Raw genomic sequence first — 56,547 nt, forward strand, 5'->3', positions numbered from 1 at the left:
ACGTCCGAGAACGGCGAGTACGGATATTGCGGCAGACACGCATACGCGGTGACGTCCGCGCCGACCGCCTGCGCGAGATCGATCGCGCCGTCGATCGCCTTGCGCGACAGATCGGAACCATCGGTCGGAACCAGGATGTGCCTGAACATGATGCCCTCCGTCGCCGGCCCTGCGCAGCGCGGCGTCAGCGTTCTCGAGTCTCGGCCAGCAAGCCGCCTGAATCGATTGTAGGTCGCCGGAACGCGGGGATGGCCGTGTCGAGGGTCTATCCGGATACGGCACGGGGTCGCGCGCGGCGCCCCCGCACGGACCGCACGGTCCGCGCGTCAGCCTGCGCCCTCGCCCCAATAACCCGGATCGCCGTACGTATGCTTGAGAAAGTCCAGAAACAGCCTGACGCGCAGCGGCAGATGGCGGCGCTGCGGAAACACCGCGTGGATGCCGATCGGCGGCGCGGCGAATTCGTCGAGCACGCTGACCAGCCGGCCGGCGGCGATGTCCTCGCCGACTTCCCACCACGAGCGCCACGCGAGACCGTAGCCCTCGAGACACCATTCATGCAGCACCGCGCCGTCCGAGCACTCCATCATGCCGGACACCTTGATCGACACCACCTTGTCGGCCTGCTGGAACATCCAGCCGCGCTGCTGGTTCGCGCTCGCGCCGAGCGCGAGGCAGTTGTGGTGCGCGAGATCGGCCAGCGTGTGCGGTGCGCCGCGCCGGTTCAGATAGGTCGGCGACGCCACGCACACGCGGCGGTTTTCGCCGAGCTTGAGCGATACCAGCGACGAATCCGGCAGCTCGCCGAGCCGCACCGCGCAGTCGAACCCCTCGTTGACGAGATCGACGAGCCGGTCGGACAGATCGAGCGTGATCGACACGTCCGGGTGCGCGACGGTGAACGGCGGCACCAGCGGCGCGACGTGGCGGCGTCCGAAGCCCGCCGGCGCGGACAGCCGCAAATGGCCGCTCGCCTTGACGCCGCCTGCCGACACGCTAGCCTCGGCGTTCTGCATGTCGTGAATGATGCGCTGACAGTCTTCGAGGAAAGCCGAGCCCTCGAAAGTCAGCGTGATCTTGCGCGTGGTGCGCACCAGCAGCTTGACGCCGAGGCGCTCCTCGAGCGCATCGATACGGCGGCCGATGATCGCCGGGGCGACGCCCTCGGCGGATGCCGCGGCGGACAGACTGCCCTTGGCCGCGACGGTAACGAAAGTCTCGATCTGCTTAAAACGGTCCATGGACGTGCGCGGCATAACGCCGCGCGGGGAAGTGGTCGGTGCGCGTCAGATTAGGTGGATGAAAGTAAAAGATCAAGTGATCTTTAACCTCTTTTTAAGCACTCAGCATCACTAATACAATCTGTCTCGACCTCTGATAGGAGTGCACGGCAATGTCGGCCATAACGACACTCATCCCTAAAGCAGTGATTTTCGACGCGTATGGCACGCTTTTTGACGTGCACTCGGTGATCGCTGCCGCGGAGCAGATGTTCCCCGGCCACGGTGCGGCGTTGTCGCAGTTGTGGCGGCAGAAGCAGATCGAGTACACGCAGTTGCGCACGCTGGCCGATCCGGCGGGCGCCCACTACCGGCCGTTCTGGGACATCACGCTCGACGCGCTGCGCTTCGCCGCGAAGAAGCTCCAGCTCACGCTGGGCCGTAGCGCCGAAAAACGACTGATGGACGAATACGCGTGCCTGTCCGCCTTCCCCGATGCCGTGCCCGCATTGCGCCTGTTGCGCGAGGCATCGCTGCCCGCGCCGGGTACATCGGGTGTGGCGGGTGCGCCGGGTGTGGCGAACACGCCAGGCGCCGCTCAGGTAACGGCCGCGACCTCCGGCGCGGCGCCTCGCGCGCGTCTCGCGATCCTCTCGAACGGCAATCCGCAAATGCTCGACATCGCCGTGAAGAGCGCCGGCATGACCGGGCTGTTCGATCACGTCCTGTCCGTCGACGCCGTACGCGCGTACAAACCCTCGCCCGCCGCCTATTCGCTCGCCACGCAAACCTTCGACGCGCCGCCGCGCGAGATCGTCTTCGTGTCGTCGAACGGCTGGGACGTGGCCGGCGCGACATGGTTCGGCTTCACCACTTTCTGGCTCAACCGGCAACACGCACCCGTCGAAGAACTGGGCGTCGTGCCGCATGGGGCGGGCGCCAGTATGAACGATCTGCTCGCATTCCTGAAAAACCCCGCGTCGCCCGGCCGCAGCAGCGGCTCCGGCAACGGCCGCACGCGCCACAGCCCTGGCGCATGACGACCGGCACCGGATACCGCGACGCACCTCACCCTCAACTCAACATTTGCATCTTTGCAATCTGACCGACCAAGGAGAAATCATGTCGAATTCGCAGTCTTCTCTCTCGCTGCCGCAAGGCATGGCAATCACGGCTGAGATCAAGCCGGGCTATGAAGCGATCCTCACGCGCGAAGGGCTGGAACTCGTCGCCGCGCTGCATCGCACGTTCGAGCCGCGCCGCCAGCAGTTGCTGCAGGCGCGCGTGGAACGCACCCGGCGCCTCGACGCCGGCGAGCGCCCCGACTTCCTCGCCGAGACGAAGCACGTGCGCGACGGCGACTGGAAGATCGCGCCGCTGCCGGCGGACCTGCAATGCCGCCGTGTGGAAATCACCGGTCCGGTCGAGCGCAAGATGATCATCAACGCGCTGAACTCCGGCGCGGATTCGTACATGACCGACTTCGAGGATTCGAACGCGCCGAGCTGGGATAACCAGATCACCGGTCACATCAATCTGAAGGACGCGGTGCGCCGCACGATCTCGCTGGAACAGAACGGCAAGTCGTACACGCTGAACGACAAGATCGCCACGCTGATCGTGCGTCCGCGCGGCTGGCATCTGGACGAAAAGCACGTGACGGTGGACGGCCAGCGCGTGTCGGGCGGGATCTTCGATTTCGCGCTGTTCATGGTGCACAACGCGAAGGAACTGGTGGCGCGCGGCTCGGGCCCCTACTTCTATCTGCCGAAGATGGAAAGCCATCTCGAAGCGCGTCTGTGGAACGACATCTTCGTCGCCACGCAGGAAGCGGTCGGCGTGCCGCGCGGCACGATTCGCGCGACGGTGCTGATCGAAACGATCGTCGCCGCGTTCGAAATGGACGAAATCCTGTACGAACTGCGTGAACACAGCTCGGGCCTGAATGCCGGCCGTTGGGACTACATCTTCTCGGCGATCAAGAAGTTCAAGTCGGATCGCGATTTCTGCCTCGCCGACCGCTCGCAGATCACGATGACCTCGCCGTTCATGCGCGCCTACGCGCTGCTGCTGCTGAAGACCTGCCATCGCCGCAACGCGCCGGCGATCGGTGGCATGAGCGCGCTGATTCCGATCAAGAACGATCCGACGGCCAACGAAAAAGCGATGGGCGGCGTGCGCTCGGACAAGGCGCGCGATGCGGGCGACGGTTACGACGGCGGCTGGGTCGCGCACCCGGGCCTCGTGCCGATCGCGATGGAAGAATTCGTCAAGGTGCTCGGCGACAAGCCGAACCAGATCGACCGCCAGCGCGACGACGTGCTCGTCACCGGCACCGATCTGACGGACTTCCGTCCGGAAGCGCCGATCACCGAAGGCGGCCTGCGCAACAACATCAACGTCGGCATCCACTACTTGGGCGCATGGCTCGCGGGCAACGGCTGCGTGCCGATCCACAACCTGATGGAAGACGCCGCCACCGCCGAAATCTCGCGCTCGCAGGTGTGGCAGTGGATCCGCTCGCCGAAGGGCAAGCTCGAGGATGGCCGCAAGGTGACCGCCGAGCTGGTGCGTGAGCTGTCGGCGCAGGAACTCGACAAGGTGAAGCAGGCCGTGGGCGGCGATACGAAGCCGTACGAGCGCGCCGCGCAGATCTTCGAGGAGATGTCGACGTCGGAGGCATTCACCGACTTCCTGACGCTGCCGCTGTACGAAGAGATTTGACGCATCCGCAACGAACGACGCAGTAGCAGGCGCGCTTTCGTGTCACGCACGCATCGAAGGATGTGCGTGATTTGAAGGCGGCCTGGGTCGCTAGACTGACCGACCGGACGGCCCGACAGGCGCAAGCTTGCCGGGCCGTTTTTTTGCGGATGCCCGATGCGAGCCGCCGTTTTTTTTTGGAGACGTTTTTGGCGGCTGGTTTCCGCGTATATGCGAGCGCCGGCAGCATGCAGGTCGCGCGTACCCCGCCGGCACGAGCGCTGTTTAGCGCCCCTGTTCAGCGCGTGCTGCGATGCGCGACCCAGTCGCCCGATCTGATCTCGGGCAACCCCTTCACCGCGCCCGGCGCAACCGGATAGAAGCGGCAGTTCACGACGTTGCCGTCCACCTTCACCATCACCTCGCGCGCGAGAAAACGATCCTCGACGCCCGGGTACACCGCTTCGATTTCGTCGAGCACGGCCACCAGATCGTCGTCGATCTCGTAGACGTCGCCGATCACGTCGACGCCCGCTTCATCGACCACCAGCCCCGGGTACGAACCGAAGTCGAACAGATGGCCGCGCACCGAGGCCGAGCCGAGCAGCGTCGGCGCCGCGATGTCGTTGCGGGCCGCGGCGTCGCGCAGGTCGTTCACTTCACCGGCGCGCAATGTGCCGTATACAAAGACGGTTTGCATCGTCGTCTAGTCTCCTTGTTGCAATGATCGGATAGGTTCTGTTTGAGGCGTCGGGTCGGGCGCAGTTCAGCTTTTGTTCGCCGCTGTGTTTTGCTGGTCGCTGCCGGTCGCGCCGCCTGCGTTCGATTCAGTCCAGCGCCGCGTTCGACACCAGCACGCCGTCGATGTCCGCATAGATCCACTCGCCCGGCTGCACCGACGCGCCGGGCAGTTGCACGGGCACGTCGCGCTCTCCGCCGCCGCGTTTGCCGCAGCGCCGCGGACACGTTGTCAGCGCGACGACGCCGACCTCCGCTTCGTTCAACTCCAGCGCATCGCGCACGCAGCCATTCACGACGATGCCGGCCCAGCCGTTGTCCTGCGCAATCTGCGCGAGATTGCCGCCGACCAGCGCGCAGCGCAAACTGCCACCGCCATCGACGACCAGCACCCGGCCGTTGCCCGGCTCCTCGAGCGTGGTGCGCACCAGCGCGTTGTCCTCGAAGACTTTCAGCGTCACGGCCGGCCCGCTAAAACTTTCGGTGCGGCTGAACAGATGAAAGATGGGTTCGAGCACGCGCAGCGCGCCGAGCGTCAACTGCGCTTCGTGTGCGTCGCAGAGGTCGGCGGTGGTGAAGGTCATGGGATTCTCCTCGGCGTGCGGGCGATCGGGACATTATGCACTTTGGAAGTCGCGGCGCAGCGGGAATGAGGCGATGAGTTGGCGGGTTGGTCGGCTGACGTCGAGATTTCTTGAACCGGTGCGCCGCCGGGTTACCGATCGGATCACACTTGCCTGTCACGCCGCCGTTAAGGTACGGTGAGTGGCGCCGCTGTTCCAGCACGCCTCGTATTGCGCAGCGCGCAACCGCTTGCTTCGCTGGGCAAACGCTCGCTTCACTGCTTCACCGCATCACTGCATCACCGCTTTACGGCATCACGGCATCACGGCTTCACCGCATCACCGCTTCGCTCTTTCACCTCTTCACGCTTCGTCATGACTTCGTCCGTCGACATCGCTCCGTCGAGTTTCGTCCGCTTCGCCGATATTCCGCCGGAGTTCCGGCCCACCGACACGCATCCGATCCGCGTGCGCTCGCGGCCGATGGCCGCCGGCTGGCGCATCGCGCGTCACACCCACGCGTGGGCGCAAGTCGCGTATGCATCGCGCGGCGTGTTGCGGGTCGCGACGAGCGGCACGACGTGGATGGTGCCGCCCTCGCGCGCAATCTGGGTGCCGCCGCATATCGAACACGAAGTCTTCGCCATCGAGGATGCGTTCCTGCGCACGCTCTACATCACCGAAAACACCGCGCCCGCCTCGCTCGATACGCCGCGCGTGGTCGAGGTGTCCAATCTGCTGCGCGAAGTGATCGCCGCGCTCGACACGCTCGACCTGCCGCCCGCACGCGAAAGCCTGCTCGGCGCGTTGGCGCTCGATGAACTCACGCGCTCCGAACCGTTGCCGCTCTCGGTGCCGATGCCCAACGAAAAGCGCCTGCGCGCGCTGTGCGAAGCCGTACTCGCGGACCCGACGCACGGCGAGTCGCTCGAACAATGGGCAAGCAGCGTGGGGGCGAGCACACGCACGATCGCGCGGCTGTTCCGGCAGGAGTTGGGCGTGAGTTTTTCGCAGTGGCGTCAGCAGGCGATTCTGGCGCGCGCGATTCCGCTGTTGAGTCAGGGACGGCCGTTATCGCACGTGGCGCTGGAATTGGGCTATCAAAGTCAGAGCGCGTTTTCCGCGATGTTCCGGCGCGCGTTCGGCGAGAGTCCGCGCGCGTTTATCGAGCGCGGCTCCGAGCACCGCGCGGAAACGGGCGATCACGACGACATGGAGACGGACTGAGCCACACCCGCGGCCTATTTCGCCGCGGTCAAACCCGCCGAGCCAGATGACGGATTGCGCCGAGTTGCGCGAGACGCGGCCCGGTGAGCTTGTAGCCCTTGCGTTGATACAGGCGCGCGGCAGGATTATCGACGAACACTCTGAGTTGCAGCTCGCGCAGACCGCGTTCGCGCGCCCATTGATGCGAGATGTCCAGCAGATAGGTGCCAGCCCCCAGGCGCCGATGCCCTTCCGCGATCTGCACGTCGCGGATATGCAGCGAATCGCCTTCCTCCGTGATACGCAGCACACCGATGGGCTGCCCATCCATTTCGAGAATGAAGTTCTCCGACTCGCGCCAACTGCCGAGAAACAGATCCGCGCGCCACACGAGATGATGCCGGCGATAGTAGCCGCCCATGTTGTTGCGCGTCAGCGCCTCGGCGAACTCGAAATCGTCCATGCTCGCATTGCGCAGATGAAACGGTAACGGAGCTTCGGTGGGATCGAACATGATGAGGCGGCAAGGATAAGTCGGGTCAACGTTAGAACAGCCGGTGCGCGCTGGCAATGGCTGTTTGTCCCGAGCGCGCCCTGAAGGATGCCCTGGAAACCGGCGCGGAAATATATCGAGGAATAAATCCAGGAATAAAAAAAGCCCACTTCTTTCGAAGTGGGCTTTTCAAAATCTGGCGGAGCGGACGGGACTCGAACCCGCGACCCCCGGCGTGACAGGCCGGTATTCTAACCAACTGAACTACCGCTCCAGATTTTTGCTACACGGCGCATGAATGAACTCACTTGCCGATAGAACCGCGCTGACACCGTTCAACCGCTTACCGAACGACGCCGATGTTCTGGCGTCCCCTAGGGGATTCGAACCCCTGTACTCACCGTGAAAGGGTGATGTCCTAGGCCTCTAGACGAAGGGGACAACGTACTGCTTACATCTTTAATGAAAAAGCCCGCTCAGGTTCGTATGAACGGGCTTTGTCTGGCGGAGTGGACGGGACTCGAACCCGCGACCCCCGGCGTGACAGGCCGGTATTCTAACCGACTGAACTACCACTCCAGTCTTTACACCCTAGCTTGCGAGCGTCGGTTATTTCTCTGCAAGCTGCACCGCTTTACTGCCAACAACACTAAAGCGACGCTGATGTTTGGCGTCCCCTAGGGGATTCGAACCCCTGTACTCACCGTGAAAGGGTGATGTCCTAGGCCTCTAGACGAAGGGGACATAATCTTTTCAGATCTGTCTTTATCTCGCTGCCAACTTGCCACTAACTTACGTCAACTTGTTAGTTAGTTTGTTTCGTCAACTGCGAAGACCGCTATTCTAAACCACTCTACAACCGTTTGTGAAGTTTTTTTTGCTACAAGTTCCAGACTTCGGAACAACTTCACTCTGCGCCGATAGTGGAAGTAACGGGGATTGAAAAACGCCTCCCAGACCTACTCCGCCCTACCTGCTCGCCCATCACGCCCTTGATCGGGACATCATCTACGAACTGGCACTTTCCGGCAACGCCACCGACCACCTCAAAAAACACGCTTCCGGTCGGTCAGCAGCAAAGAACGCAATTATACGCAACAATTTTCCGACTTTGCAACTGTTTTGTTCGCCCCAGTCGACCAAATTTGCAGGTATCGACCGGTCGATGATTGCCTGTCCGACCCGGCGGATTCAGCAGATTCAGCGGATTCGGCAGATTCGAGGTCGCCCGCCCTGCAAGTGCGCCGGGCAGGCGGCCTCGCCGCCGCTCAACGATGCCCGAGCGTGCCGACGATCGCCGGCATCCGCTCGACCGCCTGCTCATGCAACTGCGCGTAGAGGCTGTTGCCGCGCGCATCGATCGCGACGGTGGCCGGCCCGAGCTGGTCGACCTCGAGCGTCAGCAGCCTGAACTGCGAGATGTATTCCGTCCAGTTCATCGCGACGACCCGGCGCAACGCGCGCGACAGCAGATTCAGCCCGCCGCCCGGAAATGACAGATACGCGCACCCGCATTCGAGAAGCGCCGCCGCGCTGGCGTCGTCGAGACCGCCTTTACCGCCGACGAGCCGCACGCCGAGACCGCGAATCAAGGCCGGCATCCACGGGTTGTAGCGCGTGCTCGTGCTCGGATTCAGATAAAGCGCCTCGGGACCATCGGGCGTCTCGTTCACATACGTGCTCAGATGGAAGAATGCGCCGTCGCGCAGATCGACCGGTAGCGGCGCGCCCTCTTCGATCGCCTGCGCGAGGCGCTTGTGAGTCGGCAGTCCGATACTGACGGTGATCTCCCCCGACAACCGCACCATGTCGCCAAGCTGCAGTTCGAGCACCTGCTCGCGAGTCAACGGCAATTTCAGATCGTGTAGCCGGCTCATCGTCCGCCCTCCAGGAATTCGACGCGGCCATCGCCATGTATGCGCGCAGCCGTGCGACGGTTGATCCAGCAGTTGAAACACACGGCGACCGGTACGAAACCATGGCTCGCCGCGTAGTCGATATGAACCGCCATCGCCGTCGTGTCGCCGCCCGTGCCCATCGGGCCGAAGCCCATCCTGTTGATCGCGTCCAGCAGACGCTGCTCCATCTTCGCGAGCAGCGGCTCCTGATTGATCTGCCCGAACGGGCGCAGCATCTGCTCCTTGGCCAGACGCGCCGCATAGTCGAAGGTCCCGCCGATACCGACGCCGATCACCAGCGGCAGGCACGGCTGCGACCCCGCGCGCAGCATCGTGTCGAGTACGAAGCGTTCGATCTGGTCATGAGTCGGATAGACGAACGCGTCGATCGCCTCCCAGCGGCCCGTCCCCATCGCCTTCGGCGAACAGACGATATCGACGTAATCGGCGTCGTCGATCACATCGAAACTGACGATCGGCATGTCCTTGCCCGCATAACTGCGCTCGTGCGTCAGCGGGTTGGTGACCATCTTCAGGATCGGCGGCGAGATCGACGTGGCGAGCTCGGCGAAACCGTCCCGGATCGCGGCGCGCACCGGACCGTCGAACTGCACGCGCGTCCCGATCTTGATGCTGTATGTCGGGATACCGACGTCGCTGCACACGAGCGAATCGTCGCGGCGCGCGCCGTCCGCGCTCTCCACGAGGATTTTCAGCGTCGCGCGGCCGGTCGGATTCGTTTCGCGCTCCGACGCATTCTGCAAAAACACGCGCGTATCGTCGGGAATCGTCTTCAATGAGCGCTCGTAGAGCTGCGCGGTGACGCGTTTCAGTGTCGCACTGTCAATTGACATCTCGCCTGTTCCTTAAATGAAGTGATACGGCGCGCCGCGCGATGGGCGCAACAGGTGCAGTAGGCGCGCATGACGACCGACGATTCCGCCAGGAGAAAAGCCCGCAGGAAATGTTCGACGTCCTGACATGCGCGGCGACAATGCGCAAACGCCAACCTCCTGACTCTTCTGCCATGACTCCATTCTCCTCGCACGCACGGCGCATCGGCATCGTCGGCGCCGGTGCGATCGGCGGTCACTTTGCCGCCCGCCTCGCACTTGCCGGTCACCGCGTGTCCGTGCTCGCGCGCGGCGATACGCTGCGCGCACTCGACACGTCCGGTCTTCGCTACACGAGCCCCGGCCAGCCGGAACGCGTCGTCGAGGTCCACGCCCATGCCCGCGCCGACGAGATCGGCCCGCAGGATCTCGTCGTCATCGCATTGAAGTCCCACGCGCTGCCGGCGCTCGCCGCTGCGCTGATCCCGCTCATCGGGCCGCGCACCGTCGTGCTGCCGGTCGGCAATGGATTGCCGTGGTGGTACTGCCTCGCGCCTGGCCACCCGCTCGAGGGATTGCGCCTGACGAGCGTCGACCCGGATGGCCGCATCGCGCGCGCACTGCCGTTCGCGCAGGTGCTCGGCGGCAGCGTGATGGCCTCGTGCAGTTCGCCCGCGCCCGGCGTGGTGAAGCATCACAGCGGCGGCCGGATCACGCTCGGCGAGCCGTGCGCCGGCGTGAGCGAACGCGCCGCCGACTGGGCACGCACGCTGACGGAAGCCGGTCTGCCGACGGTCGCGAGCGACGACATCCGGCGCGACCTGTGGATCAAGCTGCTCGGCAACGCGTGCTCCAACCCGCTCAGCGTACTCACCCAGACGACCACCGACCGCCTGCTCGACGCCCCCGGCACGCGCGACGTCTACGAGCGGCTGATGACCGAATGCCTCACGATCGGACGACAGGCGGGCCTTGCGCTCGACATCGACATCGCCGCGCGGATCGCGCAAACGCGCGAACTGGGCGCGGTCAAGACCTCGATGCTGCAGGATCTCGAAGCCGGCCGCCCGCTCGAACTCGACGCGATTCTCGGCGCGCCGCTCGAATGCGCGGCGCGGCTCGACGTCGACGCACCGTTGATGCGGACGGTGCTGGCGCTCGCGACGCTGCGCGCCACCTCGGCGACGACTTGACACGGGCACGCGGCGCCTCGCTAGCCGTCAATCGCGCGCATAGTCGGCGGCGTTCGCGACCCACCCCTTGCCGATGAAGTCATGGCGCGGCGGCGAGAACACGTCGATCAGCAGATGACGGCCGGCGCCCACGCCTTCGGTCGTGTGAATCAGTTGCACCGGGACCGCGATCATCGAGGCGGGCCCGGCTTCGAGATGCTCGTCGTCACGCCATGCGTTCGCGTCCGGCCCCCACTGCACGCGCAAATGGTGAATGAAATGCCCTTCGATCGCGAGCGAGCCCTGCTCGAACTCCGCGTGACTGTGCGGACTCAGTTTCGAGCGGTCGCGCGCGTCCTGATACTCGACCCAGTTGATGCTGAGCGTGTCGGTTTGCAGCATTTTGAGGCGCGGCTTGTCGGCGGGCGGCGTGATGTCGTCGATGCCGATGATCTGCAATTCACCCACGCCGTGCGTGCGCCGATAACCGGCGTCGCTGCCGACGATGCGCGCATCGGGTACTTCGTAGTCGCCGGCGTTGCAGGCGGCATCGGCCGCGAGATCCGCGCGCGCCGATGCGATCAGCACCGCACGTCCGCTCTGGGCCGGCCGCACGCTCACGTCGCCGGCAGGCACCACGCACACGCTACGCCCCGGCACTTGCCGCGCCGGGCCGTCGCCGACGCGTACCTCGGCGCCGTCTTCGGGCAGCAGCAGGAACATTTCGCGCGGGCTCGTCGCGTTGAACGCGGCGCCGTCGCCCTGCAGCCACTGCACGAAGAAATTCTGGCCGCGCGCAACCGCGCCCGGCGCCAGATCGTAAACCGCGGTGCCACGCACACCTGTCTCGGTCGAAGTCGTCATATCGGGTTCCTTACTCGGGGAAATTCAGTTATTGCGAGGGCTCGGGCGGCCCAGTTCGTCGAGCCGCCCGACGCTCGCGTAGCGATTGCCGTCGAGGCGGGTCAACGGCTCGGCGAGCACCGTGTCGAAGCGGCCATCCGCACCGACGAAGCGCTCGTCGAGATGCACGCCGACGATGCGGCCGAACACGACCCGGCTGTACGTTTCACCGGGCCCCGTCGGTTCGATGTCGACGATCCGCAGCAGCCGGCACTCCATGCTCGCGGGCGACGCGGCGACGCGCGGCGGCTTCACCAGCACGCTCGGCGCTTTCTCCAGCCCGGCCAGTTCGAATTCGTCGGTGCCGTAGGGCGCGTCGATCGAGCTCGTGTTCATCGGCTCGCGCAGATCCCAGGTCACGAGATTCGTGACGAATTCGCCCGTCTCGCGGATATTCGTGACCGTGTCCTTTTCATGCCGGTCGGCCGGCGTATTGCACGAAAACATCACGACGGGCGGCGCGGTCGAGACGAGATTGAAATGCGAGAACGGCGCCAGATTCACCTCGCCTTTGCCGTTGACCGTGCTGATCCAGCCGATCGGCCGAGGCGCGACGATCGCGTTGAACAGCGTGCGCTTGAAGCCGGGCGTAGTCGCCGGGTCGAGAAACATCGATATCTCCTTGTCCAGATCCGGCTCGCGTCAACCGCGCAGCCCGCCTTTCACGAACACCGCCTTGCCGGTTTCGTACAGCACCGCGTGACGCTCGGCATCGGTCAGCAGCGCGGTCGCGTCGAGCATCCGCTCCACCATGTCCTGGTACGTGCCCGACGACGTGCCGATATCCGAGCCCCACATGATCCGGTCCGCGCCGAACATGTCGACCGCGCTGCGCAGCGCCTGGTCCGCCGGCATGTCCGTCTCCCGATAGATGTCGAGGTTGATCGACGTGAACTTGAAGAAGATGTTCGGTTCGGCCGCAAGCGCTTCGAAACGGGCGTCGAAGCCGAAGTTCTCGTCCTCCACTTCCGGTTCGAGCATGTGGTCGAGCACGACACGCAGGCTCGGGAAGCGCCGCGCGAGCGTGACGATCGTCGGCACCGACGGACCGCCGCCGCCCTCCGCGAGCACTTCGATATCCATCACGATGCCGTGCTCGTTCGCGACGGCCCACGTCTCCAGCGCGCGCGGCGAATCCAGCCACGGCATCGTGCCGTCCGGCTCGCGGCCGCCGAACAGCCGCACGCCCGCGAGGCCGTGCTGGTCGATGTAGCTGCGCACGAGCGCGGGCGTGCCCGCGTCCTCGGCATCGAGAATCACGACGGCCGAGAAGAGCTCCGGATGCGCATCCGACGAATCCAGGATGTAGCTGTTGTCGTACCGGTAGATCATCCGCTTCTGGACCGCGACCGCCTCGACCACGCCCGCTTCGCGCATCCACGGCAGCATGCGCGCCGCGTCCGGCACCTCGTTGATCGGGTTGGGACCGTGCTTGCCGCCGGGCAGGCCGATCACGCCCGGCAGACGCGGCGGCGCATTCGGCGAGCGTTTCATCGGATTGCGCGGATAACGCGTGATGTCGTCCGCCACCAGATGCGCGTGCGAATCGAACAGCTTGACGGGTTGGCCGGACGGCCCGGTCGTCGAGGGTTGCGGGGAATTCATGTCGTCTCCATTCAGGTACAGGTTGCTGGGTGCCACGCGGCCGGGCCGACGCCTAGAACAGGTGGCGGATGCCGATGGTGAAGCCGGTTTGCGCGTCGCTGGCCGACGGCGTCGCGAACGTCAGCGCCGCAACCGCGCGATGCCCGGTCGAATCGAAGCCCCCCGCCTTCTCGTGCAACAGCACGCAGTAGAGGTCGGTTCGCTTCGACAACGCATAGTCCGCGCCGAGATCCCATTGCTGATAGCTTGCGCCGCTTTCTCCCTCGAAGGAGCTGGCTCGTGTGTACGAATACGCGACGCCAAGCAGGAAAGCCGGTGTCAGCCGGTACTTCAGGTTCGCCTCGGCGGTGTTGAACGTCACGCTCTTGCCGGCCTCGCCCTTGGGCGGCGCGGCGCCCGCGACCACCGTCGCGCCGAGATCCGAGAATTTCGTGTTCGTGTAGATCGCGCCCGCGGTGAATTTGCCGATGTCGTAGGAGGCACCCGCACCGAACACCTGCTGCGAGCCGGCGCTCGCGTAGCCGCTGAAAACCGGGCTCGCGAAGTTGTTGCCCGTCGCGCTGCTGGTCGCGTTGTTGCCGAACAGCGAGTAGTTCGGATTCTTCACGTACAGGTAGGCGGCCGCGAGCTTGAACGGACCTTGCGCGTAATCGGCGCCGGCCGAGATCATCTCGTTGCGCGTGACCGCGCCGGCGATGCCGCCGAGGCTGTAGGTCGCGCCAAGCTGCAGGCCGTGATACCGCGGGCTCACATACTTGATCGCGTTGTTCGCGCGCTCGGTGCCGTCGACGTCGTCGAGACCGGCCGGATGGTAGCCCCAGCCCGCGCCGCGCGCCGCCCAGTCGGTGCCGGCCGAGAACGGGCCGAGATAGCTCGACAGCGTCAGATACTGGCGGCCCAAGGTGACCGTACCGTAGGGCGTGCCCAGCCCGACGAAAGCCTGACGGCCGAATAGCAGACCGGCTTGCAGCGCGCCCGTCGTCGTCGTGAAGCCGTTCTCCAACGTGAAAACGGCGCGATAGCCGCCACCGAGATCCTCGCTGCCCGTCAAACCGAAACGCGATGCGCTTTCGTTGCCGCCCGCGATCGCGGACTGCGTCTTGCCGCCGGCATTGCTGTTGTAGCGATAGCCGGCATCGACGATGCCGTAGAGCGTCACACTGCTCTGGGCGTGCGCGGTACATGCGATGCCGCACGCAGCGGCGGCGAGCAGCGTCAACGATGTTTTCATGGTGCCTCCTCCTGTTGTCATGGCCCGTTCGCGACGGGTGCTCCTTGTTATCGATGCCGGGTCTTCGGTGCACGCCCGCCCGGTTCGACGCGACGTATGGTTCCACGCACGCCGCAGCGAGCCAAGCTCGTTTCAATGACATTTCGCAGCGCGAAAACCGCGGCATCCGGAACGGGTTTATCCGCTGCCCAGCGACGGTCCCGGCGACCATCCGGATTTCGCAGGGTGGAATCGTCCGGAATCGTGCTGGTGAGCAAAAAGGGCGCGGCGTAGTATTGCCCGCCGTGGGCCAAGCGTATTAGGCACGGCCCCGCTCACAGACAAAACCGGCACGGCACCGGGCGAACTCGCCGTGCAACCGGTCCGCACCGTTGGAGGAGACATGGAGATTTCACTGACCGCAACGGCGAACCCCGTTGCCGCGCACGACGAACGCCTGATCCGGCGCATCTGGTGGCGGATCATGCCGCTCATCATGGTGACCTATCTGGTATCGGTCATCGACAAGATGAACGTCAGTTTCGCGAAGCTGCAGATGGCGCACCAGATCGGTCTGACCGAAACCGCTTATGGCCTCGCGTCATCGCTCTTCTTCATCGGCTACCTGATCTTCGAGATTCCGAGCGCGCTCGGCGTTCACCGTTTCGGCGCGCCGAAATGGATCGGCCGGATCATGCTGAGCTGGGGGATCGCGACGGTGCTGCTCGCGTACACGTCGTCGGGTTCGATGTTCGCCGCGCTGCGCTTTCTGGTCGGCGCGGCGGAAGCGGGTCTGTATCCCGGCATCGTCTATTACCTGACCGTCTGGCTGCCGCGCCGCTACCAGGTGCGCGCGGTCGCGCTGCTGACGCTGGGCAGCGCGCTCGGCAACATGCTCGGCTCCGCGTTCGGCGGGATGCTGCTGTCGCTCGACGGCACGCTGAACCACGCCGGCTGGCAGTGGGTGTTCATCGTGACCGGCGCGTTCGCGCTCGTGCTCGCGCCGATCGTCCTGTTCAGCCTGCCGCGCAGCATCGAGACCGCGCGCTTCCTCGATCCGGCCGACCGCAGCCGCCTCGCGAAGATGGTCAGCGACGAGGCGCCGTCCACGAACCACGAAGGCACCGTCTGGGCCGTGCTGCGCGACCGCATCGTGATGGCCTTCGCACTCGGGTACACGCTGCTGCTGACGTCGCTGTACGGGATCATTTACTGGCTGCCGACCGTGATCAAGGGATTCGGCGTATCGAGCTCGCTCAACGGCTTTCTGACGATGCTGCCGTGGACGCTGACCGCGGTGCTCCTGCTGACCGTGCCGCGGCTGCTGAAGCGCGATAGCCAGGTGCGCGTCGGCGCCACCGTGATCGGCGCGATCGGCTGCGTCGCGTTCGTCGTCAGCCTGCTCGTCAGCGATCCCACCTATCGCTACATCGCGCTCGTGTTCGGCACGCCGTGCACGTCGCTGCTGCTGCCGTGCTTCTGGTCGCTGCCGTCGAAATACTTCAGCGGCCGGCGGGCCGCCGCGAGCCTCGCGGCGATCAGCAGCATCGGCAACTTCGGCGGCTTCCTCGCGCAGAACGCGATGCCGTGGATCGGCAAGACGCTCGGCCACGCCAGCTACGCGATGCTGCTGCCCGCGCTGTGCCTGCTGCTGCTCGGCGGCACCGCGCTGGCGATGGAACTCGCGAACCGCCGCGTGCCCTTCACCCCGTCCGCGCGCTGACCGGGCGCGCGCCCTTCGCTTTCACTGGCCTTCATCGTCATGCACGACAGCACCACGCACCAGATCGGCACCTTCGTCAAAACCGGCGCACCGCAAATCATCGAGATTCTCGGTGGCGCCGGCCTTCATTTCGCGGTCGTCGACGCCGAACACGCGCCGTTCGACCGCGGCACGCTCGACATCATGGTGATCGCCGCGCGGTCGGTCCAGCTGCCGCTGTTCGTCCGGATTCCCGACATGCAGGCGACGACCATCCAGTCGGCGCTCGATCTTGGCGTGTCGGGCCTGCTCGTGCCGCACGTCGACTCGGCCGACGACGCACGCCGGCTCGTCGCCCGCACGCGCTTTCTGGATGGCGAGCGAGGCTTCTCCAGCTCGCCGCGCTTCGCCGGCTATGGCGCGCTGGGGATGAAAAGCGCGGTCGATGCGGGCAACGGCACCACCGTGATCTGTCAGATCGAGAGCCGTGCCGGCTGCGCGGCCGCCCGGGAAATCGCCGCGGTCGACGGCGTGGCCGGCCTGTTCGTCGGACGTGCGGATCTCGCGCTGTCGTTCGGTCTGACCGATGCACGCGCGGCCGCCGTCATGCAGGCGACCGTCGACGTGCTCGCGATCGCGCGGGACGCCGGCAAGACCGGCGGCGTCGCGCTTGGCGATGCGCACGAATGCGAAGAATTCGCGCGGATGGGCGCAACGTGGTTCGTGATCGGCTCGGACCAGTCGCTACTGCGCAAAGGCGCGCTCGGGCTGATGGCCTGAGGCGGCACTGGCCGCGCCGGACGGCGGCGAAAAACTGCGATAATCGGCGTTTTTCGCAGCCGGCCTATCGGCTCCCGCGTCACGGCTCGCACGCTATGCGCCGGACCAACGATCAGGGCAACACCATGGCGGAACGAGACACGTCGATCCGGGCGGTAGAGCGGGCCATCACCCTGCTGCGCGCGCTCAACAAGATGCCGGTCTCGACGCTCGACGGCCTGCATCAGGCAACGTCGCTGCCGAAGCCGACGCTCGTCAGACTGCTGCGCACGTTCGTGGAGCTGGGGCTCGTCGCGCGTGGCGCGCGCCTTGGCGAATACCGGTTGCTCGACGGCGTCAATGCGCTGAACTCGGGCTATCACCACGTGCCGCGCGTTGTCGAGATCGCCGCGCCTCTCGTGCGCGAGTTGACCGAGGAAATCAAATGGCCGATCGCCGTCGGCATGCTCGACGTCGATGCGCTGGTGGTCCGTTACAGTACGATCCCCTACTCCCCGCTGTCGCTACTGCATTCGTCGATCAACATGCGGCTGAGTCTCGTGTCGCGCGCGCTTGGCCGTGCGTATCTCGCTTTCTGCTCCCCTGAGGAGCAGGAGATGTTGCTGGAAATAGTCCGTCAGAGTCACCATCCCGAAGACAGCGTCGCGCAGGACCGCAAGGTCGTGCAGGCGATGCTCGCCGAGACGCGGCAGCGCGGCTACGCGCTACGCGACGCCAGCGTGCGTCCGGTGTCCGGCACGCTCGCGATACCGGTGATGGCGAACGAGTTCGTGGTGGCGTCGATGGGACTGACCTGGTTCTCGTCGGCGCTGACGGTCGACAAGGCCGTCGAGCGCTATCTCGACCGGATGCTCGCGGTGTCGCGGCGGATTTCAGAACTGTTGTAGGTGTATCGCGCGGGCGGCGGCGGAAGCCGTGGATGCGGGGAGAGCCCGGGACCGGCCGGACAGAAGGCAGAAGGAACGGGACAGAAAAAAGGACGGCCGAAAACGACAAAGCCCCGATTTCTCAGGGCTTTTTCGAACTTCAGTGTCTGTCTGCGGCGCATCAAATCTGATTTGATGGTGGAGGTAAGCGGGATCGAACCGCTGACCTCTTGCATGCCATGCAAGCGCTCTCCCAGCTGAGCTATACCCCCCTTGCAGAACAGAAACGAGATCATAGAGGGCAAACTGCGCTTTGTAAAGACCCTTTATGCAATTGCATACAACTTTTTTCACGAGTCGTATGCAAACCCTCTCAAGGCTCGCTCGACCGCGCTCAGCCCAACGCTTTTTCGATACGACCGACGACGACTTCGCGGCCGAACAACATCAGCACGCTGTCGATGGACGGCGTATGCGTGGTGCCCGCCACCAGCAGACGCACCGGCATGGCCAGTTGCGGCATCTTCAGCTTGTGCGCGCCCAGCGTGGCCTTCAGCGCAGCGGCAATCGCCTCCTTGCTCCACTCCACGCTCCTGAGCGCCGTGGCCAGTTCGCCGAGCGCCGGACGCACCGCGTCGGTCACGTGCTGCGCGAGCGATTCGGCATCCGGCGCCGGTGTGCGATAGAACATCGCGGCGTTTTCGGCGATTTCCTTTACCGTCGACGCGCGGTCCTTCAGCAAGCCCACCACCGCCGTCAGATCGGCGCCCTGCGCGAGCGCGGCCTCGTCGATGCCCAGCTCCGCGAAGAACGGTCGCGCGAGTTCGGCGAGACGCGCGTTATCCGCTTCCTTGATGTAGTGCGCGTTCAGCCAGTTCAGCTTGTCGTGGTCGTACTGCGCCGGCGACTTGCCCAGATGGTCCAGATCGAACCACTCGACGAACTGTTCGCGCGAGAACACTTCCGCGTCGCCATGCGACCAGCCCAGACGCGCGAGATAGTTGACCACCGCTTCGGGCAGGAAGCCGGCGTCGCGATAGGCCATCACGCTCATCGCGCCGTGACGCTTGCTCATCTTTTCGCCCTGCTCGTTCAGCACGGTCGGCAAGTGCGCGTAGACCGGCGGTTCGCCGCCGAGCGCGCGCAGAATGTTGATCTGCCGCGGCGTATTGTTCACGTGATCGTCGCCGCGAATCACGTGGGTAATGCGCATGTCCAGATCGTCGACCACCACGCAGAAGTTGTACATCGGCGTGCCGTCCGGACGGGCGACCACGAGGTCGTCGAGCTCCTCGTTCGAGATCTCGATACGCCCCTTCACCGCGTCGTCCCAGGCCACCACGCCGGTCAGCGGATTGCGGAAGCGCAGCACCGGCTGCACGCCGGCCGGCGGCTCCGGCAGCACCTTGCCGGGTTCCGGACGCCACGTGCCGTCGTAGCGCGGCTTTTCGCCCGCTTCGCGCTGACGCTCGCGCAGCGCGTCCAGTTCTTCCGTGGACATGTAGCACGGGTACACGAGGCCGGCCTCGCGCATCTGCGCCAGCACTTCGCGATACCGGTCCATGTTCTGCATCTGGTAGAACGGGCCTTCGTCGATGTCGAGGCCGAGCCACGCCATGCCTTCGAGAATGGCGTCCACGGCCTCAGGCGTGGAACGTTCGACGTCGGTGTCCTCGATCCGCAGCACGAAGGTCCCTTTCATCTTGCGCGCGAACGCCCACGGATAGAGCGCGGAGCGAATGTTGCCGAGGTGGATGAAGCCGGTGGGACTCGGTGCGAAACGGGTACGAACGGAGGTGGTCATTAGCGGTTACTCGGAAGACGGGCGCCGGTGCCTCGACCAGTACGGCTCGTGAGGCGCGGCAGCGAAGCGCGCCCATGCGGAGGATCGACACCGCGCATGGACACGAAGGAAATAGATACGAGAGCGCAATTATACCTTCCGGCATCGCCTAGGCTGTCCTCGTCCGGATGGCCAGCGAGGGTTCACAAGGCGTTCGCGGCCGCCCGGCGGCGCGGCCATCGCGGGATCGCCGCGGCAACCATGCGACCCGACCATGCGAGGCAATGACGGGACCTCGACGGCACAACAGCAAACCGAAGCAACGTTTCATTACCGGCGCGCCGCGTGCCGCGCGCTTTGCTTTATGATGTGCGCGCTACGAATCGAGCTCGGCATCGAGATCGAACCGCAGCGCATGGAATCGCCCGCCGGCGACCCTGTCCGTTCGACTCTATCGCTTGATCGCGGCTCAGCGCGACGCTGTCCATGTCGCCGCTGCCGTTGCTGGAGAACCCGCTTGAAATCCAACCCCGAATCCACCGCCGCCACCCCGGCCAGTCTCACCCGCCGTCACTTTTCGCTGGCCGCCGCCTCCGCCGTGCTGGCCGCCTGCACCACCACCGCCGGCAAGCTCGACGGCGCGCCCCTCAGCGCCACGCCGACCACGCCCACCCCCACGTTGCCCGCCGACAGGCCGCAGCGTCCGGTGCGCGTCGCGCTCGCGCTGGGCGGCGGCGCCGCGCGCGGCTTCGCGCACATCGGCGTGATCAAGGCGCTCGAAGCCCGCAACATCAAGGTCGATCTGGTCGCCGGCACGAGCGCCGGGTCGGTGGTCGGCGCGTTGTACGCGTCGGGCATGAACGGCTTCGCGCTGAACAAGCTCGCGCTGAACATGGATGAAGCGTCGATCAGCGACTGGGCCATGCCGTTCCGCACGCGCGGCTTCCTGCAAGGCATCGCGTTGCAGAACTATCTGAACACCACGCTGAACAACCGGCCGATCGAGAAGATGGTCAAGCCGCTCGGCGTGGTCGCCACCGACCTGAACAGCGGCCAGCCGATCCTGTTCCAGCGCGGCAACACCGGCATCGCGGTGCGCGCGTCGTGCAGCGTGCCGTCGATCTTCGAACCGGTGAAAATCGGCGGCCACGAGTATGTGGACGGCGGCCTGGTGAGCCCCGTGCCGGCTTCGTTCGCGCGCAAGATGGGCGCGGATTTCGTGATCGCCGTGGACATCTCGCAGCGCCCGGAAAGCGGCCAGACCTCCAGCTCGTTCGACGTGCTGATGCAGACCTTCACGATCATGGGCCAGTCGATCAAGGCGTACGAGCTCGACAAGTACGCGGACATCGTGATCCGCCCGAATCTCGCGCAGATGAGCGGCAGCGACTTCTCGCAGCGCAACGCCGCGATCCTCGCGGGCGAGGAAGCGGTCGCGAAGATGATGCCGGAGTTGCAGCGCAAGCTCGCCGCGGCGCGGCCGCTGACGCAGCCGATCGGCTAGTCGTCCGCCGATATCCGCGCCGAACCGCGCGAATCCCGCAGTTCGGCGCCCAAACGAAAAAAGCCTGCTTCAAACGAAGCAGGCTTTTTCTTTTCACTAGACCCCAACTAAAACCAGCACGACATCAATTATTTCCGCCGATCGCCGCGTTCACGCGCTTACGCAGATCCTGCCCGTCCTGATAGGACGTTTCGATGCGGCGCGCGCCGGTGAAGCGCTTTTCCCAGTAACCGTCGTCCATGTCGTCGACGCGGATCGTGCTGCCGGTGGACGGCGAATGCACGAACTTGTTGTCACCGATATAGATGCCGACGTGCGAGAAAGTGCGGCGCATCGTATTGAAGAACACCAGATCGCCCGGCTTCAGGTCGCTGACGCGCACCTTTTCGCCGACGCGGCTCATTTCCTCGGCGCGGCGCGGCAGCGCCATGCCCAGCGTGTCCTGGAACACGTAGCGGACGAAGCCGCTGCAATCGAGCCCCGAATCCGGCGTATTGCCGCCCCAGCGATAACGCACGCCGATCATGTTCAGCGCGCCCACCACCACATCGCCCGCTTTACCGGCCATGCCGGACAGGAACGACTTGGCGCCGCCATCCGAATCCGGGGTGGCGGCTTGGGAACTCGAGGAGCTCAGGGAGGACTGGGAATTCGACCCGCTGGAGGTCGAAAGTGAGGCATTCTGATTAAAACTGCTGACTTCGTCGGCGAAAGCGCCGGGAGCTGCTGCCATCAAGACGCCAATGAACATCCCGGCGACGACGCGCGTGCAAGCCTGGGTTAGGTTTCTGTGCTGCATTGGTCGGTAGTTTTTGCCTAAGAATCAGTGGTCTACGGAAAAAAGTTTGGTCGATACTAGCCAGTAAGTATTCACGTGTCAAAACAAATAGAAAAATACAATCGACATACGCACCCAATTGGTGAAAGGGTGAAAAATCAATGATCCAGCGCCGCTTTCAGAAGCTTTCGCGTGTACGGGTGGGACGGCGTCGCAAAAATCTGCTCAACCTCTCCACTTTCGACGATCGAACCGTTCTGCATGACCACGACACGGTGCGCCATCGCCCCGATCACGGCCAGGTCGTGACTGATGAAAACGAAGCCGAGGTTGTACTTCTGCTGCAGCCCGGCGAGCAGCTTCAGCACCTGCTGCTGGATGGACACGTCGAGCGCGCTGGTCGGTTCGTCGAGGATCAGCACACGGGGTTCGAGCACCAGCGCGCGGGCGATCGCGATGCGCTGCCGCTGACCGCCGGAAAACTCGTGCGGATAGCGGTGCAGCGCCGTGCGGTCGATGCCGACTTCGCGCAGCACCGCCAGCACCTTCTCGCGCCGCGCCTGCGGCGTCATCGCGGGGCGATGCAGCGCCAGCCCCTCGCCGACGATCCGCTCGATCGTCTGACGCGGCGACAGCGAGCTGAACGGGTCCTGAAATACCACCTGCATGGTCGAGCGCAGCGTGGTCCGTTCCGCGCCGCGATAACTGCCGAGCGCCCTGCCCTGAAACTCGATCGCGCCGTGCGCGATGCGTTGCAAGCCGAGCAGCGCCATCGCAAGCGTCGATTTGCCCGAGCCGGATTCGCCGACGATCCCGAGCGTCTCGCCCTGCCGCACCGACAGGCTCGCCTGCGCGACCGCGCGGAAACGGCCCGCGCGGAACCAGCCGCCGAAGCCGGGCAGCTTCGTTCTGAAATCGACCGACACGTCGCGCGCTTCGAGCACCACCGGCGAGATCGGCAGCACCGGCACCACCGTGCGCTCTGGCCGGCTGGCGAGCAGCCGCTGCGTGTACGGATGCTGCGGCGACTCGAACACCTGCGCGACCGGTCCGCTTTCGACCAGCACGCCCTTCTCCATCACCGCGACGCGCTGCGCGAAATGGCGCACCAGGTTCAGGTCGTGCGTGATCAGCAGCACGGCCATGCCGCGCTTTTGCGCTTCGTCGCGCTGCAACTCCAGCAGCAGATCGACGATCTGCGCGCGGATCGTCACGTCGAGCGCGGTGGTCGGCTCGTCGGCGAGCAGCAGGCGCGGCCGGCAGGCGAGCGCCATCGCGATCATCGCGCGCTGCCGCTGGCCGCCCGACAGTTGATGCGGATAGCTGTTGACCCGCTTGCCCGGCTCGGCGATGCCGGTGCGCCCGAGCAGCGCGACCGCGCGCTTGCGCGCCTCGCCGGCCGGCACGCCGTCGTGCACGACGATCGTTTCCGCGATCTGGTCGCCGATCGTGTAGAGCGGATTGAGGGCCGTCATCGGCTCCTGAAAGATCATCGCGATGTCGGAGCCGCGCAGTCCGCGCATCTCCCGCTCGCTGCGGGCGAGCAGATCCTCGCCGTCGAAGCGGATCGCGCCGCTCACCTGCGCGTCGCTCAGGAGCCGCAGAATCGACAACGCGGTCACGCTCTTGCCCGAGCCCGACTCGCCGACCAGCGCGACCCGCTCGCCGCGCTGGATCGCGAGCGTCACGTCGTTCACCGCGACGGTGTCGCCGAAGGTCACCTGCAGACGGTCGAGTTCGAGCAGCGGCGGCGCGTCCGGTTCCTGTGCACGATCGCGATCCCGTGCGAAATTCGCCGGCGCGCTCATTGATTGCCTCCCGCGCGCATCGCGTCGGAAATGCGGGTGTCGAGCGCATTACGCAGCGCGTCGCCCATGAAGGTCAGCAGCAACAGCATCGCGACCAGCACGCCGAAGGTGGACAGCGAGATCCACCACGCGTCGAGATTCGCCTTGCCTTGCGCGAGCAGTTCACCGAGGCTCGGCGTCGGCGACGGCACGCCGAGGCCGAGAAAATCGAGGCTCGTCAGCGCGAGAATCGAACCGCTCATGCGAAACGGCAGGAACGTGATCACCGGCGTGAGGCTGTTGGGCAGCACGTGGCGCCACATGATCTGCCAGTTCGACAAGCCCATTGCGCGCGCCGCCCGCACGTAGTCCTGCTGGCGGTTGCGCAGGAACTCCGCGCGCACGTAGTCCGACAGACCGATCCAGCCGAACAGCGAGAGCAGCACGATCAGCAGGATGAAACCCGGCTCGAAGATCGACGAAAAAATGATCAGCAGGTACAGCTCCGGCATCGCGCTCCAGATTTCGATCAGCCGCTGGCCGACTATATCCGTGCGTCCGCCGAAGAAGCCCTGCACCGCGCCCGCCGCGATGCCGAGCACCGTGCCGATCAGCGTCAGCACCAGACCGAACTCCACCGATACCTTGAAGCCGTACAGCAGACGCGCGAACAGATCGCGGCCGCGGTCGTCGGTGCCGAGCCAGTTATCGCGCGACGGCGGCGCCGGATTCGGCGCCTTCGAAAAGTAGTTCAGCGTGTCGTAGTAGTAGCGGTTCGGCGGATACACGGCGAAGTTGCCGGGCGCGTCCAGCCGCTGCATCACGTACGGATCGAGATAATCCGCGGGCGTCGGAAAGTCGCCGCCGAAGGTGGTCTCCGCGTAAGTCTTGAAGAGCGGGAAATACAGCTGGCCGTCGTAACGTACCACCAGCGGTTTGTCATTCGACCAGAGCGGCCCGGCAAGGCTCGCCGCGAACGCGACGACGAACACGATCAGGCTCCAGTACCCCAGACGCTGCTGGCGAAACCGCTGCCACACGCGGCGCGCGGGCGACGGCGAGACGAACGCGCGAACCGGTTCGGTGCGGGCCGCCGCATCGGCGGAAAGGCGGGCTCGATTCATCAACGCTCCAGTTGTTCGAATTGGATGCGGGGATCGACCCACACGTAACAGAGATCGGAAATCAGCTTGGTGGCGAGCCCGATCAGCGTGAACAGATACAGCGTGCCGAGCACCACCGGATAGTCGCGCCGCACCACCGATTCGTACGACAGCAGGCCGAGGCCATCGAGCGAAAAAAGTGTCTCGATCAGCAGGCTGCCGGTGAAGAACGCGCCGATGAACGCCGCCGGAAATCCGACGATCAGCGGCAGCAGCGCGTTGCGGAACACATGCTTCCACAGCACGCGCCGCTCGGAGAGTCCTTTCGCGCGCGCGGTCAGCACGTATTGCTTGCGGATCTCGTCGAGGAACGCGTTCTTGGTCAGCATCGTGACGGTCGCGAAGCTGCCCACCACGGAGGCGGTAATCGGCAACGCGATATGCCACAGATAGTCGACGATCTTGCCGCCGAAGCTCAACTGCGCCCAGTTGTCGGACGTGAGGTTGCGCAGCGGAAACAGCTGCAGGAAGGTGCCGCCGCCGAACAGCACGAGCAGTAGCACGCCCAGCACGAAGCCGGGAATCGCGTAGCCGGTCAGCACGACGAGACTCGTCGCGATGTCGAAGCGCGAACCGTTGCGCACCGCCTTCGCGATGCCGAGCGGCACCGATATCAGATACGTGAGAAAGAACGTCCATAAGCCGATGCTGATCGACACCGGCAGCTTCGACACGATCAGCGACCACACGCTTTGATGGCGGAAATAGCTCTGACCGAGGTCGAAGGTCGAGAAGCGCTTGAGCATCAGGCCGTAGCGTTCGAGCGGCGGCTTGTCGAAGCCGTATAGCGCCTTGAGTTGCGCGACCTGTTGCGCGTCGACGCCGGTGTGCGCGCGCAGACCGAACGGCATGCCGTTCTGCGCGCCCTTGCGCAGTTCGTGCTGCATCTGCTCGACCGGGCCACCGGGGACGAACTGGATCACGACGAAGGTCAGCGTCAGCACGCCGAGCGAGGTCGGGATCATCAGCAGCAGGCGTTTGAGGATGTAGCTCCACATGGTGGTCGTTCCGGTGCGAAGTCGTTGGGTGAATCGTTGGGTAGATCGTGGTTTGAATGGGTCGATGCGTCGGGTGCGAGGATGGTGGCCGTACGAAGGCGGTGCGGCCGGCTCGTGCCTCAACACAACGCAATGCAGGTCAATGCGCCGGCGTCTGCCCTTGCGTCTGCCCCTGCGGCGGCCCATACCACCACATGGTCGCGATCCACCCTTCCGCGCCATAGTACAGGGGCAAGGTCGTCGGCCACGCGAGCCCGCGCTTGAATGCCACCCGATGCGTCGCGCTGTACCAGTGCGGCACCACGTAGTAGCCGTGCATCAATACGCGATCGAGCGCATGCGTCGCGTCGAGCAGTTGCTCGCGCGTCTGCGCATGCACGAGCGCGCTGAGAATCGCATCCACGGCCGGCGACTTCAGGCCGATCGCGTTGTCGGAGCCGGTCGTGTCCGCCGCCTTGCTGCCGAAGCGCTCGATCTGCTCCGAACCCGGCACCTGCACGTCGGGCATGCGCAGCGTGGTGGTGTCGAACTCGAACGCATCCAGACGCTTCTGATAGACCGCGAAGTCGGACACGCGAAACGTCGCGGTAATGCCGAGCTTCTGCAGATTGCGGATGTAGGTCGCGACGATCGGCTCCATCTGCGCGGACGAGCCCGAGTCGTCGAGTATCTCGAACTGGAACGGCTCGCCCTTCGCGTTACGCAGCGCGCCGTCGCGATACGTCCAGCCTGCCTGCTGCAACAGCGCACGCGCCTGCAGCAGATTGGCGCGCAACGAACCGGGCGCGTCGGTATCGGGTTGCCTGGGCGGCGGCCCGAACACCGCGGGGTCGAGTTGCGCGCGCCACGGTTCGAGCAGCTTCAGTTCACCCGGCGACGGCAGCCCCTTCGCCTGCAACTCGGTATTGGAAAAGTAACTGTCGATGCGCGTGTACTGGTTGAAAAACAACTGACGGTCGAGCCATTGGAAATCCAGCGCGAGATCGAGCGCCTTGCGCACGCGCACGTCCTGAAACAGCGGTCGCCGCGTATTCAGGAAAAAGCCCTGCATGCCGGTGCCGTTATGTTGCGGAAATTCGCGTTTGATCAGCTCGCCGCTGTCGAACTTCTTGCCGACGTCGCGCCGCACCCAGTTACGCGCGACGTACTCGACCAGCGCGTCGTACTCGCCCGCCTTGAACGCTTCGAGCCGCGCCGTGCTATCCGAATACAGCTTGTAGACGATGCGGTCGAAGTTGTTCATGCCGACCCGCACCGGCAACGCCGCGCCCCAGTAGTTCGGGTCGCGGCGGAAGGTGATCGTGCGGCCGTTGTCGTACTGATCGATCAGATACGGACCGCTCGCGATCGGCTTTTCGAACGCCAGTTGATCGAACGGAATACGGCTGCCGTCCGGCTTCACGCCCCACTTGCGCGAGAACACCGGCATGCTGCCCACGAGCAGCGGCAGTTCGCGGTTGCGCTGATGAAACTCGAAGCGGATCGTGTGCGGATCGACCACCACCGCGCGCGTGATTTCGCCGAAGATCGATGCGAATTGCGGCGCGGCTTGCGGACTTTTCAGCGTGTCGAGGGAGAACTTGACGTCGTCGGCGGTGACGGGATCGCCGTTCGAAAAGCGCGCGCGCGGGTTGATGTGGAAAGTGGTCGACAGCCCGTCCGGCGCGATCGCGATGTCGTCGGCGAGCAGGCCATAGGCGGAGGCGACTTCATCGCTGCTGCCGATCGTGAGGCTCTCGAACATCAGCTCGACGCCCGGCGCGGTATTGCCGCGTAGCGTGAACGGATTGAATTTGTCGAAGCTCGTCAGGCGGCTCGGATTGGCCAGCACCAGCGTGCCGCCCTTCGGCGCATCGGGATTGACGTAGTCGAAATGCTTGAAGTCCGCCGGATATTTCGGCTCGCCGTATTGCGCGATCGCATACACCGCGTGCGCCGGCGTGGCGGCAATCAGACCCGTCATGCAGACGACGCCCATCACCGCCAGCGACCCACCGATACGCGAGAGTCTTCGCATCACGCCGCACCGAAATGCACGAAGCGTTGAAACCCGTCGCGAACCAGTTGTCATGGGGGCCTTGTCGATGAAGGGATAGAAGCGATGCGAAAGGATTCTACCCAATAAAATCGCGCCGGCCGCGTGTCCCAATTTGATCGCGCAAGATCATGCGGGTCGTGCACCTCGTGCACCCCATGCACCTCATGCGTGGCGAATTCGCGAAGCCCAAAAACAAAAACCGCCCGAAGGCGGTTTCCGTAAGCGCAGTAGTGTCCGGCGCTGCCGACGGGATCGCGGTCCCGGCTCAATGCCAGCCGCGATGATTGTCGTAGTGATCGTGGCCATAATCATAACGGCCCGGAGGATGATGACGATACCAGTCGTCACGGCCCCAGTAGCGACGGCCGTCCCAATAGCGATCGCCATGCCAGCCGATCACGATGGCCGGGCCCGCGTACACCGGCGCCGGTTGATACACGACCGGCGGCGGAGGCGGCGGCGGCGGTGCATAGACAGGAGCCGGCGCGACATAGACCGGCGCGGGAATACCGATGTTGACCCCGACGCTCAGTCCACCGGCCATGGCAGCGCCCGATGCACCCAGCGTAAGAACCCCGATCAGAAGCGGAACAAGACGAGTGGACTTCATGGATCACCCTTTTGATGAATGTGTGTTTGTTGGGCGAAATATAGCGCAAGGTCGCGATCCGCGTATTTCAAGTTTGTAATAACTGATGCATAACATCGCGTGCCTGGCCGTCCGGTTACGTCTCGTTACATCGGACATGGTTTCAGTGAAAAAGCCCCCTCGTTGTAATCGACATGTCGCGTGGTCTCCGCGCGCTATTCGCTTCGTCGTTCACGTCATTGATGGGGATGACATTCCCAATCGTTATACGTGGGCGGATTGATGGGCGTCAGCCCCGGAATCATGAACACCGTGCACGCGAATCGGCGCCCCTTGCCGGTCGTCGCGTCGTAACTGACCTGCTGCCCGCCAAGCGCATTCTTCTGTCCGTACTTCACGTTGGTCACCGTGATTTCGTCCGACGATGCGAGACCCAGCGTTTTCGCGGTCGAGGTCTGCACGTTGATCATGTTCATCTGCGTGGTGCCGCAGGCCGACAGCATGACGCCGGTCAACGCGAGCGCCGCGGCCGTTCCGATTGCCTTGTACATTTTCATGAGTGTGTCGATGGATTGGCTGAAGGGAAAATCACGAACCCGGTGTGTAGAGGCTCGACTGCAACACGTTGCCGATCGTGGTGCTCGCATAGAACTGCCAGACGAGCGCCATCGCGCCGGACGCATTGACGGCCAGGGCCGGGTAACTCGCGTCCTGCGGGTTCTGGCCGAACAGCGTGGCCGTGCCCCAAGCGCCGTTCGCGTAGCGATTGGCGAGGATGTCGGCCGAGGCCGGCGTGCTTGCATCCTGCCAGGCCACCGTCGCATTGCCCGCCGCGTCGATGACGATCTGCGGCTGACGACCGTTCGACGGATCGAAGTGCGCGGTCATCTGCTGCGTCGCGCCCCAGTTGCCGTTCGCGTCGGCGACATTCGCCTGCAACGAGCCGTCCGGCCTGATCCACGTGACGGCGGCGATGCCCGCGTCATTCACGGCCAGTTGCGGGTAATAACCGGCGGCCGTCGTGTCGATGAACGGAGCGACCGGCTGCACCGCCTGCCAGCCGGAGCCCGCGGCATAACGCTGGGATAGGGTCGTGGTGTGCGCACCGTTGCTGTCGATATCGACCTCGCCCCACACCAGCGTGATGTTGCCTTTCGCGTCCATGCCGGCGGCGGGCGCGAATACCGACTTGCTCGCCGCGCCGTTCGGCTCGAGCACCACGGGGTTCGCGCTGGCCCAGCCGTTGGCCGGGTCGTAGGTCGTCGCCCACAGCGCCGACTGCGTGTTGTCCGACTGGCGCCATGCGAGTACCGCATTGCCCGAGGGCGTCATCGACAGATTGATCTCGACATTGTTGATGCCCTGCCCGCCTATCCCCGTGATCGCACCCGGACCCGTCTGCGCCGGCTGCTGGATCTGCTCGGGCGAGGACCACGTGCCGCCCACCGTATAGCGGCTTGCGAAGACCCGCGTATCGGCCACGTCGGTCTTCTGCTGCCACGCGACGATCGCATTGCCCTTGCTGTCGATGCCCGCGTCCCACGCGAAGCTGGTCTCGTTCGGCGACAACTCCACGACGGCGCCCCAGCCGGTCGCGGGATCGTACGTGCGCGTCCATAGACCGTAGCCCGCGCCGGCGAGGAACTGCTGCCACAGCGCCACCGCATGACCATCGGCGCTGCCGACCAGGAGCGGCGCGCTGGCCCCGGGGCCGGTCATCGCCGACGTGCCGTCGGTGGTATCGACGCGCGTCGGCGTCGACCATCCGCTGCTGGGGACGTAGCGGCTCGACCATACCTCGTTGCCCGTGGCGCCGTTGGCACCATTCGTCATCCAGATCGCGAGCGCGTTGCCCTGTGCGTCGATCGTCACCGACGGAGAAAATTCGGGTTCCTTACCATCCACCGCCGCCACGGCGGACCATCCCGCCTTCGCGGTCGTGCCACCGTTGGGATTGGACGGACCGCTGGGGTTCGAGGTCGTTCCGCCCGAACCCGACGCGCTGCCGCCGCTCGAATTGGACACGTCGTCGCCGCCGCAAGCGGACAACACGAGACACGTTGCAACGGCAACCGCTGCGATGGTTTTCATGGCGCCCCCCAGTTCAAAGAAAGTTCAGGCTTTAACGCTATTCACGGCATTCCCTCTGGCTTCATTTATTTAAAAAAGCATAGGGGATATTGTTTAAATCAATAACCGATAAACAGCAGTTAATGCAGGCCACATCTTAATTTGGGGGCTGACGGGACGGGGTGGCGCAGCGTCTCTATTTCAGGTGGATTTCCGTCGCATGAGGCGCCGGCATGCGCGGATTTCAAGCCGATGCGTTTGACTGAAAATTAACCGGCACATCATGCCGGCAAAGAAAGATAATCGTCCACGCGGCGACGTTATTCGTATAAACCCCGGTTATTCGATTCATCGCGTTAAATGACAATGCAACGATCTTTCCACCGACGTCATTCGCCCGTTGCGGTTGCGTGTGACGCATGGTCTGCCAGGAGCCTGCGACGTGTCCGAACCTCATCCCTTGAAGCTGCGCCGATATTCGACCGAAACCGCGCCCGCCGGCGAACGCTTCGACGCGTGGGCCGCACGCAGCACCTATTGCGATTTCGTGACGACGCGTCGATCGGATCTTCCGTTCAACGCCCAGCGCGAATATGTGTCGATCGGCCCGCTCGTTCTGGCGATGCGGACGTGGCGGCATCCCGATCCGGATGTCGCCTACGAGGCGAAACGCACGGCCGCGCGCATCCGCGCGGACCAGAGCGACTTTCATAGTTTCACTTTGCAGATGAGCGGCACGGCGGCGTTGCGATCCGATAGATCCACCTCGGTCAAACAGCCGGGCGATCTGTATCTGCTCGATTTCGCGAACCCGTTCGACCGCGTCATCACGCCGGGCAGCGAAATCTCGCTGTCCGTTCCGCGATCGTTGCTGCCCGCCGATACCGAGCGGCTGCATGGCACGTCATTGACGCATGGCGTCGGCGTTCTGTTCGGCGATTATCTGGCGTCGCTCTACAACGCGGTTCCGCGACTCACGCTTCACGACGTGCCGCACATCGTTCACGCAACGACGCAGTTTCTGAAGACGAGCTTGCATCCGGAACTGGATCTCCTCGCCGCCACGGACACACCGACGCGCGACCTGCTGCTCCGTCGCATCCAGCGCTATATCGACGACCATCTGCTGCAGACCGATCTGACGCCCGCGAAAATCTGCAAGGACGTGGGGCTGTCACGCGCGATGCTGTACCGTCTTTTCGACAGCGCGGGCGGCGTCATGCGGCACATTCGTCAACGGCGCTTGCAGCATATCCATCAACTCCTGTCGGCGCCTGATCGCCGCAAGGAACGCATTAGCGACATCGCGCGTCGTCATGGGTTTAGCGACGAGAAATACTTCTGCCGGGTGTTCAAGGCGGAGTTTGGACATACACCGCGCGAGACGGTCGAATTGTCCGGCGACGCGTCCTGATTCTTGTGTCGATGTCAGCCGATCGACGGTCGCCGATCGCACTCACAAAACCGGGCCGGAAAAACAAAAACCCCGCAGAGCCTAGACTCTGCGGGGTTCTCTCTACCACTTCTGGCGGAGACGGAGGGATTCGAACCCTCGATCCAGGTTTTGGCCCAGATGCTCCCTTAGCAGGGGAGTGCCTTCGACCTCTCGGCCACGTCTCCCAAACTTTCGGTTGCGCAGGGAGTCAGCGCAACGAAGCCAAGATAATAGCGGGCCGAACTCCGTAGGTCAACGTCTCGCGAACATTTTTTGTGCCAATTTCGTCATCGGCGAATTCATTTCGTTCGCGCCGCGCTTGCATCGCGCTTGTACCGCGCTTGTACGGATCACGCAAAAACAAACGGGGCGCCTCGTGGCGCCCCGTTTGTTTGGCAAATTACGCCTCGCGCAATTTACGCCTGATCCAGTTCGAACGCCTTATGCAGCGCGCGCACCGCGAGCTCCATGTACTTCTCGTCGATCAACACCGAGATCTTGATTTCGGACGTGGAGATCATCTGGATGTTGATGCCCTCCTCCGACAGCGTGCGGAACATCGTGCTCGCGATACCCACGTGCGAACGCATGCCGACGCCGACCACCGACACCTTCGACACCTTCGGATCGCCCAGCACCTGCTCGGCCTGCACGTGACCCTTCACCTGGTTCGTGAGGATCTCCATGGCGCGCTGATAGTCGCCGCGACCGACCGTGAACGTGAACGCCGTCTTGCCTTCGACGCTCTGGTTCTGGATGATCATGTCGACGTCGATATTCGCGTCCGCCACCGGGCCGAGAATCTGATACGCGATGCCCGGCTTGTCGGGCACACCCATCACCGCGATGCGAGCTTCGTCGCGCTGGAACGCGATGCCCGAGATGACTGCTTTTTCCATGGTCTCGTCTTCTTCAAAAGTAATCAGGGTGCCCGACTTCATTTCGGCGTCGAGCGGGATGAGCGGATCGGTCAGGCTCGACAGCACGCGCGTCTTCACCTGATATTTGCCGGCGAATTCCACCGAGCGGATCTGCAGCACCTTGGAACCCAGGCTGGCCATTTCCAGCATTTCCTCGAACGTCACGCGATCGAGCCGGCGCGCCTCTTCCACCACGCGCGGATCGGTCGTGTAGACACCGTCGACGTCCGTGTAGATCAGGCACTCGTCGGCCTTCAGCGCGGCCGCGACCGCGACCGCCGACGTATCCGAACCGCCGCGGCCGAGCGTGGTGATATTGCCGTCCGGGTCGATGCCCTGGAAGCCGGTGATCACCACCACCTTGCCTGCTTCGAGATCGCGCAGCACGCGCTCGCCGTCGATTTCGCTGATGCGCGCTTTCGTGAACGCGCTATCCGTCTTGACCGGCACTTGCCAGCCTGCGTAGCTGACCGCGTCGACACCGGCTTCCTGCAGCGCGATGGCGAGCAGACCCGAGCTGACCTGCTCACCGGTGGCGGCGATCATGTCGAGTTCGCGCGGGCTCGGCTGCGTGGTGATTTCTTTCGCGAGACCGAGCAAGCGGTTGGTTTCGCCGGACATCGCCGACGGCACGACGACCATCTTGTGGCCGGCCTTGTGCCATTTCGCGACGCGCTTGGCGACGTTCTTGATGCGCTCGACCGAGCCCATCGAAGTGCCGCCGTATTTATGTACGATGAGTGCCATTGTCGTTCTGAACTGAAGGAGAAACCGCGCTGGCGCGCTGGAGACGACCGCACAAAAGCACAGGGGCGCAACGTCTCGTGAACGGCGGCGAAGTGTGTGACGGCGTAAATGCAGCACGCGTGCAGCACGCGCGGATTTGCCCGTGATTGATCGCTAATGGCTTACCGGGAATTTCGGATCACGATCGGAAAACCGACACAAGCGACGGCAAAAGCGGGCCGGGCAAACGCCATAAACTACCTGATCGAGCGCAAAAAGACAAGCCGGAAAGGCCGTGCGGCGGGCTCGCAAAGGGTCCGGAACACGGCGTGAAACGGCCGCGCCGCGCGGTTATACGCACGATTTGCACATGCCGGCGCGATTCCGTCGATACGATTCGCCGATGCTTCACCGTCTGTCCGACCGGACGGTCAGGCGATCGTCAGATCCTCGCGCCAGTCGATCCTGATGCGCGCTTCGGCGGCATCCACGGTTTCCGGCAGCGCCGCGCGATTCACGCCGAGCAGGGGCACGAACAGCAGCTCGTCGCCGACATACAGCAGTGGCACGTCGCGTTTCCACGCGGGAATGCCGCGCTCCTGGAAGAGATTTTTCAGCGTGCGGCCCGGCGCGTCGTGCGAAGGATTCACGCGCATGCGCTCGCCGCCGCTACGCGAACGGACAGCCAGCCGTGCGCGCTTGAGAACGGTGAGCGGGATCGTGTCGAGGCCGCCGCGATCCGCGGCATTGGCGCCGCCTTCCACCATCGCGAACACGAAGCTGCCGCGCCATTGCGGCAGGCGCCACACCGGTTCGCCCTGCCACCTCAACTCGCCGGCCTCGCGTGCGACGAGCGCCGTTTCGTCGGCGGGATCGCGGCTGTCGCCCGCCTCCCAATAGACAAGCCCGCGATAACTGCGCAACGCCTGCCCCGCATGATCGATCCGCAAACGATGCCCCTCGTGCGCCGCGCCCACTTCGCGCAACTGCCGCAGTGCGTCGTTAAGCCGCGCGCTCGATGCCGCGACGAGGCCCAGTCCACGCATCCAGTAACGCAGCAGGTTGAGCGCGCGGTCGTCGTCGAGGGCGAGCAGCGCGTCGTGCGAGAGCGCGCGCCCCTCGTCGCGGGCCATCGCGTTCAGGTCGAGTTGCGCGAGTTCGTCGAGCAGACGCTGCGCGGAAGCCGCATGCGCGGCCGTGCGCGCGAGCGCATCGCGAAAGCCTGGAAAGTGCACGGCCAACGCGGGCGTCACCTCGTGACGCAACGCGTTGCGTGCATAGCGCGTATCCGCGTTCGACTCGTCGTCGATCCAGTGCAAGCCGCGCGCGTTCGCATACTGTTCGAGTTGCGCGCGCAGCAAATGCAGCAACGGGCGCACCCGAACCGCCATCGCGCCGGCCGGCGAGTACGCCGGCGCCATCGCCGCGAGACCCGCCAGGCCCGCGCCGCGCAGCAATTGCAGCAGCACCGTCTCGGCCTGATCGTCCGCGTGCTGCGCGAGCCACATCGTGCGTACGCCGTGCGCTTCGCACATCGCGTCGAGCGCGCGGTAACGCGCGTCGCGTGCGTTGGCCTCGATACTCGCGCCCGCTTCGCGCGATACCTCGACGCGCCGCGCGTCGAACGCGACGCCGCGCTCGCGGGCGAATGCCTCGCAGTGCGCGAGCCATGCATCGGCATTGACGCTCAAGCCGTGATGCACATGCAGCGCGATCACCCGCGATGCACCCGCGACGCGCACCGCGGCATCGAGCAGCACGCACGAATCCACGCCGCCGCTGAATGCCACCGCGATCCGCGCGTCGATTTGCGCGTCGTCCTTCGCCGCGTCGCTCGAAGAAACGCGCGGGCCAGAAAGCGAAACGCCGACCGCCTCGAGAACGAGGCGGTCGGCGGATGAGTCTTCGGTGGTAGTCACGTCGCTAGCGCGCGCTGCGCGGCCGGACGAAAGAAAACGCGCGGGGGCTTACGCACCCGGCGTCGTTTCCTTGAACTTGCCGTACGCCATCAGGCGTTCGTGACGGCGTTCGCGCAGGTCGTTGATGCTCATGCCCTGGAACTGGCGCAGCGAATCGGCGAGCGCACGGCGCAGCATGGCGGCCATGCCCTTCGGATCGCGATGCGCGCCGCCCAGCGGCTCGTTGACGATCTTGTCGATCAGACCCAGTGCCTTCAGACGATGCGCGGTCAGACCCAGCGCTTCCGCGGCTTCCGGCGCCTTCGCCGCGCTCTTCCACAGAATCGACGCGCAGCCTTCCGGCGAGATCACCGAATAGGTCGAGAATTGCAGCATCAACACGCTGTCGCCGACCGCGATGGCCAGCGCGCCGCCCGAGCCGCCCTCGCCGATGATCGTGGCGATCAGCGGCGTCTTCAGTTCGGCCATCACGTACAGATTGCGGCCGATCGCTTCGGACTGGCCGCGCTCTTCCGCGCCGATGCCCGGATACGCGCCCGGCGTGTCGATGAACGTGAAAATGGGCAGGCTGAACTTCTCGGCCAGACGCATCAGCCGTTCGGCCTTGCGATAGCCTTCCGGACGCGGCATGCCGAAGTTGCGCAGCGCGCGCTCCTTCGTGTCGCGGCCCTTCTGATGGCCGATCACCATGCAGGCCTGGCCGTTGAAACGCGCGAGGCCGCCGACGATCGACAGGTCGTCCGCATAGTTGCGGTCGCCGTGCAGTTCATGGAAATCCGTGAACAGCTCGCTCACGTAGTCGAACGTGTACGGGCGCTGCGGATGACGGGCAATTTGCGAAACCTGCCACGGCGTGAGGTTCGCATAAAGATCTTTGGTGAGCTGTTGGCTCTTCTTGGACAGCCGCTCGATCTCTTCCGAAATATCGACGGCCGAATCGTCCTGCACGAAGCGCAATTCTTCGATCTTCGCTTCGAGTTCAGCGATCGGCTGTTCGAAATCCAGAAACGTGGTCTTCATTGGTTGTAATCCTTGGACTTACCGGCAGCGCGTATTCTAACCGGGCGCGCCGCCGTCAAAACCCCCTCTCAACTATCAATATTCACGATGCGATAGTTTTTGAGACGGGCCGCTTTTTCTTGTTTGCCGACAGCACCAGGCTCGTGGCCCGCCGCTGCCTTCGACCGCTGAATCGATCCCTACGCGGGTTATTCGATATCGACCGACTGCGGGTCGAGACTACGCCACATATACCAGGTTGCGACGGTACGCCACGGTTCCCAGTTCGCCGCGACCTCGCGCGCTTCGCTGCGCGTGACCGGTTCGCCGCTGAAATAGTTGACGCTGATCGCGCGGATCAGACCCAAGTCGTCGAGCGGCAGGACGTCGGGGCGCGACAGGTTGAAGATCAGGAACATCTCCGCGGTCCAGCGGCCAATGCCGCGAATCTGCGTGAGTTCCGCGATCACCGCCTCGTCTTCCATCGACGTCCACTTGCCGACGTGCAGCGCGCCCGACACGAAGTGCTGCGCGAGATCGAGCACGTACTCCGCCTTGCGCTTGGACAGGCCGCACGCGGTCAGCTTCTCCTGACCGAGCTTGATGAACTGCTGCGGCACGAGCTTCGGACACGCGGCCTCGACCTTCGCCCACACCGCCTGCGCGGACGCGACCGAAATCTGTTGCCCCACTACCGAACGCGCGAGCGTGACGAACGGATCGCCACGGCTGAGCAGGTGCACGGGACCGAATTTCGGAATCAGCTTCTTCAGGATGCGGTCGCGCTTGACGAGGTCGGCGCACGCCTTGTCCCAATAGTCGGGGCGCGTGACTTCCGGCGTGAGACCGCCGATCTGCACCGGCACCGCGACTTCGCTCGCGTTCGCGCCGCTCGCCGCACCGGACCCTTCACCGCCCGCGCTCGACGACGCGCGCGTCTTGCGCACGACTTCGCCTTCGTGACCGTCCTGCGTGACGCGTGCGAGCTCCTGCACGTTGCCCGCGAGTTCCGCCGGCAACGCGCCGTTGCTTTTCGCGCGCGACGCCCTGGTCCGCTTCGCGGCGGGCGCGGGCTTGGTCGCGCCATTCAGCACGCGCTTCGCGGCCGGCTTCTTCGACACACCCGCCGCCGCGGATGCGCCCACTGCGACACCCGTCGTTGCCGCGCGCTTAGCCGCCCCACCCGCTTTCGACGCTGCTTTCTTCACCGCGCCACCCGCGCGAGCCGACGTTCGAGTCGACTTTGCCGCGGCTGCCGCGCTTGTTTGAGACGTGGCTCGTTTAGCCGGCGTCTTCGTGGCCGTTGCCATCCTGCCTCCTGCCTGGCGAGTCGATCAGAGGGAAGTACGAGGCGCGCTCACACGCGCCGCCACTCGGTCAACCCGCCGGGTTTGTCTTCGAGTGCAACGCCGGCTTCGAGCAATTCGGCCCGGATCCGGTCTGCTGCCGCATAGTCCTTCGCCTGCTTGGCGGCCACGCGCGCGGCGATCTTCGCTTCGATCGCGGCGGGCTCGAGCGCGCCTTCGGCGGCGGCGCCCGCGGCCTGCTGCAGGTATGCACGCGGCTCACGGCCGAGCAACCCGAGCACTGCACCCAGCGAGCGCAACTGACGGGCCAGCGCGGGATCGCGCGTGCGGTTTACTTCGGTGGCCAGCTCGAACAGGACCGACACCGCCACCGGCGTGTTGAAGTCGTCGTTCATCGCGGCCTGGAAGCGCTGCGCGTGCGCCTCGTTCCAGTCGAGCGCGGCGCTGTCCGGGGTCACGTCCTTCAACGCGGTGTACAAACGCGACAGCGCGTTGCGCGCGTCGTCGATATGCACGTCGCTGTAGTTCAACGGCGAACGGTAGTGCGCGCGCGCGATGAAGAAGCGCACGACTTCCGCGTCGTACTGCGCCAACACTTCACGAATCGTAAAGAAGTTGTTCAACGACTTCGACATCTTCTCATTGTCGATCTGCACGTAGCCGTTGTGCATCCAGTAATTCACGAACGTTTGTCCGGTCGCGCCTTCACTTTGCGCGATTTCGTTTTCGTGGTGCGGAAACTGCAGGTCCTGACCGCCGCCGTGAATGTCGAACTGTTCGCCGAGCAATGTGCAGCCCATGGCCGAGCATTCGATATGCCAACCCGGACGGCCGCGGCCGAATTTCGAGTCCCAGCCGGTGTCGGCCGGCTCTTCCGGTTTCGCTTTCTTCCACAGCACGAAGTCGAGCGGATCCTGCTTCGCGTCGTTCGCCGCGACGCGTTCGCCCGCGCGCAGATCTTCGAGCGACTTGCCCGACAGCTTGCCGTAGCCCGCGAACTTGCGCACCGCGTAATTCACGTCGCCGTCGCTCGCCTGATACGCGTAACCGTTCGCCTCGAGCTTCTCGATCATGCCGAGCATCTGCGGAATGAAGTCGGTGGCGCGCGGCTCGAGGTCGGGACGCGCGATACCGAGCGCGTCCGCGTCTTCGTGCAATGCCGCGATGAAGCGATCGGTCAGCGCCTTGATCGACTCGCCGTTCTCGACCGCGCGACGGATGATCTTGTCGTCGATGTCGGTGATGTTGCGCACGTAGGTCACGTCGTAGCCGAGCGTGCGCAGCCAGCGCTGCACGATGTCGAACACGACCATCACCCGCGCATGGCCGACGTGACAATAGTCGTATACGGTCATCCCGCAGACGTACATCCGCACGACGCCGGGCTGCAGCGGCACGAAGTTTTGCTTGTCACGCGCGAGCGTGTTGTAGATGCGCAGTGATTCCATAGAGAACGGTGCGTGGGCCGAAAGAAATCCGCAATGTGTTTCATGCGCGCCGCGCTCCCGCGAAACAGACGGCGGGCGCGTCGCGTACAGCAAAACCGGTGCACCTGGTGCGGCGGTCAGACTGCGATCAAAGCGGAGACGACCACGAGTGGCGAAAAGACAGTCGGCGGTTCGACGGAACGCGCAGACCTTTTGTTAGAATGGCTCGGAGTATAACACCCAGACCTGAGCCTATGAAACCTTCCAGCGGCCGCGCGCGCAGCGCTGCGACCCTCGCCGCGACGGCCCTCGGCGGCCTCGCGCACGGCGTGTCCCGAGACACCACGCGAGCCCTCGCCTTGCGCGTCACCTTCGTTGCGGCGCTCGCGCTCATGCCCGGCGCAGCGGCCTTCGCGCAGAAGGCGGCAACCATGCCGACAGGCCCCGCGGTGCGCGACGACACACCTGAAATCGACACCTCGATCGCGCAGAAAAACTGGCAGGGCGCGCTCACGCAACTGGACACACGCATCGCGGCGAACCCGCGCGACGCGCAGGCCAAATTCAAGCGCGCCACGGTGCTCGCGCACCTGAATCGCGACGACGACGCCATCGCCGCCTTCACCGAACTCACGCAGTTGTATCCCGAGTTGCCCGAGCCGTATAACAACCTCGCCGCGCTGTACGCGAAGCAAGGCCGTTATGTGGAAGCGCGCGCCGCGCTCGAAACCGCGACCCGGGTGAATCCGGGTTACGGTCTGGCGTACGAGAACCTCGGCGATCTTTATCTGCGCATGGCCAACGAGTCGTACAAGCGCGCGCAGAGCCTGGGCAAGGTGAGCGCCACCACCACGCAGCGCCTCGCGGACATCCAGAAGATCGTCGCGCCGCAACCGGCCAAAGCGCCGGTCGCCAGACAGAGCGCGCCCGCGGCGGACGACTATACGGCCCACGCGATGTCGAACATGACGGAGTCGCCCAGCTTCCAGTTCGGCGGCTCGACCGGCTCGCTCGCCATGCCGCCGTACATGGCGCCGTCGAAGTAACGCCCGCCTCGCCGGCTTCCCGTTTTTTCCCACCCAGAGGATCTTCATGAAATGGTTGATGTTGGCGCTCGGCAGCGCCGCCCTGATCGCAAACGCACCCGCCTTTGCCCAGTCCGGTTCGCAAGCCGCGCATCCGTCCGTCCTCTTCAAGACGTCGGAAGGCGACATCCGCGTCGAGCTGTATCCCGAGAAAGCGCCGAAGACGGTCGCCAACTTCCTCGACTACGTGAAGTCCGGCCAGTACAGCGGCACGATTTTCCATCGCGTGATTCGCGGCTTCATGATTCAGGGCGGCGGCTACACGCAGAGCTTCGCCGAGAAGCCGACGCGCGCGCCGATTCCGCTCGAAAGCCGTAACGGTCTGAAGAACGCCACCGGCACGCTCGCGATGGCGCGCACCAGCGATCCGAATTCGGCCACCGCGCAATTCTTCATCAACACGGTCGACAACGCCGGCCTCGATTATCCGAACCCGGACGGCAACGGCTACGCGGTGTTCGGCAAGGTCACGAGCGGCATGGACGTCGTGAAGAAGATCGAGGGCGCACCCACCACCACGCGCGGTCCGATGAGCGACGTGCCGGTCAAGGCCGTCGTGATCGAGTCGGCCACGGTGGTCGGCAAGTAAAATCAATGCCCCCGGCGCGGCCCGCCGTCGTCGCTTGCGAACGACGGCGGGCCGCGTCTTTTACCCAACCCCGTTCATCAAAGGATTCCATCATGGTTGAACTGCATACGAACCACGGCGTCATCAAACTCGAACTGGACGCCGACAAGGCGCCGAAGTCGGTCGAGAACTTCCTCAACTATGTGAAGGCCGGCCACTACGACAACACGGTGTTCCACCGCGTGATCGACGGCTTCATGATCCAGGGCGGCGGTTTCGAACCGGGCATGAAGCAGAAGCCGACGGCTGAAGCGATCGACAACGAAGCGAACAACGGCCTGAAGAACGTCAACGGCTCGATCGCGATGGCGCGCACCAACGACCCGCATTCGGCGACCGCGCAATTCTTCATCAACGTGAACGACAACGACTTCCTGAACCACTCGTCGCCGACGCCGCAAGGCTGGGGCTACGCGGTGTTCGGCAAGGTCGTCGACGGCATGGACGTGGTCGAGAAGATCAAGAAGGTCAAGACCGGCTCGAAGGGCTTCCATCAGGACGTGCCGGCCGACGACGTCGTGATCGAAAAGGCTGTGATCGTCGACTGAGCGTTGGACGCGCGCATCGCGCGCGTCAACCACGCGTCGACCCGTTCGAACTGATACAGGCACCTTCGATGCTGCAAGAAACGCCGCTGCGAAGCGTCGCCGCGGGCGTGCCTGGCGAGGGCAAACGCCCGCACGCCGCACGCCCGTTTTTTTTCCTCTCCGACATTCACTTGAGCGAGGCGATTCCGCACACGGTCGCCGCGTTCGAGCATTTCATCCGCGTCACCGCCGAGCAGGCGGATTCGGTTTTCATTCTCGGCGACCTGTTCGAGTACTGGATCGGCGACGACATGCTCGTCGAGCCGTTCGCCGCGCGCATGGCGGCGTTGCTGCACACGTTGTCGGAGCGTGGCATCGCGCTCTACATCATGCACGGCAATCGCGACTTTCTGCTGGGCAAGCGCTTCATGAAAGCGGCCGGCGCGATCTGGCTGCCCGATCCGTTCGTGATCACCGCGTTCGGCACGCGCGTCGTGCTCGCGCATGGCGACGGACTGTGCACCGCGGACCCGGGGTATCAGGCGTTTCGCCGTTTCGCGCGCAGCCGCTTTGCGCAGTTGCTGTTTCTGGCGTGGCCGTTTCGCTGGCGCCAGGCGCTCGCGGAAAACATGCGCTCGAAGAGCGAGCAAGGCCGCACGCGGCCCGTTTCGCCGAAGTATGACGTGACGTCGAAGGCGGTGGCGTCGCTGTTCAGAACGTCGAAGACCGCGACGCTGATTCATGGCCACACGCATCGGCCGGCGCGGCATCGCGAGCCGGCCGGGACGCGCTGGGTGTTGCCCGATTGGGATCTGGACCACGGCGAGCGCCGTGGCGGGTATCTGCGTATCGATGCAGAGGGGATTCGGGCGCTGCCGCTCGATTGACGGCGGGCCGAAGGGCGATGGTCGAACAAGAAAGCCGATGGACGCCCGATCGAAATCTGACGGAACGTAGACCAGATAGCGGCGCGGCTTAACGCTCCGCGAGCGTCGTCCCTTCCACCTTCCCCGCAATCGCGGCCGACAGGCGCCGCAGATCGAGCAAGGCCGAATCCGCGCCTTGCAGCCCTTCGAGACTCGTGCCGAGACGCTCTAACGCGTCGACAATTTCGTCGATGCGCTTCGACTGCGTGGCCGCGTGATCGATCAACCCGTGAATGGCCAGCGACACCGGATCGTCCGCGTTCGGCGTGATGCCGTACGCGCAGAAGGTGCTGGTCGCGTTGATGGCATTCGCCGCATTCGCGCGTTTGGCGTCGTGCGGCGCGCCGTCGTGCGATGCGCCGTTGGCCGCCTGGCCGTGCGAGGCACTCGCCGCCGCGGCACTCGCCATCGCCGCGCCGCCGCCCGCCGGAGCCATCGACATATCAGAAGCATTCACCGCCGCAGCCGCCGGCACGATGATGCGCGCCGGGTTGCCTACCGCCGTCCCTCGCGCGGGCACCGGCTTCGTCACCACCGCGTTCGAGCCGATCTTCGCGTCGGCGCCGATCGTGAAGCCGCCCAGCACTTTCGCGCCCGCACCGACGATCACGCCGCGCTCCAGCGTCGGATGCCGTTTCGCGCCGCGCGTGAGCGACGTGCCGCCAAGCGTCACGCCTTGATAGATCGTGCAGTCGTCGCCGATCTCGGCGGTTTCGCCGATCACCACGCCCATCCCGTGATCGATGAACACGCGCCGCCCCACCGTCGCGCCCGGATGAATTTCGATGCCGGTCAGAAAGCGCGCGAGCTGCGATACGAAGCGCGCGAGCCAGCGACGCCCTGCCCGCCAGCAGGCGTGCGCGAACCGGTGCAGCACGAGCGCATGCAGACCCGGGTAACACGTGACGACTTCCCAGGCGCTGCGGGCGGCGGGATCGCGCTCGCGGATCGTGGCAATGTCTTCGCGAAGTCTCGTGAACATGGCAGGACGGTGTCGTGGGAGAAGGAACGCCGGCCGGCCCGCTACGCGCGGCATCCGACCGACGGCATGTGCCGCGCATAGCAGTCGCGCAGCTTTGCATATGACGTTTCGAGCGATTGTAGGGCGATTGCGCGAACCCTGCCGGAAGCCCACGCTGCCGGCAAGGTCGTCGAATGGAGGAGTCGTCGGAAAGAGGAAAGAAGGGCGAACGGGCGGCGGCGTTGCTTCGAAGCTTTCTTTCGAAGCCTTATTTCGAAGCCTTATTTCGAAGCCTTACTTCGAAGCCTTACTTCGAAGCGTCGCCGTCGCGGCGCTGGGTTTTCAGCAGGATATGCTTGGCGATGCCGCGCACGATGTTGACCTCCTCGCGCTCCAGTCCCGAGCGCGCGAACAGACGTCGCAGGCGCGACATCAGCTTCTTCGGATTGGCCGGGTCGAGGAAATCGAGCGCGACGAGCGCGCTTTCCAGATGCGTGAACATGCTTTCGATTTCGTCGCTCGCGGCGCGGACCGTAGACGTGGCACCCGCCCCCCCTGCACCACCCGCTGCGCCTTCGCCGGACACATCGCCTGCAGCGCCGTGCACCGCGCTCGCCTGAGCGGCCGCCTGCAACGCATTCGAGGCCGCGGCGACCTCCGTCGACAGATACGACGTGCGCAACTCATACGCCAGCACCTGCACGGCCTGCGCGAGATTCAACGAGCTATACGCGGGATTCGCCGGGATATGCACGAGCGCGCTGCACCGCTCGACGTCTTCGTTCGACAGGCCCGTGCGCTCGTTGCCGAACACCAGCGCGATCTCGCCGTGCGCCGCGTGTTCGCGCGCGATCGCGGCCGCCGCGCGCGGCGTGCCCTGCGGCGGCCCGTATTCGCGCAGCCGCGCGGTCAGCGCGACCGACCAGTGCACGCCGCTCAACGCGTCGGCGAGGGTCGGCACGACGTGCGCGGAGGCGAGCACGTCGTCGGCGCCGCTCGCCATCGCGATCGCTTCCGGATCGTTCTGCACCTGCGGCACGCGCGGCGACACCAGCACGAGACGCGAAAAGCCCATCGTCTTCAGCGCGCGTGCCGCCGCGCCGACGTTGCCCGGATGACTCGGCTCGACGAGCACGAAGCGCGTCGAGGTGAAACCGCCGCGCAGCTCGGCCACGGCGGGGTCGGAGGAATGATGGGTGTGGTCCACGGTGAAATTCGGCTGGCTAAAAACGCGTATGGTAGCGCCTCGCTTGCCGCCGGTCCGTTTTTCGCGCGATCCGCGGCGAGTGGCGCAATCCGTGCCCGACCGTCCGGACTCAGGTAAAATAGCGCGATTCGCATCAGGTTTTCGCTTGCATCAGGTCCACGGCAATATGTCCGGGCCCATGTGCGCGGCAGGTCTGGCGCCTCGTTCTTATTCAATTCGTCTCCGTCGGCGGAATGCGCACCGGTTTTGTGCCGGGCAGCGTTCCGTGCTGTTTTCGCGCCTCAGTGGCGCCCTGTCAGCGCAGGTTTAGCGCTTATTTCCGGTCAGCAGCCGTGCTGCCCCGGCACAAGGATCCAGTCTCATGCATCCCATGCTCAATATCGCTGTGAAGGCCGCGCGCCGTGCAGCCCAGATCATCAACCGCGCGTCGCTCGACCTCGATCTGATCCAGGTCAGCAAGAAACAGCACAACGATTTCGTCACGGAGGTCGACAAAGCGTCTGAAGCGGCGATCATCGACACGCTCAAGACCGCCTACCCCGATCACGCGATCCTCGCCGAGGAATCCGGCAAGTCGGACAACGAGTCCGAATACCAGTGGATCATCGATCCGCTCGACGGCACCACCAACTTCATTCACGGTTTTCCGTACTACTGCGTGTCGATCGCGCTCGCGCACAAGGGCATCGTCACGCAGGCCGTGGTCTACGATCCGACCCGCAACGACCTGTTCACCGCCTCGCGCGGCCGCGGCGCGTACCTGAACGACCGCCGCATTCGCGTCGCCAAGCGTGACCGTCTGGCCGACGGCCTGATCGGCACCGGCTTCCCGTTCCGCGAAACGGACGGCCTCGCCGCGTACGGCCGCCAGTTCGCCGAAATGACCGAAGCTTGCGCGGGCCTGCGCCGTCCGGGCGCCGCCGCGCTCGATCTGGCCAATGTCGCCGCCGGCCGCATGGACGGCTTCTTCGAGCAGGGTCTGAATCCGTGGGATGTCGCCGCGGGCAGCCTGCTGATCACGGAAGCCGGCGGCCTCGTCGGCAACTACACGGGCGATTCGGACTTCCTGCATATCGGGGAAATCGTCGCGGGCAATCCGAAGATCTATGCGCAGATGGTGCCGATCCTGTCGCGCTATAGCCGCACGCGTCAGCAGGCCGACTCGGCGAACTAAGCGGATTCGAGTGGCGGCGTCGGGCGGACAGATGCCGCGACGCACGCTGCCCTATCCCACCCTACGCCGCGCCGCCTCGGCGCGAGCAACTTGACGAACGCGCGATCACGCGTCGACATTCCCCCAAAAAAGCGGCTCCGGCCGCTTTTTCGTTTGCCGCGCCTGCATTGGGCAGGCGTTCGTGCTACAAAGCGGGAGGCCGCGCCGGCATGCTCGACAGCCGGTCGCGTTTTTTGCGCAGGTCGCGCGGCATCCGCGCGCAGGCCATGTCGACTATCGCGCCAGTCAGCATCATCGAATCGCGCCGATATCGAGCGTCGCCAGCCGCGCCCCGCCGTGCGTCCGTATCGCGCACCGCTTCCGATCCGCTTCATGAAAAAAGGCTTCTACACAATTATCGCGGCGCAGTTCATTTCGTCGCTCGCGGACAATGCCCTGCTGATCGCCGCCATCGCGCTGCTCTCGGTGATCCGCTCGGCCGCCTGGGTCACGCCGCTGCTGCAGATTTTCTTCACCGTTTCATACGTGTTGCTCGCGCCGTTCGTCGGCGCGTTCGCCGATGCCATGCAGAAGCGGCACGTGATGTTCATCTCCAACGCGCTGAAGGCAAGCGGCTGCCTGATGATGATCGCGGGCGTTCATCCGATGATTGCCTACGGCGTGGTCGGCTTCGGTGCGGCGGCGTATTCGCCGGCCAAGTACGGGATTCTCACCGAGCTGCTGCCCGCGGAAAAACTCGTGAAGGCGAACGCGTGGCTCGAATCGGCGACCGTGCTGTCGACGATCGTCGGCACGATGGTGGGCGGCGCGCTGATCAGCACCTTCGCGGACAGGTTCGTCGCGCACGCGCATCTGCCGTTGATCCGCTCGTCGGCCGATCTCGCGATGTTCGCGACCATGGTGACCTACGCGATCGCCGCCGCGATCAACATCTTCATTCCGGACACCGGCGCGCGTTATCCGAACCGGCTGGTCGAGCCGAAGAAACTGGTCGGCGATTTCTATCATTGCTTCAACGTGCTGTGGGCCGACAAGCTCGCGCAGATCGCGCTGTGGGTCACCACGCTGATGTGGGGCGGCGCGGTGACGCTGCAACTGCTGGTGCTCAAATGGGCGAACGTGAACCTGGGGCTGTCGCTATCGAAGGCGGCGGTCATGCAAGGCGTCACGGGGCTCGGCATCGCGGTCGGCGCCGCGGGCGCGGCCGCGCTGATTCCGTTGCGTAAATCGCTGCGCGTATTGCCGATCGGCATTCTTACCGGCGCGGTGGCGATCGCGATGGCGTTCTACAACAAGGATCTGTTTCCGGCGGGCGCGGGACTGCGGTTTGGTACGTACGTGCTGCCGTTTTATATTCTGCTGGCGTATCCGTTGATGATTCTGCTCGGCGCGCTGTCGGGCTTTTTCATCGTGCCGATGAACGCGATTCTTCAGCATCGCGGCGCGACCCTGCTGTCGGCCGGGCATTCGATCGCCGTGCAGAACTTCAATCAGAATCTGGCGGTGTTGCTGATGCTCGGGGCGTATGCATTGCTGTTGACGGCGAAGTTGCCCGCGCAGTGGATCATCGTCGTGTTCGGCACATTCATCACGTTCATGATGTGGCTCGCGAAACGGCGCAGCGCGGTGAACGAGCGGAAGGTGGATATGCGGGCGATGGTGGAGTGAGTGAAGCGGTGGGAGTCTCACCCACCGACTCATCGCGTCGCCAGATCAATTTTCAAACTTGACACGATCCCAGCCGGACGTGGGTAAAGGATCGGTCAACCAGCTGAGCGTGCCCGACGCGTAACCGGTCGTCTCCAGCAGCGTGTACGCATCGACCCATCCGCCATCGTGTTTTTCCTGCCAATCCTCTCCCCAGCTGTTGTGAATCAGCAGTGCTTCCCGACAACCTTTTCCTGACGACGAGCACATCTCCCGGTATCCCGCGATGACCACCGAATGTCCGGACTTACAGGCATTCGGCTTCCCGTCGACGCAGATGCCATCCACCTGGACCGGCCTTCCGGTGGCGAGTACCCCCCGGATTTTCTCGATGGTGGGTCCATAGCTGGACAAGCGCTGCGATGGTTGGACCTCGTCTTGCCGTACCCGCTTATACGCCGCGCCGCCCGTTGCCGACGGAAATACGTGGACAACGGGCTTGGGCACAATTTCCACGACCTCATCGCAGCCGTACAACAACGTCGAATACAGGAATTTTTCGAACGTGTCTTGAGCCACGGCCGCTTTCAAGTCGTTAGCCGCTACTTTCTTATCGAAATCTCGCTGGAGTTCATCTGCAAGACAGTCAATGCACGCAGATTGCGGATCGCGATGCGCGTCCTTGTAGCTACTCTTGAGCTTTTCAAATTTGTCATCCAGAACACGGGTGTCGTTTGAATTTTCGGCTACGACCTTTTCGTACGGATAGCAGATGTTACTGTAGGTCATACCGATGAATACCGCGCCGTTGATGAGATTCAACGCTCCCGATCCAGCGAGGACCACACCCTCATATCCTTCGAAATCGTTAATCTTCTTTTTAGCATCGCTCAGTTTCGAATAGGTCGCCATTCCAATTGGCGCTATTTTTCTCTCTTGTGAAAGATGCTGACAATCCCAATTGTCGACCTCGCAGAGATATTGCTGCACGATAGCCGCGGCGCTATAGCCATGACAGATCGGCAAGCCGCCTTGCGATTCGACGGGCGGCATGTTTTTGACCAGAAGCGTGGTGCCGTCCTTGACAGAATAGTCCGAGAGCGGCAACGCTTTAAATATATCGTCAAGCGCGACGCCTCCCGAATCGATTGGTCGACAAGAGGGAATGGCTTGATAGTTAAAGCGTGCAGTGCCTTTCAATAAATCCGCCACGTCCTGCCCTACAGGGCGCACTTTGGATGACGGCGACTTTACTTCACTCATTGAATACTGTGCCGGCGACGGAATGCTCGTCACCAATCCGCTCAGAAGCATGAATCCACGAAATAACGTCAGGACGAATACAGGCATCCTGACGCGCGTTGCCTTACCCACCCCACCGGCGCATTCCGAGATATGCATCTTTACCCCCACGGTCTTTTATAGTCACTGCATGTTTTTATAGGCGAATCTTGACGCTGGCGTTCCGCTCGCCGCCGCAACGTCGATCGGCACAATCCAGACGAACAGCGTTTTCAAGCCATCGCGTCAATCCACCGGCGGAATCGCGCCTTCCGACAACGTCTTGAGGAGCCTCGTGCGACGCCGTTCGAGATCCTTGATCTGACGATCGATGGCTTCGAGGCGTTCGCGCTGCACGTCGTTGATCTGGTCGCACGAACGCGCGCCCTCGATCAGTAGCATGCAGTCAGGAAAGCCGCGGATGTCTTCTATGGTGAAACCGGTCGCGATCATGCGCTGGATCTGCCTGACCTGCGTCACCGCTTTGTCGGGAAACACGCGATAGCCGTTGCTCGCGCGCGCCGACGCCAGCAAACCATGTTCGTCATAGTGCCGGATCGATCGCACGCTGGCGCCGGTGCGTCGCGCAAGTTCACCGATACTCAGCATTTCGTCGTCAGATGGCGGTTTTTTCATGAAAAGCAGGCTAGCACAAATCGCTTGACTCTCACATTAGTGTAAGGGTTGAGACTGTGCGTACCCCCTACTTTTCAGGACTCGCCATGTACGCCAGAGTGCTCCATTTTCTGCTTGCCGCCGCTGTGTCGGCAGCGTCCCTGTTTGCCACGGCATCCCATGCCGCTGCCTCCCCCACCCGCTACACGGTTACGTCGAAGGATGGCGTAAAGCTTGCCGTTCAGGAAAGCGGCAACCCCGACGGCACGCCGGTGATTTTCATCCACGGTTTGCTCGGTAGCCGTCTCAATTGGGACGCCCAGGTGCAAAGCCCCGAACTGCGCCAGCACCGGATCATCACCTACGATCTGCGCGGTCACGGTCTGTCGGATAAACCATCCGGCGCCGAACCGTATCGCGATGGCCGCCACTGGGCCGACGATCTCGACGCCGTCATACAAGGCTCGCATGCGAAGAAACCTGTCGTCATCGGCTGGTCGCTGGGTGGCGTGGTGATATCCAACTATCTCGCCACGTATGGCGATCGCGACATCGCCGGCGCCGTGTATGTCGATGGCGTGGTGGAACTCGCGCCCGGTCAGATCGTCGACCATCCGGAGGTTTATCGCGACATGAATTCGCCCGATTTGAAGACTCACCTCGACGGCGAACGCACGTTCATCGGTCTGTGCTTCAACCATCGGCCGGATGCCGAAACGTTCGACCGGCTGCTCGCGAACGGCGCGATGGCGTCGTGGGATATGCAGCGTGAAATCCCGACCATGACGGTATTCGCGGCCGAAGGACTGGGCAAGGCGCGCGTGCCGCTGCTGTTCATCTACGGCGGCCACGACGCGCTGGTCGATACGCCCACGACGCTCGCCCGCGCCACCGCGCTGAATCCGCGCATCGAGAGCAAGGTGTATCCCAACGCAGGGCACGCGTCGTTCATGGAGGAACCCGATCGCTTCAATCGGGATCTGGCCAGGTTCGTCACGTCGGTGTCCGGGAAATAATGCGTCGTTCCAACAGGAGATGAGCATGGCACCCGACGTCGAGCAAACCGCGACACATGAATTCTTTCCCGGCTTCGCGAAGCTCGACGTCGAAACCGACGACGTCTCCTTTCGCGGTGTCATCGGCGGAACGGGATCGCCGCTTCTGCTGCTGCATGGCTATCCGCAAACGCATGTCGCGTGGCGATCGATCGCTCCGGCGCTCGCGAAGTCCTATACCGTCATCGTGCCCGACCTGCCGGGATACGGCGACAGCCGGACCCGCAACGATCAGACGCGATGGACCAAACGTCGTGTGGCCAATGCACTCGTCGCGTTGATGAATCGGCTCGGTCATCAACGGTTTGCCGTCATTGGACATGATCGCGGCGCTCGCGCCGGATACCGCCTCGCGCTCGATCATCCTTCCCGCGTCGGCAAATATGCGTCGCTGACCGTCGTGCCGACGCTCGATGCTTTCGCCGCCGTCGACAGGACTTTCGCGTTTAACGCGTGGCACTGGTTTTTTCTCGCGCAGCCTGCGGACCTTCCGGAACGAATGCTGGCCACCGATCCCGATGCGTTCATCGATGCGGCGCTCGCGAAGATGGCCGGCGGACTCGAACGTATCGACCCCGCGGCGCTCGACGCCTATCGAATCGCGTTTCGCCGCCCTGAAGTGCGTCACGCGATCTGCGAGGATTATCGCGCTGCGATGCGTGAGGATCTCGAATGCGATGCGAGCGACTTCGACGCGGGCCGGAAACTGGCTTGTCCGGTACTCGTGCTCTGGAGTGAGAGGGAGCAGAAGGACAGGAATGTGTCGCCACTCGATGCATGGGCCCGATGGGCCACCGATGTTACGGGTGGCGGTTTGCCGGGCGGTCATCTGCTGCCGGAGGATGCGCCTCGCGAAGTGCTGTCCGCACTCGATGTTTTTTTGAAGGATGGAGGGTGATATTGCTGGCGACGATGCCGGGACGCGTATGAGGACATCATGCGTCCCTACGTCGATCGGGCTCAGAACGTGCCGAAGTTCGCGCCTCGGCTTGCGTCGCCTCATTCGCGTATGGGAATCGGCATCGGTCAGGCTGTTCTCAGGATGGCTACCGCACCGGGTTTCAAAGCCGTGCTTGGCAAATTCCTCTCGCCGAAAGCCGATGCTATCGACCTGCCCGACTACGGCAATGCGGCCGCTTGAGGCGATGCAGCGCAGGGCGTGGCGCTCGATGACTTCAGACGCACCCTCACTGCTCGCTCCCGTTTGGCTTCGATCGTGGAGCCGACATTTGATCTAGAAAAACCGAACGATCCGCAGTCCCCACCCACTCACTCGGCCACACAGTGAACATCGAATTTCACGAGCTTCGTGCGACCGAACGTGTTGCTGATCGCCACATCCGCGGCATCGCGGCCGCGTGCCATCAACACACGTCCCGTACGCGGCTTGTTGTTGCGCGGATCGAAGGTTTGCCACGAGCCACCCACATAGGCTTCAAACCAGGCGGCAAAGTCCATCGGACTCCACGGCGGCGGCACGCCGACATCGCTGATATATCCCGTGCAATAGCGCGCCGGAATATTCATCGCGCGGCACAGCGTCACGGCCAGGTGCGCGAAATCACGGCACACGCCCTTGCGTTCCTGCCATGCCTGAAAAGCGGTTTTGGTCGGCCGGGCGAATTCATACCCAAACGTAATGTGATGATGCACGTAGTCGCAAATGGCCTGCACGCGAGAACGCCCCGGATGCGTCGTCGAAAAAAGCTTCCAAGCAATGTCGGACAGTAGATCGGTCTCGCAGTAACGGCTGCCGAGCAGGAACATCAGACATTCGTCGGGGAGCGTTTCAATGGCGTGCTGATAGCCGGCCGCTTCGAGCGTCTCAGGCTGATCGGAGATGTTGAGCAGCGCGGTGGTGGAGAGCGAGATCAGTCCAGGCGGCGCGACGATACGGCTGCATAGATTTCCGAAACTATCGCGATACTGCCTGACCGCAACCGGCGGATCGACCACCAGCAGATCCGCGGACAAGACGTCCTGAGCGCGGGAAAAATGCGTGTTCAGCATCAGCATCATGGGCGTTGTCTGCGCGCACTCATAGATCAGTTCATAGCCCACTCGAAGTTTCATCTAACCACCCTTGCACTGAAAATTCATGACGTGGCGGCCGATCAAACGTCTTCCGTCACGCTCACGTCGACATCGAGACCGTTGAAAGAACACATTGAACCGTGCCATGTGCCCCAAAGCGGCAGCACCTGTTCGTAATTCCAGGCAACCGCCACACGGATCAGATGCCGATTGCCGACGATGCTGTTGGTCGGATCGAAATCCACCCACCCCGCCCCCGGAAGATAGATCTGCAGCCATGCATGGGTCGCGCCGCCTCCCAACGCGGTGTCGTAGTCGGGTACGAAGATATAGCCGCTGACAAAGCGCGCCGCGAGACCCAGCGAACGGACCGCATCCATCATCAGGACCGCGAAATCGCGGCAACTGCCGCAGCGCCGGCGTAACGTTTCGCCGGGGCGATTGACGCCCTTCTCGGTACGCCGCATGTACATGAAGCCGTTCTTGATCTCGAGCGTCATGCTGCGCAATAGCGCCATCGTGCCCGTCGTACCGGAGGGGTCGATAAAACGCCGTGCCCATCGATCGACATCGGCATCCGGGTGATGGCGGCTTCGCGCATTCACCAGATCTGAAGCTTCCTCGCCTGTGTACGCGAAGGGCCACGTCGACGCATAGGTTTCCAGCGAATAATCGGGTAACGGCGCCTCGTAGTGTTCCAGTGTCACCACGCTGCGAAAACGAAGCTCTGACGCTTCGACCGAAAACGTGGCAACCGCAACCGAATTGTCGAAGACGTCGTGCAACCAATGAAGTCTTTCGGGTGTGGGCGTAATCTGCAATTGCGTTGTGAGAAGCCGCAGATCGTGACTCGCGCGCGGGCGGAACATCATCCGGTGCTCGCCGAAACGCACGGGCTCCGAGTATCGATAGACGCTCTGATGACGCACGGTTAACCGTTGCGGCACATTCATGCCGTTTCGCCGCAGACAAACTTGCTCACGATTCCGCCCACAAAGTAAAGCGCACTGCGCACCGCTCAAACGCGAACGATCACTTCTTCTTCGTCGAACCGCTCGACCCCGAGTTGTTCGAAGTGGGCACCTTGATTGCATCCGGGCCAGGGGTGGGTGGCTTTTTAGGTTGTTTAGGTTTTTTTGCCTCGCGATTGCTACGCTGCTCGCCTTTTGCCATGTCGATCCCCATGTGAGCAGCCACGGGTTGGGCTGCTTCTTGACCCATTGTGAGCGCATTCCTCACGAGCGTGGCATTTATTTGCCGCAAGCACGCGATAGTCGACCCGCCGATTGTTCTTGCTTTGTTGCGCCATGCGGCGCAGTGTCGGATAAGTGACATGAACGCGTGTCCGCGCCCTTATCGATTCTGCCGTCCGGGAATGAACAGGCGCCGGATTTCATACGTTCGCGGCATGGCGACCTCGATGTGGTGCCGCGCACTGCACACGCGCGCTTGTTGAGCCCAAGGCACTTGCCTTGAAGTTGCACTCTCTTTTTGCAGGCATCCAGATGCTGAAACGCTCCCGACCAGATTCGAACGTGTCGACCACACAGCAAAACCATCTCGCGACCCAGAAGTCTCGTACCGAAAGCTTGCGACAGGAAGAAGCCGACCGCGCGCAGAAGCGGCTGGACGGCGATGCGCTCATCGACGTCAATGCCGCAAAGTGGCGCTACGTTTCCACGAGGGATTAGATGGCCAAGAACGCTGTCGGGCTCAGCTTTCCCAACCCCAGCCGCACGTACGACGCATCGCGGCGTTGTGTCTGTTTCTGGGGCTACGACAACGCGCGCGAGATCGCGTTTCTCGTCGACGGGCAGATGCTGATGAAGCTCAACCCCGGCACGCGCGGCGAAGAGACCGAATTGCTGGCCGCGTTCGATCGCAGTCGCGATCAGATCCGGGAAATGGCTAGAACGTTGTACAAGGGCGGTCAGCAGATTCGGTATGTGATGTCCTGAACCGCCCGGCCGGGCAGCGTCGCGCACCGTTACTCCAAACATTGTGTCGAAAGTTCAGACTTTCCCGCAAGCCGAAGCCCATCGGCGGGAAATGACCCCGCCCCGCCACACCCACCTCCTCCCCATCGTCCATTAGCCGTTCGGCCAGGGTCCGCTCGCCCCGTCGGCGGGTTAAACTCACGCCCTGAACAGCTAACGCAAAAGATTCCAAGGATGGGTATTCAAACCGCAGCGGCCAGCGACGTCGCACAACACACGCCCATGATGCAGCAATACCTTCGCATCAAGGCGGATCATCCGGGCACGCTGGTGTTCTACCGGATGGGCGACTTCTACGAACTCTTTTTCGACGATGCGGAAAAAGCCGCTCGTCTGCTCGATCTGACGCTTACGCAGCGCGGCGCGTCGGCGGGCAATCCGATCAAGATGGCGGGCGTGCCGCATCACGCGGTCGAGCAGTATCTGGCCAAGCTGGTCAAGCTCGGCGAATCCGTCGCGATCTGCGAACAGATCGGCGATCCGGCAACGTCGAAAGGACCGGTCGAACGCAAGGTGGTGCGGGTCGTCACGCCGGGCACGCTGACCGACGCCGCGCTGCTGTCCGACAAAAGCGACGTCTACCTGATGGCGCTATGCGTCGCGCACAATCGCCGCGGCGTCGCGACCAGCGTCGGTCTCGCGTGGCTGAATCTGGCGAGCGGCGCGCTGCGCCTCGCGGAAGTCGCGCCCGACCAGGTCGCCGCCGCGCTCGAACGCATCCGCCCCGCCGAAATTCTCGTTGCCGATTCCCCCGCCGACGCCGCCACGAGCTGGGCGCCACCCGTCAATGCCGGCGCGCTCACGCGCGTGCCGGTGTGGCACTTCGACATCGCGTCGGGCACGCAGCGTCTGTGCGACCAACTGGAAGTGGCGGGCCTCGACGGCTTCGGCGCGCATTCGCTGACCTGCGCGTGCGGCGCGGCCGGCGCGCTGCTGCTCTACGCCGCCGCCACGCAAGGCCAGCAGCTGCGCCACGTGCGTAGCCTGAAGGTCGAATACGAATCCGAATATATCGGCCTCGACCCCGCCACGCGCCGCAATCTCGAACTCACCGAAACGCTGCGCGGCACCGAGTCGCCCACGTTGTGCTCGCTGCTCGACACCTGCTGCACGACCATGGGCAGCCGGCTGTTGCGTCACTGGCTGCATCACCCGCCGCGCGAATCGAAATTCGCCCAGGCGCGTCAGCAGGCGATCGGCACGTTGCTCGAAGCACCCCATGGCGCGAACGTCGATACGTTGCGCGGCGCATTGCGGCAGATTTCCGACATCGAACGGATCACCGGCCGGCTCGCGCTGCTGTCGGCGCGGCCGCGCGATCTGTCGAGCCTGCGCGACACCTTCATCGCCTTGCCCGAATTGCGCACCCAGCTCGCGCAGATTTCCGCCGATGCCGAGTCGCTCGCCCGCATCGATGCGTCGCTCGAACCGCCGCAAGCCTGCGTCGAACTGCTCCAGCGTGCGGTCGCCCCGGAACCGGCGGCGATGGTGCGCGACGGCGGCGTGATCGCACGCGGATACGATGCCGAACTCGACGAATTGCGCGATATTTCGGAGAACTGCGGGCAGTTCCTGATCGACCTCGAAACGCGCGAACGTGCGCGCACCGGCATCGGCAATCTGCGCGTCGAGTACAACAAGGTGCACGGCTTCTATATCGAAGTCACGCGCGGCCAGACCGACAAGGTGCCGGACGATTACCGCCGCCGTCAGACGCTGAAGAACGCCGAGCGCTACATCACGCCCGAGCTCAAAACCTTCGAGGACAAGGCACTGTCCGCGCAGGAACGCGCACTGGCGCGCGAGCGCTCGCTGTACGACGCGTTGCTCCAGGCGCTGCTGCCGTTCATTCCCGATTGCCAGCGCGTCGCGTCGGCGCTGGCCGAACTCGATCTGCTCGCGGCCTTCGCGGAACGCGCCCGCGCGCTCGACTGGGTCGCGCCCACGTTCTCCGCCGAGACCGGCATCGAAATCGAGCAAGGGCGCCATCCGGTCGTCGAGGCGCAGGTCGAGCAGTTCATCGCGAACGACTGCACGCTCACGCCCGAGCGCAAACTGCTGCTGATCACCGGCCC

General features: G+C 64.0%; 53 protein-coding genes and 6 tRNA genes (2 of these 59 running past the window's edge). 21 read left to right on the top strand and 38 right to left on the bottom strand.

Features of this window, described 5'->3' with window-relative positions; genetic code table 11:
• Positions 1-149, bottom strand: the 5' end (the start) of a protein-coding gene (locus LFL96_RS11780) for a universal stress protein (protein ID WP_280995422.1). The gene continues 286 nt to the left of window position 1, outside the view; only the first 149 of its 435 coding nucleotides appear in the window; its start codon is at positions 147-149; its stop codon lies off the left edge, out of view.
• Positions 150-326: 177 nt separating this feature from the next.
• The gene (locus tag LFL96_RS11785) at positions 327-1,241 is read right to left on the bottom strand and encodes a LysR family transcriptional regulator (RefSeq protein WP_280995423.1); all 915 of its coding nucleotides are present in this window, start codon (positions 1,239-1,241) and stop codon (positions 327-329) included.
• A 152-nt stretch (positions 1,242-1,393) separates the two neighbouring features.
• Between LFL96_RS11785 and LFL96_RS11790 the strand changes: the two genes are divergently transcribed.
• Both LFL96_RS11790 and aceB read left to right on the top strand, forming a co-directional pair.
• On the top strand, positions 1,394-2,260 hold the full coding sequence (locus LFL96_RS11790; RefSeq protein WP_280995424.1) for a (S)-2-haloacid dehalogenase: 867 nt from the start codon (positions 1,394-1,396) through the stop codon (positions 2,258-2,260).
• A gap of 82 nt (positions 2,261-2,342) precedes the next feature.
• The gene (aceB, locus tag LFL96_RS11795; RefSeq protein WP_280995425.1) at positions 2,343-3,944 is read left to right on the top strand and encodes a malate synthase A; all 1,602 of its coding nucleotides are present in this window, start codon (positions 2,343-2,345) and stop codon (positions 3,942-3,944) included.
• Between the two features lie 277 nt (positions 3,945-4,221).
• Here the strand turns inward: aceB and LFL96_RS11800 are convergent, their stop codons facing one another.
• Together LFL96_RS11800 and rraA are read right to left on the bottom strand one after the other, a co-directional pair.
• Complete coding sequence (locus tag LFL96_RS11800; protein WP_280995426.1) at positions 4,222-4,623, bottom strand: gamma-glutamylcyclotransferase family protein; 402 nt, start codon at positions 4,621-4,623, stop codon at positions 4,222-4,224.
• A gap of 127 nt (positions 4,624-4,750) precedes the next feature.
• Complete coding sequence (rraA, locus tag LFL96_RS11805) at positions 4,751-5,245, bottom strand: ribonuclease E activity regulator RraA (protein ID WP_280995427.1); 495 nt, start codon at positions 5,243-5,245, stop codon at positions 4,751-4,753.
• A 354-nt stretch (positions 5,246-5,599) separates the two neighbouring features.
• Here rraA and LFL96_RS11810 point away from each other — a divergent pair, with 354 nt between their 5' ends.
• Positions 5,600-6,451 carry a helix-turn-helix transcriptional regulator gene (locus tag LFL96_RS11810; RefSeq protein WP_280995428.1) on the top strand — a complete coding sequence of 284 codons (852 nt, stop codon included), beginning with the start codon at positions 5,600-5,602 and terminating at the stop codon, positions 6,449-6,451.
• Between the two features lie 28 nt (positions 6,452-6,479).
• Here LFL96_RS11810 and LFL96_RS11815 read toward each other — a convergent pair whose 3' ends face one another.
• The 7 genes from LFL96_RS11815 to LFL96_RS11845 all read right to left on the bottom strand — a co-directional run bounded on the left by LFL96_RS11815 (position 6,480) and on the right by LFL96_RS11845 (position 9,675).
• Positions 6,480-6,944, bottom strand: a complete 465-nt coding sequence (locus LFL96_RS11815; protein ID WP_280995429.1) for a GNAT family N-acetyltransferase — start codon at positions 6,942-6,944, stop codon at positions 6,480-6,482.
• A gap of 176 nt (positions 6,945-7,120) precedes the next feature.
• Positions 7,121-7,197: transfer RNA gene (locus LFL96_RS11820), tRNA-Asp, on the bottom strand.
• 91 nt (positions 7,198-7,288) lie between these two features.
• Positions 7,289-7,364, bottom strand: a tRNA-Glu gene (locus LFL96_RS11825).
• Positions 7,365-7,425: 61 nt separating this feature from the next.
• Positions 7,426-7,502, bottom strand: a tRNA-Asp gene (locus tag LFL96_RS11830).
• Between the two features lie 89 nt (positions 7,503-7,591).
• Positions 7,592-7,667, bottom strand: a tRNA-Glu gene (locus tag LFL96_RS11835).
• A gap of 524 nt (positions 7,668-8,191) precedes the next feature.
• Positions 8,192-8,800 (bottom strand): fumarate hydratase C-terminal domain-containing protein, encoded by a 609-nt coding sequence (locus tag LFL96_RS11840; protein WP_280995430.1) that lies wholly within the window; start codon positions 8,798-8,800, stop codon positions 8,192-8,194.
• Positions 8,797-9,675 (bottom strand): fumarate hydratase, encoded by an 879-nt coding sequence (locus LFL96_RS11845; RefSeq protein ID WP_280995431.1) that lies wholly within the window; start codon positions 9,673-9,675, stop codon positions 8,797-8,799. Before LFL96_RS11845 ends, LFL96_RS11840 begins: the two co-directional genes overlap by 4 nt.
• Before the next feature lie 173 nt (positions 9,676-9,848).
• On the opposite strand from LFL96_RS11845, the gene LFL96_RS11850 reads away from it, so the two are divergent.
• Entirely contained in the window at positions 9,849-10,847 is a 999-nt protein-coding gene (locus tag LFL96_RS11850; RefSeq protein WP_280995432.1) for a 2-dehydropantoate 2-reductase, read from the top strand.
• Positions 10,848-10,874: 27 nt separating this feature from the next.
• On the opposite strand, the gene LFL96_RS11855 is transcribed toward LFL96_RS11850, so the two are convergent.
• Genes LFL96_RS11855 through LFL96_RS11870 form a run of 4 tightly spaced genes read right to left on the bottom strand, consistent with a single transcriptional unit; the run spans position 10,875 to position 14,565 of the window.
• Entirely contained in the window at positions 10,875-11,690 is an 816-nt protein-coding gene (locus tag LFL96_RS11855) for a hypothetical protein (RefSeq protein WP_280995433.1), read from the bottom strand.
• A 24-nt stretch (positions 11,691-11,714) separates the two neighbouring features.
• A complete protein-coding gene (locus LFL96_RS11860; protein WP_280995434.1) occupies positions 11,715-12,341 on the bottom strand; it encodes a flavin reductase family protein in 627 nt (208 codons plus the stop codon).
• A gap of 30 nt (positions 12,342-12,371) precedes the next feature.
• Positions 12,372-13,334: an amidohydrolase family protein gene (locus LFL96_RS11865; RefSeq protein ID WP_280995435.1), complete on the bottom strand. Its 963-nt coding sequence runs from the start codon at positions 13,332-13,334 to the stop codon at positions 12,372-12,374.
• 52 nt (positions 13,335-13,386) lie between these two features.
• Entirely contained in the window at positions 13,387-14,565 is a 1,179-nt protein-coding gene (locus tag LFL96_RS11870) for a porin (RefSeq protein WP_280995436.1), read from the bottom strand.
• A gap of 388 nt (positions 14,566-14,953) precedes the next feature.
• On the opposite strand from LFL96_RS11870, the gene LFL96_RS11875 reads away from it, so the two are divergent.
• The 3 genes from LFL96_RS11875 to LFL96_RS11885 all read left to right on the top strand — a co-directional run bounded on the left by LFL96_RS11875 (position 14,954) and on the right by LFL96_RS11885 (position 17,913).
• Complete coding sequence (locus LFL96_RS11875) at positions 14,954-16,267, top strand: MFS transporter (protein ID WP_281000716.1); 1,314 nt, start codon at positions 14,954-14,956, stop codon at positions 16,265-16,267.
• Positions 16,268-16,306: 39 nt separating this feature from the next.
• A complete protein-coding gene (locus LFL96_RS11880) occupies positions 16,307-17,026 on the top strand; it encodes an aldolase/citrate lyase family protein (protein ID WP_280995437.1) in 720 nt (239 codons plus the stop codon).
• A gap of 95 nt (positions 17,027-17,121) precedes the next feature.
• The gene (locus tag LFL96_RS11885; protein WP_280995438.1) at positions 17,122-17,913 is read left to right on the top strand and encodes a DNA-binding transcriptional regulator; all 792 of its coding nucleotides are present in this window, start codon (positions 17,122-17,124) and stop codon (positions 17,911-17,913) included.
• Between the two features lie 175 nt (positions 17,914-18,088).
• On the opposite strand, the gene LFL96_RS11890 is transcribed toward LFL96_RS11885, so the two are convergent.
• Both LFL96_RS11890 and gltX read right to left on the bottom strand, forming a co-directional pair.
• Positions 18,089-18,164 (bottom strand) — tRNA-Ala (locus LFL96_RS11890).
• A gap of 122 nt (positions 18,165-18,286) precedes the next feature.
• Positions 18,287-19,696, bottom strand: coding sequence for a glutamate--tRNA ligase (gene gltX, locus LFL96_RS11895; protein ID WP_280995439.1), 1,410 nt, complete (start codon positions 19,694-19,696; stop codon positions 18,287-18,289).
• Between the two features lie 496 nt (positions 19,697-20,192).
• On the opposite strand from gltX, the gene LFL96_RS11900 reads away from it, so the two are divergent.
• The gene (locus tag LFL96_RS11900) at positions 20,193-21,179 is read left to right on the top strand and encodes a patatin-like phospholipase family protein (RefSeq protein WP_280995440.1); all 987 of its coding nucleotides are present in this window, start codon (positions 20,193-20,195) and stop codon (positions 21,177-21,179) included.
• Between the two features lie 124 nt (positions 21,180-21,303).
• Here LFL96_RS11900 and LFL96_RS11905 read toward each other — a convergent pair whose 3' ends face one another.
• The 8 genes from LFL96_RS11905 to LFL96_RS11940 all read right to left on the bottom strand — a co-directional run bounded on the left by LFL96_RS11905 (position 21,304) and on the right by LFL96_RS11940 (position 30,623).
• A complete protein-coding gene (locus LFL96_RS11905; RefSeq protein ID WP_280995441.1) occupies positions 21,304-21,978 on the bottom strand; it encodes a C40 family peptidase in 675 nt (224 codons plus the stop codon).
• Between the two features lie 137 nt (positions 21,979-22,115).
• Positions 22,116-23,765, bottom strand: coding sequence for a dipeptide ABC transporter ATP-binding protein (locus LFL96_RS11910; protein WP_280995442.1), 1,650 nt, complete (start codon positions 23,763-23,765; stop codon positions 22,116-22,118).
• Positions 23,762-24,868, bottom strand: a complete 1,107-nt coding sequence (locus LFL96_RS11915) for an ABC transporter permease (RefSeq protein ID WP_280995443.1) — start codon at positions 24,866-24,868, stop codon at positions 23,762-23,764. Before LFL96_RS11915 ends, LFL96_RS11910 begins: the two co-directional genes overlap by 4 nt.
• A complete protein-coding gene (locus LFL96_RS11920; protein WP_280995444.1) occupies positions 24,868-25,905 on the bottom strand; it encodes an ABC transporter permease subunit in 1,038 nt (345 codons plus the stop codon). Before LFL96_RS11920 ends, LFL96_RS11915 begins: the two co-directional genes overlap by 1 nt.
• 139 nt (positions 25,906-26,044) lie before the next feature.
• Positions 26,045-27,922 (bottom strand): extracellular solute-binding protein, encoded by a 1,878-nt coding sequence (locus tag LFL96_RS11925; protein WP_280995445.1) that lies wholly within the window; start codon positions 27,920-27,922, stop codon positions 26,045-26,047.
• Between the two features lie 286 nt (positions 27,923-28,208).
• Positions 28,209-28,553: a hypothetical protein gene (locus LFL96_RS11930; protein WP_280995446.1), complete on the bottom strand. Its 345-nt coding sequence runs from the start codon at positions 28,551-28,553 to the stop codon at positions 28,209-28,211.
• 215 nt (positions 28,554-28,768) lie between these two features.
• Positions 28,769-29,089 (bottom strand): hypothetical protein, encoded by a 321-nt coding sequence (locus LFL96_RS11935; protein ID WP_280995447.1) that lies wholly within the window; start codon positions 29,087-29,089, stop codon positions 28,769-28,771.
• A 31-nt stretch (positions 29,090-29,120) separates the two neighbouring features.
• Positions 29,121-30,623 (bottom strand): hypothetical protein, encoded by a 1,503-nt coding sequence (locus LFL96_RS11940; protein ID WP_280995448.1) that lies wholly within the window; start codon positions 30,621-30,623, stop codon positions 29,121-29,123.
• Between the two features lie 421 nt (positions 30,624-31,044).
• Here LFL96_RS11940 and LFL96_RS11945 point away from each other — a divergent pair, with 421 nt between their 5' ends.
• The gene (locus tag LFL96_RS11945; protein ID WP_280995449.1) at positions 31,045-32,016 is read left to right on the top strand and encodes a helix-turn-helix domain-containing protein; all 972 of its coding nucleotides are present in this window, start codon (positions 31,045-31,047) and stop codon (positions 32,014-32,016) included.
• A gap of 112 nt (positions 32,017-32,128) precedes the next feature.
• Here the strand turns inward: LFL96_RS11945 and LFL96_RS11950 are convergent.
• The 6 genes from LFL96_RS11950 to cysS form a co-directional block, all read right to left on the bottom strand.
• Positions 32,129-32,222, bottom strand: a tRNA-Ser gene (locus LFL96_RS11950).
• A gap of 231 nt (positions 32,223-32,453) precedes the next feature.
• Positions 32,454-33,704 (bottom strand): aspartate kinase, encoded by a 1,251-nt coding sequence (locus tag LFL96_RS11955; protein WP_280995450.1) that lies wholly within the window; start codon positions 33,702-33,704, stop codon positions 32,454-32,456.
• A 410-nt stretch (positions 33,705-34,114) separates the two neighbouring features.
• On the bottom strand, positions 34,115-35,602 hold the full coding sequence (tilS, locus tag LFL96_RS11960) for a tRNA lysidine(34) synthetase TilS (protein WP_280995451.1): 1,488 nt from the start codon (positions 35,600-35,602) through the stop codon (positions 34,115-34,117).
• Between the two features lie 48 nt (positions 35,603-35,650).
• Positions 35,651-36,622, bottom strand: coding sequence for an acetyl-CoA carboxylase carboxyltransferase subunit alpha (locus tag LFL96_RS11965; protein ID WP_280995452.1), 972 nt, complete (start codon positions 36,620-36,622; stop codon positions 35,651-35,653).
• A 188-nt stretch (positions 36,623-36,810) separates the two neighbouring features.
• On the bottom strand, positions 36,811-37,911 hold the full coding sequence (locus LFL96_RS11970; protein WP_280995453.1) for a DNA-3-methyladenine glycosylase: 1,101 nt from the start codon (positions 37,909-37,911) through the stop codon (positions 36,811-36,813).
• 47 nt (positions 37,912-37,958) lie between these two features.
• On the bottom strand, positions 37,959-39,356 hold the full coding sequence (gene cysS, locus LFL96_RS11975) for a cysteine--tRNA ligase (RefSeq protein ID WP_280995454.1): 1,398 nt from the start codon (positions 39,354-39,356) through the stop codon (positions 37,959-37,961).
• 233 nt (positions 39,357-39,589) lie between these two features.
• Here cysS and LFL96_RS11980 point away from each other — a divergent pair, with 233 nt between their 5' ends.
• The 4 genes from LFL96_RS11980 (at position 39,590) to LFL96_RS11995 (ending at position 42,462) form a co-directional block, all read left to right on the top strand.
• Complete coding sequence (locus LFL96_RS11980; protein WP_280995455.1) at positions 39,590-40,381, top strand: tetratricopeptide repeat protein; 792 nt, start codon at positions 39,590-39,592, stop codon at positions 40,379-40,381.
• 46 nt (positions 40,382-40,427) lie between these two features.
• Complete coding sequence (locus tag LFL96_RS11985; RefSeq protein WP_280995456.1) at positions 40,428-41,009, top strand: peptidylprolyl isomerase; 582 nt, start codon at positions 40,428-40,430, stop codon at positions 41,007-41,009.
• Positions 41,010-41,101: 92 nt separating this feature from the next.
• Positions 41,102-41,596, top strand: a complete 495-nt coding sequence (locus LFL96_RS11990; RefSeq protein ID WP_280995457.1) for a peptidylprolyl isomerase — start codon at positions 41,102-41,104, stop codon at positions 41,594-41,596.
• Between the two features lie 68 nt (positions 41,597-41,664).
• On the top strand, positions 41,665-42,462 hold the full coding sequence (locus tag LFL96_RS11995; protein WP_280995458.1) for a UDP-2,3-diacylglucosamine diphosphatase: 798 nt from the start codon (positions 41,665-41,667) through the stop codon (positions 42,460-42,462).
• An 88-nt stretch (positions 42,463-42,550) separates the two neighbouring features.
• Here the strand turns inward: LFL96_RS11995 and cysE are convergent, their stop codons facing one another.
• The gene (gene cysE, locus LFL96_RS12000; protein ID WP_280995459.1) at positions 42,551-43,483 is read right to left on the bottom strand and encodes a serine O-acetyltransferase; all 933 of its coding nucleotides are present in this window, start codon (positions 43,481-43,483) and stop codon (positions 42,551-42,553) included.
• A gap of 286 nt (positions 43,484-43,769) precedes the next feature.
• A complete protein-coding gene (locus LFL96_RS12005; RefSeq protein ID WP_280995460.1) occupies positions 43,770-44,669 on the bottom strand; it encodes an RNA methyltransferase in 900 nt (299 codons plus the stop codon).
• Positions 44,670-45,030: 361 nt separating this feature from the next.
• Between LFL96_RS12005 and LFL96_RS12010 the strand changes: the two genes are divergently transcribed.
• Positions 45,031-45,843, top strand: a complete 813-nt coding sequence (locus LFL96_RS12010; RefSeq protein ID WP_280995461.1) for an inositol monophosphatase family protein — start codon at positions 45,031-45,033, stop codon at positions 45,841-45,843.
• Positions 45,844-46,215: 372 nt separating this feature from the next.
• Positions 46,216-47,511 carry a lysophospholipid transporter LplT gene (lplT, locus tag LFL96_RS12015; protein ID WP_280995462.1) on the top strand — a complete coding sequence of 432 codons (1,296 nt, stop codon included), beginning with the start codon at positions 46,216-46,218 and terminating at the stop codon, positions 47,509-47,511.
• A 45-nt stretch (positions 47,512-47,556) separates the two neighbouring features.
• Here the strand turns inward: lplT and LFL96_RS12020 are convergent, their stop codons facing one another.
• Both LFL96_RS12020 and LFL96_RS12025 read right to left on the bottom strand, forming a co-directional pair.
• Positions 47,557-48,840: a hypothetical protein gene (locus LFL96_RS12020; RefSeq protein WP_280995463.1), complete on the bottom strand. Its 1,284-nt coding sequence runs from the start codon at positions 48,838-48,840 to the stop codon at positions 47,557-47,559.
• A 177-nt stretch (positions 48,841-49,017) separates the two neighbouring features.
• Positions 49,018-49,407 (bottom strand): MerR family transcriptional regulator, encoded by a 390-nt coding sequence (locus tag LFL96_RS12025; protein WP_280995464.1) that lies wholly within the window; start codon positions 49,405-49,407, stop codon positions 49,018-49,020.
• 86 nt (positions 49,408-49,493) lie between these two features.
• Here LFL96_RS12025 and LFL96_RS12030 point away from each other — a divergent pair, with 86 nt between their 5' ends.
• Genes LFL96_RS12030 through LFL96_RS12040 form a run of 3 tightly spaced genes read left to right on the top strand, consistent with a single transcriptional unit; the run spans position 49,494 to position 51,582 of the window.
• Complete coding sequence (locus tag LFL96_RS12030; RefSeq protein WP_280995465.1) at positions 49,494-50,402, top strand: alpha/beta hydrolase; 909 nt, start codon at positions 49,494-49,496, stop codon at positions 50,400-50,402.
• 25 nt (positions 50,403-50,427) lie between these two features.
• Positions 50,428-51,339 (top strand): alpha/beta hydrolase, encoded by a 912-nt coding sequence (locus tag LFL96_RS12035; RefSeq protein ID WP_280995466.1) that lies wholly within the window; start codon positions 50,428-50,430, stop codon positions 51,337-51,339.
• A 39-nt stretch (positions 51,340-51,378) separates the two neighbouring features.
• Positions 51,379-51,582: a hypothetical protein gene (locus LFL96_RS12040; RefSeq protein ID WP_280995467.1), complete on the top strand. Its 204-nt coding sequence runs from the start codon at positions 51,379-51,381 to the stop codon at positions 51,580-51,582.
• Between the two features lie 128 nt (positions 51,583-51,710).
• On the opposite strand, the gene LFL96_RS12045 is transcribed toward LFL96_RS12040, so the two are convergent.
• The 3 genes from LFL96_RS12045 to LFL96_RS12055 all read right to left on the bottom strand — a co-directional run bounded on the left by LFL96_RS12045 (position 51,711) and on the right by LFL96_RS12055 (position 53,696).
• Positions 51,711-52,514, bottom strand: a complete 804-nt coding sequence (locus LFL96_RS12045) for a transglutaminase family protein (protein ID WP_280995468.1) — start codon at positions 52,512-52,514, stop codon at positions 51,711-51,713.
• 41 nt (positions 52,515-52,555) lie between these two features.
• Positions 52,556-53,428: a transglutaminase family protein gene (locus LFL96_RS12050; RefSeq protein ID WP_280995469.1), complete on the bottom strand. Its 873-nt coding sequence runs from the start codon at positions 53,426-53,428 to the stop codon at positions 52,556-52,558.
• A 79-nt stretch (positions 53,429-53,507) separates the two neighbouring features.
• A complete protein-coding gene (locus LFL96_RS12055; protein WP_280995470.1) occupies positions 53,508-53,696 on the bottom strand; it encodes a hypothetical protein in 189 nt (62 codons plus the stop codon).
• Positions 53,697-53,947: 251 nt separating this feature from the next.
• Here LFL96_RS12055 and LFL96_RS12060 point away from each other — a divergent pair, with 251 nt between their 5' ends.
• From LFL96_RS12060 to mutS, 3 genes are all read left to right on the top strand, one after another.
• A complete protein-coding gene (locus LFL96_RS12060) occupies positions 53,948-54,166 on the top strand; it encodes a hypothetical protein (protein ID WP_280995471.1) in 219 nt (72 codons plus the stop codon).
• Positions 54,167-54,433: a DUF1488 domain-containing protein gene (locus LFL96_RS12065; protein WP_280995472.1), complete on the top strand. Its 267-nt coding sequence runs from the start codon at positions 54,167-54,169 to the stop codon at positions 54,431-54,433. It begins immediately after the preceding gene.
• Positions 54,434-54,646: 213 nt separating this feature from the next.
• Positions 54,647-56,547, top strand: partial view of a DNA mismatch repair protein MutS gene (mutS, locus tag LFL96_RS12070; RefSeq protein WP_280995473.1) — the 5' portion only. Its footprint extends 790 nt past the window's final position; only the first 1,901 of its 2,691 coding nucleotides appear in the window; its start codon is at positions 54,647-54,649; the stop codon falls past the right edge of the window.

Source organism: Paraburkholderia sp. D15 (genome assembly GCF_029910215.1).
Classification (GTDB): Bacteria; Pseudomonadota; Gammaproteobacteria; order Burkholderiales; family Burkholderiaceae; genus Paraburkholderia.

Bases quoted from the DNA above. Each gene is read 5' to 3' on its own strand.
- LFL96_RS11785 (WP_280995423.1), bottom strand. From the start codon at position 1,241: ATGGACCGTTTTAAGCAGATCGAGACTTTCGTTACCGTCGCGGCCAAG.
- LFL96_RS11790 (WP_280995424.1), top strand. From the start codon at position 1,394: ATGTCGGCCATAACGACACTCATCCCTAAAGCAGTGATTTTCGACGCG.
- aceB (WP_280995425.1), top strand. From the start codon at position 2,343: ATGTCGAATTCGCAGTCTTCTCTCTCGCTGCCGCAAGGCATGGCAATC.
- LFL96_RS11800 (WP_280995426.1), bottom strand. From the start codon at position 4,623: ATGCAAACCGTCTTTGTATACGGCACATTGCGCGCCGGTGAAGTGAAC.
- rraA (WP_280995427.1), bottom strand. From the start codon at position 5,245: ATGACCTTCACCACCGCCGACCTCTGCGACGCACACGAAGCGCAGTTG.
- LFL96_RS11810 (WP_280995428.1), top strand. From the start codon at position 5,600: ATGACTTCGTCCGTCGACATCGCTCCGTCGAGTTTCGTCCGCTTCGCC.
- LFL96_RS11815 (WP_280995429.1), bottom strand. From the start codon at position 6,944: ATGTTCGATCCCACCGAAGCTCCGTTACCGTTTCATCTGCGCAATGCG.
- LFL96_RS11840 (WP_280995430.1), bottom strand. From the start codon at position 8,800: ATGAGCCGGCTACACGATCTGAAATTGCCGTTGACTCGCGAGCAGGTG.
- LFL96_RS11845 (WP_280995431.1), bottom strand. From the start codon at position 9,675: ATGTCAATTGACAGTGCGACACTGAAACGCGTCACCGCGCAGCTCTAC.
- LFL96_RS11850 (WP_280995432.1), top strand. From the start codon at position 9,849: ATGACTCCATTCTCCTCGCACGCACGGCGCATCGGCATCGTCGGCGCC.
- LFL96_RS11855 (WP_280995433.1), bottom strand. From the start codon at position 11,690: ATGACGACTTCGACCGAGACAGGTGTGCGTGGCACCGCGGTTTACGAT.
- LFL96_RS11860 (WP_280995434.1), bottom strand. From the start codon at position 12,341: ATGTTTCTCGACCCGGCGACTACGCCCGGCTTCAAGCGCACGCTGTTC.
- LFL96_RS11865 (WP_280995435.1), bottom strand. From the start codon at position 13,334: ATGAATTCCCCGCAACCCTCGACGACCGGGCCGTCCGGCCAACCCGTC.
- LFL96_RS11870 (WP_280995436.1), bottom strand. From the start codon at position 14,565: ATGAAAACATCGTTGACGCTGCTCGCCGCCGCTGCGTGCGGCATCGCA.
- LFL96_RS11880 (WP_280995437.1), top strand. From the start codon at position 16,307: ATGCACGACAGCACCACGCACCAGATCGGCACCTTCGTCAAAACCGGC.
- LFL96_RS11885 (WP_280995438.1), top strand. From the start codon at position 17,122: ATGCGCCGGACCAACGATCAGGGCAACACCATGGCGGAACGAGACACG.
- gltX (WP_280995439.1), bottom strand. From the start codon at position 19,696: ATGACCACCTCCGTTCGTACCCGTTTCGCACCGAGTCCCACCGGCTTC.
- LFL96_RS11905 (WP_280995441.1), bottom strand. From the start codon at position 21,978: ATGCAGCACAGAAACCTAACCCAGGCTTGCACGCGCGTCGTCGCCGGG.
- LFL96_RS11910 (WP_280995442.1), bottom strand. From the start codon at position 23,765: ATGAGCGCGCCGGCGAATTTCGCACGGGATCGCGATCGTGCACAGGAA.
- LFL96_RS11915 (WP_280995443.1), bottom strand. From the start codon at position 24,868: ATGAATCGAGCCCGCCTTTCCGCCGATGCGGCGGCCCGCACCGAACCG.
- LFL96_RS11920 (WP_280995444.1), bottom strand. From the start codon at position 25,905: ATGTGGAGCTACATCCTCAAACGCCTGCTGCTGATGATCCCGACCTCG.
- LFL96_RS11925 (WP_280995445.1), bottom strand. From the start codon at position 27,922: ATGCGAAGACTCTCGCGTATCGGTGGGTCGCTGGCGGTGATGGGCGTC.
- LFL96_RS11930 (WP_280995446.1), bottom strand. From the start codon at position 28,553: ATGAAGTCCACTCGTCTTGTTCCGCTTCTGATCGGGGTTCTTACGCTG.
- LFL96_RS11935 (WP_280995447.1), bottom strand. From the start codon at position 29,089: ATGAAAATGTACAAGGCAATCGGAACGGCCGCGGCGCTCGCGTTGACC.
- LFL96_RS11940 (WP_280995448.1), bottom strand. From the start codon at position 30,623: ATGAAAACCATCGCAGCGGTTGCCGTTGCAACGTGTCTCGTGTTGTCC.
- LFL96_RS11955 (WP_280995450.1), bottom strand. From the start codon at position 33,704: ATGGCACTCATCGTACATAAATACGGCGGCACTTCGATGGGCTCGGTC.
- LFL96_RS11965 (WP_280995452.1), bottom strand. From the start codon at position 36,622: ATGAAGACCACGTTTCTGGATTTCGAACAGCCGATCGCTGAACTCGAA.
- LFL96_RS11970 (WP_280995453.1), bottom strand. From the start codon at position 37,911: ATGGCAACGGCCACGAAGACGCCGGCTAAACGAGCCACGTCTCAAACA.
- cysS (WP_280995454.1), bottom strand. From the start codon at position 39,356: ATGGAATCACTGCGCATCTACAACACGCTCGCGCGTGACAAGCAAAAC.
- LFL96_RS11980 (WP_280995455.1), top strand. From the start codon at position 39,590: ATGAAACCTTCCAGCGGCCGCGCGCGCAGCGCTGCGACCCTCGCCGCG.
- LFL96_RS11985 (WP_280995456.1), top strand. From the start codon at position 40,428: ATGAAATGGTTGATGTTGGCGCTCGGCAGCGCCGCCCTGATCGCAAAC.
- LFL96_RS11990 (WP_280995457.1), top strand. From the start codon at position 41,102: ATGGTTGAACTGCATACGAACCACGGCGTCATCAAACTCGAACTGGAC.
- LFL96_RS11995 (WP_280995458.1), top strand. From the start codon at position 41,665: ATGCTGCAAGAAACGCCGCTGCGAAGCGTCGCCGCGGGCGTGCCTGGC.
- cysE (WP_280995459.1), bottom strand. From the start codon at position 43,483: ATGTTCACGAGACTTCGCGAAGACATTGCCACGATCCGCGAGCGCGAT.
- LFL96_RS12010 (WP_280995461.1), top strand. From the start codon at position 45,031: ATGCATCCCATGCTCAATATCGCTGTGAAGGCCGCGCGCCGTGCAGCC.
- lplT (WP_280995462.1), top strand. From the start codon at position 46,216: ATGAAAAAAGGCTTCTACACAATTATCGCGGCGCAGTTCATTTCGTCG.
- LFL96_RS12020 (WP_280995463.1), bottom strand. From the start codon at position 48,840: ATGCCTGTATTCGTCCTGACGTTATTTCGTGGATTCATGCTTCTGAGC.
- LFL96_RS12025 (WP_280995464.1), bottom strand. From the start codon at position 49,407: ATGAAAAAACCGCCATCTGACGACGAAATGCTGAGTATCGGTGAACTT.
- LFL96_RS12030 (WP_280995465.1), top strand. From the start codon at position 49,494: ATGTACGCCAGAGTGCTCCATTTTCTGCTTGCCGCCGCTGTGTCGGCA.
- LFL96_RS12035 (WP_280995466.1), top strand. From the start codon at position 50,428: ATGGCACCCGACGTCGAGCAAACCGCGACACATGAATTCTTTCCCGGC.
- LFL96_RS12040 (WP_280995467.1), top strand. From the start codon at position 51,379: ATGCGTCCCTACGTCGATCGGGCTCAGAACGTGCCGAAGTTCGCGCCT.
- LFL96_RS12045 (WP_280995468.1), bottom strand. From the start codon at position 52,514: ATGAAACTTCGAGTGGGCTATGAACTGATCTATGAGTGCGCGCAGACA.
- LFL96_RS12050 (WP_280995469.1), bottom strand. From the start codon at position 53,428: ATGAATGTGCCGCAACGGTTAACCGTGCGTCATCAGAGCGTCTATCGA.
- LFL96_RS12055 (WP_280995470.1), bottom strand. From the start codon at position 53,696: ATGGGTCAAGAAGCAGCCCAACCCGTGGCTGCTCACATGGGGATCGAC.
- LFL96_RS12065 (WP_280995472.1), top strand. From the start codon at position 54,167: ATGGCCAAGAACGCTGTCGGGCTCAGCTTTCCCAACCCCAGCCGCACG.